General features: G+C 72.8%; 49 protein-coding genes (2 of these 49 cut by a window edge). 23 read left to right on the forward strand and 26 right to left on the reverse strand.

Going from position 1 to position 57,428, the window contains the following annotated elements; translation table 11 throughout:
• On the forward strand, positions 1-765 hold the 3' portion of the coding sequence (locus ABGA98_RS17010) for a glycoside hydrolase family 2 TIM barrel-domain containing protein (RefSeq protein ID WP_347619269.1). The gene continues 2,004 nt to the left of window position 1, outside the view; 765 of the gene's 2,769 nt are visible here — the last part of the coding sequence; its start codon lies off the left edge, out of view; the stop codon is at positions 763-765.
• Between the two features lie 147 nt (positions 766-912).
• On the opposite strand, the gene tuf is transcribed toward ABGA98_RS17010, so the two are convergent.
• Both tuf and ABGA98_RS17020 read right to left on the reverse strand, forming a co-directional pair.
• Positions 913-2,079 carry an elongation factor Tu gene (gene tuf / locus ABGA98_RS17015; protein ID WP_347619270.1) on the reverse strand — a complete coding sequence of 389 codons (1,167 nt, stop codon included), beginning with the start codon at positions 2,077-2,079 and terminating at the stop codon, positions 913-915.
• Positions 2,080-2,315: 236 nt separating this feature from the next.
• Entirely contained in the window at positions 2,316-3,116 is an 801-nt protein-coding gene (locus tag ABGA98_RS17020; protein ID WP_347619271.1) for an aminoglycoside phosphotransferase family protein, read from the reverse strand.
• Positions 3,117-3,294: 178 nt separating this feature from the next.
• On the opposite strand from ABGA98_RS17020, the gene ABGA98_RS17025 reads away from it, so the two are divergent.
• The 7 genes from ABGA98_RS17025 (at position 3,295) to ABGA98_RS17055 (ending at position 13,371) form a co-directional block, all read left to right on the forward strand.
• The gene (locus ABGA98_RS17025) at positions 3,295-5,163 is read left to right on the forward strand and encodes a S9 family peptidase (RefSeq protein ID WP_347619272.1); all 1,869 of its coding nucleotides are present in this window, start codon (positions 3,295-3,297) and stop codon (positions 5,161-5,163) included.
• Positions 5,127-6,455, forward strand: coding sequence for a serine hydrolase domain-containing protein (locus ABGA98_RS17030; RefSeq protein ID WP_347619273.1), 1,329 nt, complete (start codon positions 5,127-5,129; stop codon positions 6,453-6,455). Before ABGA98_RS17025 ends, ABGA98_RS17030 begins: the two co-directional genes overlap by 37 nt.
• A 95-nt stretch (positions 6,456-6,550) precedes the next feature.
• A complete protein-coding gene (locus ABGA98_RS17035) occupies positions 6,551-8,149 on the forward strand; it encodes a helix-turn-helix domain-containing protein (protein WP_347619274.1) in 1,599 nt (532 codons plus the stop codon).
• Positions 8,150-8,246: 97 nt separating this feature from the next.
• On the forward strand, positions 8,247-9,854 hold the full coding sequence (locus ABGA98_RS17040; RefSeq protein ID WP_347619275.1) for an ABC transporter substrate-binding protein: 1,608 nt from the start codon (positions 8,247-8,249) through the stop codon (positions 9,852-9,854).
• A complete protein-coding gene (locus ABGA98_RS17045) occupies positions 9,855-10,892 on the forward strand; it encodes an ABC transporter permease (RefSeq protein ID WP_347619276.1) in 1,038 nt (345 codons plus the stop codon).
• On the forward strand, positions 10,892-12,697 hold the full coding sequence (locus ABGA98_RS17050) for a dipeptide/oligopeptide/nickel ABC transporter permease/ATP-binding protein (protein ID WP_347619277.1): 1,806 nt from the start codon (positions 10,892-10,894) through the stop codon (positions 12,695-12,697). The genes ABGA98_RS17045 and ABGA98_RS17050 overlap by 1 nt, the downstream gene beginning before the upstream one ends.
• Complete coding sequence (locus ABGA98_RS17055; RefSeq protein ID WP_347619278.1) at positions 12,694-13,371, forward strand: ATP-binding cassette domain-containing protein; 678 nt, start codon at positions 12,694-12,696, stop codon at positions 13,369-13,371. Before ABGA98_RS17050 ends, ABGA98_RS17055 begins: the two co-directional genes overlap by 4 nt.
• Here ABGA98_RS17055 and menC read toward each other — a convergent pair.
• Both menC and ABGA98_RS17065 read right to left on the reverse strand, forming a co-directional pair.
• Positions 13,361-14,461 carry an o-succinylbenzoate synthase gene (gene menC, locus ABGA98_RS17060; RefSeq protein ID WP_347619279.1) on the reverse strand — a complete coding sequence of 367 codons (1,101 nt, stop codon included), beginning with the start codon at positions 14,459-14,461 and terminating at the stop codon, positions 13,361-13,363. The two genes, ABGA98_RS17055 and menC, sit on opposite strands and share 11 nt — an antisense overlap.
• The gene (locus tag ABGA98_RS17065) at positions 14,458-15,243 is read right to left on the reverse strand and encodes a GNAT family N-acetyltransferase (RefSeq protein WP_347619280.1); all 786 of its coding nucleotides are present in this window, start codon (positions 15,241-15,243) and stop codon (positions 14,458-14,460) included. The genes menC and ABGA98_RS17065 overlap by 4 nt, the downstream gene beginning before the upstream one ends.
• A 229-nt stretch (positions 15,244-15,472) precedes the next feature.
• Here ABGA98_RS17065 and ABGA98_RS17070 point away from each other — a divergent pair, with 229 nt between their 5' ends.
• The gene (locus tag ABGA98_RS17070) at positions 15,473-15,877 is read left to right on the forward strand and encodes a hypothetical protein (protein WP_347619281.1); all 405 of its coding nucleotides are present in this window, start codon (positions 15,473-15,475) and stop codon (positions 15,875-15,877) included.
• Here ABGA98_RS17070 and ABGA98_RS17075 read toward each other — a convergent pair.
• The 6 genes from ABGA98_RS17075 to ABGA98_RS17100 form a co-directional block, all read right to left on the reverse strand.
• Positions 15,766-16,743: a M24 family metallopeptidase gene (locus tag ABGA98_RS17075; RefSeq protein WP_347619282.1), complete on the reverse strand. Its 978-nt coding sequence runs from the start codon at positions 16,741-16,743 to the stop codon at positions 15,766-15,768. The genes ABGA98_RS17070 and ABGA98_RS17075 overlap by 112 nt on opposite strands.
• Positions 16,744-16,822: 79 nt before the next feature.
• Positions 16,823-17,734 (reverse strand): ABC transporter ATP-binding protein, encoded by a 912-nt coding sequence (locus tag ABGA98_RS17080; protein WP_347619283.1) that lies wholly within the window; start codon positions 17,732-17,734, stop codon positions 16,823-16,825.
• Positions 17,731-18,561, reverse strand: a complete 831-nt coding sequence (locus ABGA98_RS17085; RefSeq protein WP_347619284.1) for an ABC transporter ATP-binding protein — start codon at positions 18,559-18,561, stop codon at positions 17,731-17,733. The genes ABGA98_RS17080 and ABGA98_RS17085 overlap by 4 nt, the downstream gene beginning before the upstream one ends.
• A gap of 120 nt (positions 18,562-18,681) precedes the next feature.
• Positions 18,682-19,557 (reverse strand): ABC transporter permease, encoded by an 876-nt coding sequence (locus ABGA98_RS17090; protein ID WP_347619285.1) that lies wholly within the window; start codon positions 19,555-19,557, stop codon positions 18,682-18,684.
• Positions 19,554-20,621, reverse strand: coding sequence for an ABC transporter permease (locus tag ABGA98_RS17095; protein ID WP_347619286.1), 1,068 nt, complete (start codon positions 20,619-20,621; stop codon positions 19,554-19,556). Before ABGA98_RS17095 ends, ABGA98_RS17090 begins: the two co-directional genes overlap by 4 nt.
• Positions 20,622-20,633: 12 nt before the next feature.
• Positions 20,634-22,211: an ABC transporter substrate-binding protein gene (locus ABGA98_RS17100; RefSeq protein ID WP_347619287.1), complete on the reverse strand. Its 1,578-nt coding sequence runs from the start codon at positions 22,209-22,211 to the stop codon at positions 20,634-20,636.
• Between the two features lie 109 nt (positions 22,212-22,320).
• On the opposite strand from ABGA98_RS17100, the gene ABGA98_RS17105 reads away from it, so the two are divergent.
• Positions 22,321-22,950 carry an Lrp/AsnC family transcriptional regulator gene (locus tag ABGA98_RS17105; protein ID WP_347619288.1) on the forward strand — a complete coding sequence of 210 codons (630 nt, stop codon included), beginning with the start codon at positions 22,321-22,323 and terminating at the stop codon, positions 22,948-22,950.
• A gap of 66 nt (positions 22,951-23,016) precedes the next feature.
• On the opposite strand, the gene ABGA98_RS17110 is transcribed toward ABGA98_RS17105, so the two are convergent.
• Complete coding sequence (locus tag ABGA98_RS17110; protein ID WP_347619289.1) at positions 23,017-23,352, reverse strand: hypothetical protein; 336 nt, start codon at positions 23,350-23,352, stop codon at positions 23,017-23,019.
• A 246-nt stretch (positions 23,353-23,598) separates the two neighbouring features.
• Here ABGA98_RS17110 and ABGA98_RS17115 point away from each other — a divergent pair, with 246 nt between their 5' ends.
• Positions 23,599-24,366, forward strand: coding sequence for a hypothetical protein (locus ABGA98_RS17115; protein WP_347619290.1), 768 nt, complete (start codon positions 23,599-23,601; stop codon positions 24,364-24,366).
• Between the two features lie 2 nt (positions 24,367-24,368).
• Positions 24,369-24,944, forward strand: coding sequence for a hypothetical protein (locus ABGA98_RS17120; RefSeq protein WP_347619291.1), 576 nt, complete (start codon positions 24,369-24,371; stop codon positions 24,942-24,944).
• On the opposite strand, the gene ABGA98_RS17125 is transcribed toward ABGA98_RS17120, so the two are convergent.
• The 5 genes from ABGA98_RS17125 to ABGA98_RS17145 form a co-directional block, all read right to left on the reverse strand.
• Entirely contained in the window at positions 24,945-26,480 is a 1,536-nt protein-coding gene (locus tag ABGA98_RS17125) for a CotH kinase family protein (RefSeq protein ID WP_347619292.1), read from the reverse strand.
• A gap of 2 nt (positions 26,481-26,482) precedes the next feature.
• Positions 26,483-27,160: a DUF4956 domain-containing protein gene (locus ABGA98_RS17130; protein ID WP_347619293.1), complete on the reverse strand. Its 678-nt coding sequence runs from the start codon at positions 27,158-27,160 to the stop codon at positions 26,483-26,485.
• A 3-nt stretch (positions 27,161-27,163) separates the two neighbouring features.
• Positions 27,164-28,057 carry a polyphosphate polymerase domain-containing protein gene (locus tag ABGA98_RS17135; RefSeq protein ID WP_347619294.1) on the reverse strand — a complete coding sequence of 298 codons (894 nt, stop codon included), beginning with the start codon at positions 28,055-28,057 and terminating at the stop codon, positions 27,164-27,166.
• Positions 28,058-28,157: 100 nt separating this feature from the next.
• Positions 28,158-29,720 carry a HAMP domain-containing sensor histidine kinase gene (locus tag ABGA98_RS17140; protein WP_347619295.1) on the reverse strand — a complete coding sequence of 521 codons (1,563 nt, stop codon included), beginning with the start codon at positions 29,718-29,720 and terminating at the stop codon, positions 28,158-28,160.
• Complete coding sequence (locus ABGA98_RS17145; RefSeq protein ID WP_347619296.1) at positions 29,717-30,451, reverse strand: response regulator transcription factor; 735 nt, start codon at positions 30,449-30,451, stop codon at positions 29,717-29,719. The genes ABGA98_RS17140 and ABGA98_RS17145 overlap by 4 nt, the downstream gene beginning before the upstream one ends.
• A gap of 124 nt (positions 30,452-30,575) precedes the next feature.
• Here ABGA98_RS17145 and ABGA98_RS17150 point away from each other — a divergent pair, with 124 nt between their 5' ends.
• Positions 30,576-31,373 carry a phosphotransferase gene (locus ABGA98_RS17150; protein WP_347619297.1) on the forward strand — a complete coding sequence of 266 codons (798 nt, stop codon included), beginning with the start codon at positions 30,576-30,578 and terminating at the stop codon, positions 31,371-31,373.
• Here ABGA98_RS17150 and ABGA98_RS17155 read toward each other — a convergent pair.
• The 3 genes from ABGA98_RS17155 to ABGA98_RS17165 all read right to left on the reverse strand — a co-directional run bounded on the left by ABGA98_RS17155 (position 31,342) and on the right by ABGA98_RS17165 (position 34,318).
• Positions 31,342-32,241 (reverse strand): carbohydrate ABC transporter permease, encoded by a 900-nt coding sequence (locus ABGA98_RS17155; RefSeq protein WP_347619298.1) that lies wholly within the window; start codon positions 32,239-32,241, stop codon positions 31,342-31,344. The genes ABGA98_RS17150 and ABGA98_RS17155 overlap by 32 nt on opposite strands.
• A 2-nt stretch (positions 32,242-32,243) precedes the next feature.
• Positions 32,244-33,089, reverse strand: a complete 846-nt coding sequence (locus tag ABGA98_RS17160; RefSeq protein ID WP_347619464.1) for a sugar ABC transporter permease — start codon at positions 33,087-33,089, stop codon at positions 32,244-32,246.
• Positions 33,090-33,151: 62 nt separating this feature from the next.
• Positions 33,152-34,318 carry an extracellular solute-binding protein gene (locus ABGA98_RS17165; RefSeq protein ID WP_347619299.1) on the reverse strand — a complete coding sequence of 389 codons (1,167 nt, stop codon included), beginning with the start codon at positions 34,316-34,318 and terminating at the stop codon, positions 33,152-33,154.
• 539 nt (positions 34,319-34,857) lie between these two features.
• Between ABGA98_RS17165 and ABGA98_RS17170 the strand changes: the two genes are divergently transcribed.
• The 3 genes from ABGA98_RS17170 to ABGA98_RS17180 all read left to right on the forward strand — a co-directional run bounded on the left by ABGA98_RS17170 (position 34,858) and on the right by ABGA98_RS17180 (position 39,424).
• On the forward strand, positions 34,858-37,293 hold the full coding sequence (locus ABGA98_RS17170) for a glycoside hydrolase family 3 N-terminal domain-containing protein (protein ID WP_347619300.1): 2,436 nt from the start codon (positions 34,858-34,860) through the stop codon (positions 37,291-37,293).
• Positions 37,277-38,296 (forward strand): substrate-binding domain-containing protein, encoded by a 1,020-nt coding sequence (locus ABGA98_RS17175; protein WP_347619301.1) that lies wholly within the window; start codon positions 37,277-37,279, stop codon positions 38,294-38,296. The genes ABGA98_RS17170 and ABGA98_RS17175 overlap by 17 nt, the downstream gene beginning before the upstream one ends.
• Positions 38,297-38,362: 66 nt before the next feature.
• The gene (locus tag ABGA98_RS17180; protein ID WP_347619302.1) at positions 38,363-39,424 is read left to right on the forward strand and encodes an FAD-dependent oxidoreductase; all 1,062 of its coding nucleotides are present in this window, start codon (positions 38,363-38,365) and stop codon (positions 39,422-39,424) included.
• 192 nt (positions 39,425-39,616) lie between these two features.
• Here the strand turns inward: ABGA98_RS17180 and ABGA98_RS17185 are convergent, their stop codons facing one another.
• Complete coding sequence (locus ABGA98_RS17185) at positions 39,617-40,255, reverse strand: GNAT family N-acetyltransferase (protein ID WP_347619303.1); 639 nt, start codon at positions 40,253-40,255, stop codon at positions 39,617-39,619.
• A 135-nt stretch (positions 40,256-40,390) separates the two neighbouring features.
• Here ABGA98_RS17185 and ABGA98_RS17190 point away from each other — a divergent pair, with 135 nt between their 5' ends.
• Both ABGA98_RS17190 and ABGA98_RS17195 read left to right on the forward strand, forming a co-directional pair.
• The gene (locus ABGA98_RS17190) at positions 40,391-42,022 is read left to right on the forward strand and encodes a serine/threonine-protein kinase (protein ID WP_347619304.1); all 1,632 of its coding nucleotides are present in this window, start codon (positions 40,391-40,393) and stop codon (positions 42,020-42,022) included.
• A 174-nt stretch (positions 42,023-42,196) separates the two neighbouring features.
• On the forward strand, positions 42,197-43,156 hold the full coding sequence (locus tag ABGA98_RS17195; protein ID WP_347619305.1) for a hypothetical protein: 960 nt from the start codon (positions 42,197-42,199) through the stop codon (positions 43,154-43,156).
• Between the two features lie 4 nt (positions 43,157-43,160).
• Here ABGA98_RS17195 and ABGA98_RS17200 read toward each other — a convergent pair whose 3' ends face one another.
• Together ABGA98_RS17200 and ABGA98_RS17205 are read right to left on the reverse strand one after the other, a co-directional pair.
• Entirely contained in the window at positions 43,161-44,654 is a 1,494-nt protein-coding gene (locus tag ABGA98_RS17200; RefSeq protein ID WP_347619306.1) for a sugar ABC transporter ATP-binding protein, read from the reverse strand.
• A gap of 86 nt (positions 44,655-44,740) precedes the next feature.
• On the reverse strand, positions 44,741-45,541 hold the full coding sequence (locus ABGA98_RS17205) for a DeoR/GlpR family DNA-binding transcription regulator (protein WP_347619307.1): 801 nt from the start codon (positions 45,539-45,541) through the stop codon (positions 44,741-44,743).
• A 161-nt stretch (positions 45,542-45,702) separates the two neighbouring features.
• Between ABGA98_RS17205 and ABGA98_RS17210 the strand changes: the two genes are divergently transcribed.
• The 5 genes from ABGA98_RS17210 to ABGA98_RS17230 are packed head-to-tail and all read left to right on the forward strand — an operon-like array spanning position 45,703 to position 52,817.
• Positions 45,703-48,228, forward strand: a complete 2,526-nt coding sequence (locus ABGA98_RS17210; protein WP_347619308.1) for a PA14 domain-containing protein — start codon at positions 45,703-45,705, stop codon at positions 48,226-48,228.
• Positions 48,229-48,286: 58 nt separating this feature from the next.
• Complete coding sequence (locus ABGA98_RS17215) at positions 48,287-49,354, forward strand: ABC transporter substrate-binding protein (RefSeq protein ID WP_347619309.1); 1,068 nt, start codon at positions 48,287-48,289, stop codon at positions 49,352-49,354.
• A 1-nt stretch (position 49,355) separates the two neighbouring features.
• Positions 49,356-50,903: a sugar ABC transporter ATP-binding protein gene (locus ABGA98_RS17220; RefSeq protein WP_347619310.1), complete on the forward strand. Its 1,548-nt coding sequence runs from the start codon at positions 49,356-49,358 to the stop codon at positions 50,901-50,903.
• Positions 50,896-51,867 (forward strand): ABC transporter permease, encoded by a 972-nt coding sequence (locus ABGA98_RS17225; protein WP_347619311.1) that lies wholly within the window; start codon positions 50,896-50,898, stop codon positions 51,865-51,867. Before ABGA98_RS17220 ends, ABGA98_RS17225 begins: the two co-directional genes overlap by 8 nt.
• Positions 51,864-52,817 (forward strand): ABC transporter permease, encoded by a 954-nt coding sequence (locus ABGA98_RS17230; RefSeq protein ID WP_347619312.1) that lies wholly within the window; start codon positions 51,864-51,866, stop codon positions 52,815-52,817. Before ABGA98_RS17225 ends, ABGA98_RS17230 begins: the two co-directional genes overlap by 4 nt.
• 67 nt (positions 52,818-52,884) lie before the next feature.
• On the opposite strand, the gene ABGA98_RS17235 is transcribed toward ABGA98_RS17230, so the two are convergent.
• The 4 genes from ABGA98_RS17235 to ABGA98_RS17250 form a co-directional block, all read right to left on the reverse strand.
• On the reverse strand, positions 52,885-54,000 hold the full coding sequence (locus ABGA98_RS17235) for an MBL fold metallo-hydrolase (RefSeq protein ID WP_347619313.1): 1,116 nt from the start codon (positions 53,998-54,000) through the stop codon (positions 52,885-52,887).
• A 153-nt stretch (positions 54,001-54,153) separates the two neighbouring features.
• Positions 54,154-55,587, reverse strand: a complete 1,434-nt coding sequence (locus ABGA98_RS17240) for a carboxylesterase family protein (RefSeq protein ID WP_347619314.1) — start codon at positions 55,585-55,587, stop codon at positions 54,154-54,156.
• A 13-nt stretch (positions 55,588-55,600) separates the two neighbouring features.
• Positions 55,601-55,969 carry a DUF3152 domain-containing protein gene (locus ABGA98_RS17245; protein WP_347619465.1) on the reverse strand — a complete coding sequence of 123 codons (369 nt, stop codon included), beginning with the start codon at positions 55,967-55,969 and terminating at the stop codon, positions 55,601-55,603.
• On the reverse strand, positions 55,966-57,428 hold the 3' portion of the coding sequence (locus tag ABGA98_RS17250) for an FAD-dependent oxidoreductase (RefSeq protein ID WP_347619315.1). 112 nt of this gene lie beyond the right edge of the window; 1,463 of the gene's 1,575 nt are visible here — the last part of the coding sequence; its start codon lies off the right edge, out of view; its stop codon occupies positions 55,966-55,968. The genes ABGA98_RS17245 and ABGA98_RS17250 overlap by 4 nt, the downstream gene beginning before the upstream one ends.

The following is a 57,428-nucleotide window of genomic DNA, read 5'->3' on the forward strand; positions in this document are numbered from 1 at the left end:
GCCGGCGACTGCGCGTTCGACGCCGCCTCGGGCCGGCTCGTCCGGCTCTTCGGGATCGACGTCGAAGGCCCGCGGCTCGACCTGTGGCGGCCGCCCACCGACAACGACAGGTACGGCGGGCTCGAAGGCGCCTGGCGCGGGCTCGGCCTGCACCGGCTCACCCACCGGGTCGACGCGGTCAAGCAGGGCGACGAGCTGACCGTGCGCACCCGGGTCGCGCCCGCGGCCACCGACCACGGGATCTGGGCGACCTACCGGTGGACGTTCGACGGCGGGCTCCGGCTGCTCCTCGACATCGAGCCCACCGGCGACTGGCGCGACCCGATCCCGCGGCTCGGCGTCACCATGTCGCTGCCCCGCACCTTCGACCGGGTCACGTGGTTCGGGATGGGGCCCGGTGAGGCGTACCCGGACACCGGGCTGGCCGCCCGCATGGGCCGCTGGTCGGCCACGATCGACGAGCTCCAGACGCCGTACGTCCAGCCGCAGGAGAACGGCCACCGGGCCGAGGTGCGGTGGGCCGACTTCGGCGGGTTCAGGGTCACGGGGGATCCCGTGTTCGGGATGACGGCGCGGCCGTGGAGCAACGACGCGCTGACCCGCGCCCGCCACCGGCCCGACCTGGTGGCGGGCGACCGCGTCCACCTCCACCTGGACCTCGCGCACCAGGGCATCGGCACCGCCACCTGCGGCCCAGGGGTGCTGCCCGCGTACGAGCTGCGGGCCCGCCGGTCGACGCTCCGGATCCGCTTCGACCGGACCTGACCCCGGCGGGCCGGGTCCCGCACGCCGCGGGACCCGGCCCTCGCACCCGGACCTGACGACGGCAGGCCGGGCCACCGTCGCCGAGCACCCGCGAGACGGCCCGGACCGGCCGAGCCTGACCAGGCCGGCCGGTCCGGGACGGGGTCGTCAGGCGGGCACGGTGAGGATCGTGCCCGCGCCGACCGTCAGCCCGCCCTCGCGGATCGCGAAGCCGAGCCCGGGCTCCAGCGCCACCGCCTTGCCCAGCTCCACCGCCACCTCGACCGTGTCGCCGGGCTGCGCCGGCTCGGGCAGCGCCAGCTCGCCGGGCACGTCGGTCGTGCGCACGTAGAACTGCGGCCGGTACCCGGACACGACCGGCCTGCGCCGCCCGCCCTCCTCGGCGGTCAGGAGGTAGACGCGGGCGGTGAACGACGAGCGGGCCCGCTGGCTGCCCGGCTCGGCCAGCACCATCCCCCGCCGCACCTGCTCGCGGCGCACTCCGCGCAGCAGCACGGCGGCGTTGTCGCCGGCCTCGCCCCGCTCCATCGTCTTGCCGAACGTCTCCACGCCCGTCACGACGGCGCCGAACCCCTCGCCGAACCCGACGGCCTCCACCGTGTCGCCCACGCGCACCGCGCCACGCTCGATGGCGCCGGTGACGACCGTGCCGCGGCCGGTGACCGTCAGCACGTTCTCCACCGGCATGAGGAACGGCGCGTCGACGTACCGCACCGGCACGGGGATGTGCTCGTCCACCGCCGTGAGCAGCGCGTCGACCGAAGCCGTCCAGACCGGGTCGCCCTCCAGCGCCCGCAGCCCGGACACCCGCACCATCGGGACGCCGTGGTAGCCCTGCCCGGTGAGCAGGTCCTGCAGCTCCAGCTCCACCAGGTCGAGCAGCTCCGGGTCGGCGCCGTCGGCCTTGTTGACGGCCACCACCAGGTGCTCGACGCCGACCCGCCTGGCGAGCAGCACGTGCTCCCTGGTCTGCGGCATGATCCCGTCGTGCGCGGACACGACGAGGATCGCGCCGTCGAGCTGCGCCGCCCCCGTGATCATGTTCTTCACGTAGTCGGCGTGCCCCGGCATGTCCACGTGCGCGTAGTGCCTGGTGGCGGTCTCGTACTCGACGTGCGAGATGTTGATCGTGATCCCCCTGGAGGCCTCCTCCGGGGTCCTGTCGATCCGCTCGAACGGCGTGAACGTCGCCTGCCCCCGCGCGGCGAGCACCTTGGTGATCGCTGCGGTCAGCGTGGTCTTGCCGTGGTCGACGTGGCCCATCGTGCCGATGTTGAGGTGCGGCTTGTTGCGCACATAGGCCTGCTTGGCCATGATTCCCTCTCTTGAGACTCCCGAGCTTCGTGACCCGTCAGGGCCGGTCGACCTCCCCCCGCCGGGTCACTTCAGGACGAACGGGAAGAGGTCAGCGCTCCAGGCCGTCGCAGGCACGCTCGAACGCGCCCGCCGGCAGGGCGGGCGTCGTCAGGTGAGCGCGCGGGAACATGCGGAACATAGTGCGTGGATCAGCACGGGAAGGCAACACATTATTCCCGTGCGCCCGTCGCCGGTCAGCTGGGCCTGAGCCGGTGGGCCAGGTCGAGCCAGCGGGTGACGTCGGAGGCGGAGTGGTGCCGGATGGCCCAGTCCACCAGGCGCAGGCTCATGTGCGCCCAGCAGGTCAGCGCCGTGCCGGCGAGCGGGTCAGGGACGTCGGCCAGCAGGTGGGGCGCGCGGGCGGCCAGGTCGAAACGGAGCGTGACCAGGTCGAGATCGGCGTCGCCGCGGACAGCGCCGTCCCAGTCGATCACGCCGGTGACCGTCCCCGCCGCGTCCACCAGCACGTTCTCGGGATGGAAGTCGGTGTGCACCAGATCGTCGCCCTCAAGGGTGTCGGGGAACGCCTGGCCGATCTCCTCCACCTCGTCGAGCAGCCGCCGCGTCCGGCTGTCGTAGGCGCGCAGCGGCCCGTGCAGGCAGAACCCGGGCCCGTCCGCCCGCAGGTACAACCGGAGCCCCGGCAGGCCGGATCGGCCCGCGAGCACGCCACGGCACCGCCGGTTGATCTCGATCATCGAACGGACCGTCTCCGCCGTGGGCGCGTGCGCGGGCGCGCCGGGCAGCAGCTCCTGGACGACGAGCGGCGGATGGACCAGCTCGTACGCGGGAGCGGGAACGCCCGCCGCCCGCGCCACCTCCAGAAGCTCGCTCACGTCGGGACCACGGGTGAGCACCGACCGGTGGCCGTCCGGCCAGCGGACGTACGCCGCGCCGACCTGGCCACCGGGACAAGGGCCCTCGTAGGCGAGCGGGACGGGCAGCCGGTCCAGATATTCGGTGACGTCGAGGCGGGGCACAGGGGAGAACGTCATGGGGTTCCTCACGTAGACCAGGGGTCAGTATGCCGGGCGAACCCCGGCCCGGCCGTCGTGGACCGCCGCCGGGCTCACGGGCGGGCGGCCCTCTGCTTGGGGCGCGGGCACAACGGAACCCCCGCCGTTCGTCGGATAGTCCGAAGAAGGGGGAATGGTGCTGCTCTACGGTTCGGATATGGCGCGTCTCACCCTGGATGATCTCTACCGCTTCGCCGTCCCCTCCGATCCCTGCCTGCGCCCCGACGGCGGCGCGGTCGCGTACACGCTGACCACCGCCGACCGGGACGCCGACGAGAACCGTACGGAGATCTGGCTCGCCGCCCCCGGCGCCGCGCCGCGCAGGCTGGCCGGCGGGAGCGCGGCCCGGTGGTCGCCGGACGGGCGGACGCTGGCGTTCCTGCGGCCCGTGGACGGCAGGCCGCAGATCCACCTGCTCCCCATGGACGGCGGCGAGCCGGCCCCGCTCACCTCGGCGGCGCTGGGAGCGGGGGCGCCGCGATGGTCGCCGGACGGCACCCGCATCGCGTTCAGCGCCCCGGTGGGGCCCGGCGGGCAGGCCCCCGACCCGGACGCGCCCGTGGTGACCGACCGGCTGGAGTACAAGGCGGACGGCACGGGACTGCTGCGCGGGATGAGCGCCCACCTGTTCGTGGTGGAGGTGGCGAGCGGGGAGACGGCCCAGGTCACCGAGGGCGACTTCTTCGCGGGGGAGCCGTCGTGGAGCCCCGACGGGACGCGGCTGGCGTTCGTCGCGGACATGGAGGCCGACCGCGACCTGGAGGCAGGCGGCGCCGTCCACACCGTGGCGCCCGGCGAGAAGCCGCGGCGGCTGACCGGTCCCGAGCTCATCTGCACCGGCGTGTGGTGGCCGGGCGAGCGGCTGGTCGTCACCGGCGTGAGGGGCGGCCCGGTCGGGCACGTACGGCTCTTCACGCTCAGCCCCGGCGGTGTGCCCGAGGAGGTGGAGACGGGGCTGGACCGCAACGTCATGACCGGCGCCCCCGGCTACCCCGGCGCGGCCCCCGCGCCGCTCACCGATGACGGCGACGACCTGATGTTCTGCGTGCGCGACCGCGGCTGCTCCCACCTCTACCGCGCCACCGGCGAGCGGCTGGTGCCCGAGGAGGCGAGCGTGTCGGGGGCGAGCGTGGCGGCCGGCCGGATCGCGTACGTGGCCGCCACCCCGCACAGCGCCGGCGACGTCTACCTCGGCCGGCCGGGAGAGACCCCGGAGCGGCTCACCGGCCACGCGCTCGACGGCGTCGAACTGTTCACTCCGGCCCGCCGCACGTTCACCGCCCCCGACGGCACCCTCGTCGAGGGTTTCGTGCTCCGGGACGAGAACGCCGCCACCCCCGGCCCGCTCCTGCTCGACGTGCACGGCGGCCCGCACAACGCCTGGGCGCCCGTGCTCGACGGCTTCCACCTCTACCACCAGGCCCTCGCGGCCAGGGGCTGGACGGTGCTCGCGCTCAACCCGCGCGCCAGCGACGGCTACGGTGAGGACTTCTACACCGCGGCCGTCGGCGCGTGGGGGCTGGCCGACGCCCAGGACTTCCTCGCCGCCGTCGACGCTCTGATCGAGGAGAACGTCGCCGACCCCGACCGGCTGGCCGTCACCGGCTACAGCTACGGCGGCTACATGACGTGCTGGCTGACGGGCCACACCGGCCGCTTCAAGGCCGCGATCCCGGGCGGGTGCGTGAGCGACCTGACCAGCCTGGCCGGCACCTCGGACCTGGGGTATGTGATGAAGGTGCACGAATGGGCCGGTGACCTCGCGGCCCAGTCGCCGATCACGTACGTGTCCGAGGTCGGCACGCCCACGCTCCTCCTGCACGGCGAGAGCGACGACCGCTGCCCGGTCGGCCAGTCGGAGCAGTGGTTCGCCGCGCTGCGCGAGCGGCGCGTGCCCGTCCGGCTGGTGCGCTACCCCGGCGCCAGTCACCTGTTCATCCTGAACGGCCGGCCCTCACACCGGTACGACTACAACGAAAGGATCATCACGTGGCTGGAGCAATGGGTCAGCGGCTCCCCGAGCTGATCGCCCAGTACGAGGTGCCCGGCGCGGCGCTGGCGTACCTGCACGAGGGAGAGCTGCACGAGTTCGCCGCGGGCACCCTCAACGCCGCCACCGGCGTCGAGGCGACCCCGGACGCGCTCTACCAGATCGGCTCGGTCACCAAGGTGTGGACCGCCACCCTGCTCATGCGGCTGATCGAGCGCGGCCGCCTGACGCTGGACACCGCCGTGGCGGAGGTGCTGCCGGAGTTCAAGGTCGCCGACGCCGAAGTCACCAAGGCCGTCACCATCAGGCACCTGCTCTCCCACACCAGCGGCATCGACGGCGACCTGTTCCTCGACACCGGCCGCGGTGACGACTGCGTCGAGAAGTACGTCGAGGCGTGCGCCGACCTGGCCCAGAACCACCCGCTCGGCGTCACCCAGTCCTACTGCAACTCCGGGTTCATCGTCGCGGGCCGCGTCGTGGAGCGCCTGACCGGCGACCGCTGGGACGACGCGCTCAGGAAGGAGATCGTCGAGCCGCTCGGCCTCACCCACACCTGCACCCTGCCCGAGGACGTGCTGCGCTTCCGCGCCGCGATGGGCCACGTGGACGGCGGCGCCCCGGCTCCGGCGTGGGGGCTCATGCGCTCGGCCGGCCCGGCCGGGCTCATCTGCGCCCGCCCCGCCGACGTGGTCGCCTTCGCCGGCGCCCACCTGCGCACGGCCGCCGAGGGCGGGCTGCTCGACGACCCGCGGGCCATGTGGGAGCCGCAGATCGACATCCCCAACCCGCACACCCTCGGCAAGCAGTGGGGCATCGGCTGGATCCTGGACGAGTGGGACGGGCAGCTCGTCATCTCCCACGGCGGCAACACCATCGGCCAGCACGCCATGCTCTGGGCCGTGCCCGGCACCGGCACCATCGCGTGCGTCACCGCCAACGGCGGCCACTCGGGCTCCTTCACCCGCGCCGTGGCCGCGGAGCTGTTCGCCGAGCTCGACGGCCTCGCCATGCCCCGGCAGCCGGAGCCGCCCGAGCAGGACGCGGACGTGGACGCCTCCCGCCACACCGGCGTCTACGAGCGGGTGGGCGCCCGCATCACGGTGTCGTCGCGCGACGGGAGGCCCTGGCTGCGGTACGAGGCCACGGGAGCGCTGGCCGCCCTGCAGAAGGAGCCGGAGGAGTGCGAGCTGGTGCCCGTGGACGACGTCACGTTCGTCTGCCGGATGGCCGGCTCGCCCGACTGGACGTCCGTCGTGTTCTACGAGCTGCCCGACGGCTCCCCGTACGTGCACATGGGCGCCCGCGCCACCCCGAAGACCGGCTGAGGGGGCGGCGTGGACCTGCGGGACAGGCCGGGCGAGGCGGCCCGCGCGCACGGCGTGCCCGGGTGAACTCCGTTTTCGTGGATTATCGTGATCGGATGAGGAATCGTCCGCGGGCCAGTCTCGGGCGCATCCTCCACGATCTCGGCACCACGTTGCTCGACGTCGCCGCGTCACCCGGTGACCTCGACACCGAGGTCACCGGCGTGCACATCTACGACCCGCTCGACGAGCTGATCGTCCCGCCCGGCGGGATCCTGCTGGCCGTCGGCGTCCAGCGCGCGGACGACATCTGCGCCCTGATCGAGCGGGCCGGGCAGGCCGCCGGCGTCGTCGTCAAGCTGCCCGTCGACGTGGACGAGCGGGTGCGGGCCGTGGTGCTGGAGACCGGCGTGGCCGTGCTCGGGCTCACCAGGGCGGCCTCCTGGTCGCAGGTGGCCGCCCTGCTGCGCTCGCTGCTGGCCGAGGGCGACCTGGCCGAGCCGGGGGAGGGGCCGCCGGACGACCTGTTCTCCCTGGCCAACGCCGTCTGCGCGCTGCTGGACGCGCCCGTCACGATCGAGGACAGGTCGTCGCGGGTGCTCGCCTACTCCGGCCGCCAGGAGGAGGCCGACCAGGGCCGCGTCGAGACCGTGCTCGGCCGCCAGGTCCCCGACCGCTACCTGCGCATGCTCGACGAACGCGGCTTCTTCAAGCAGCTCTACCAGAGCCGCGAGCCCGTCTACATGGAGCTCGACGACGAGAACGTCATCAACCGGGTCGCCGTCGCGGTCCGCACCGGCGACGAGATCCTCGGCTCCATCTGGGTGGCCGTGCACGAGCCGCTCAGCGAGCAGCGGCAGCGCGCGCTCGCCGACGCCGCCAAGATCGTGGCGCTGCGGCTGCTGCGCGAGCGGGCCGGGGCCGACACCCGGCGGAGGCTCCGCGCCGACCTGCTGTCCACCGTGCTGGCCGGCGGCACCGACGCGGCCGAGGCGGCCGAGCGGCTCGGCATCGCCACCACCCGCCTGTGCGTGCTGGCCGCCCAGCCGACCGGCGACTCCGCCGCCGACCCGGCGCGCGGCGAGAGCGATCGGCAGCGCTTCTGCGACGCGCTCGCGCTGCACGTCGGCGCCATCCATCCCAAGGCCGCCGCCGCGCTCGTCGGCTCCGTCGCGTACGCGGTGCTGCCCCTGCAGCCGGGCGGGCCCGACAGCAGCGGGGAGGAGGCGCGGGCCGTGCGCGTGGCCGAGAGCTTCCTGGCCAGGGTCGGGCCCCGGCACGCCGCCAACATCGGCGCGGGCCGCCTGGCGCTCAACCTGGCGCAGGTCGCCAGGTCGCGCGCGGACGCCGACCGCGCGCTGCGCGTGCTGCGCGCCCGCGGCGCCACCGGCCAGGTCGCCGGGTACACCTCCGTGCACTTCGAGTCGCTGCTGCTCCAGGTCGCCGACGTGGCGGCCGCGGAGGAGCAGACGCCCACCGGCCCCTACCAGCGGCTGCTCGACCACGACGCGGAGCACGGCACCGAGCTGACCGCCACGCTGCGGGCGTACCTGGACGCGTTCGGCGACGTCAACGCCGCCAGCGCCCGGGTCCACGTGCACGCCAACACCTTCCGCTACCGGCTCAAGCGTCTCGTCGAGATCAGCGGCCTCGACCTGTCGGACCCCGACGCCCGGCTCACGGTGATGTTGCAGATGCGGATCTTCGGCCGCTAGCACGAGGCCGCCCGGCTTTTTCGTCACCCGGCACGAAGCACCGGGCCCGGCGAGGGGCGAAGGTGGTGCACACCCCCCACGCTCGACGGGAGTCCCCATGAGAAAACCGGCAGCTGCGGCTCTCACCTCGCTCGCCCTGCTCGCGGCCGCCTGCGGAAGCACCGGCGGCGACGGCGCCGGTGACGGTGCCAGTGATGGTGCCGGTGCCGGCGCGCCGGTCAGGGACGGCACGTTCACCTACGCCATCTCGGCCGACCCCGGCGGCCTGGACCCCGCCATGGGCGTGCTCTCGATCACGAACACCACGCTCTCGCTCGCGTACGACACGCTCGTCACCGCCTCCGACGACGGCGAGATCGTGCCCAGGCTGGCCGAGAAGTGGGAGGTCGAGCCCGACAACGCCACCTTCACCCTGCGCAAGGGCGTCACCTGCTCGGACGGCTCCCCGCTGACCGCCTCCGACGTCGCCGACAGCGTCAACCACATCACCGACCCCGCCACGAAGTCGCCCATCTACGGCGTGCTGGTGCCCACCGGGATGAAGGCCACCGCAGACGACGCGGCGGGCACGGTGACGTTGTCCATGCCGGAGCCGTTCAGCTTCATCCTGGAGAGCGCCCGGTCGTTGTTCATCGTGTGCGGCAAGGGCGTCGACGACCGCTCGCTGCTGGCCCGCGGGACCTCCGGCTCCGGCCCGTACCGGCTGACCGAGGCGGTGCCCAGCGACCACTACACGTTCAAGGTACGCAGGGAGTACGCCTGGGGCCCGGGTGGCGCGACCGCCGCCGACCTGCCCGAGACCGTCGTGCTCAAGGTCGTGCCGAACGAGCAGACCGCCGCCAACCTGCTCGTCTCCGGCACCATCAACGGCGCGACCGTCTACGGCCCCGACCGGGCCCGCCTGGAGGCCACGCCGGGCGTGGTCAAGAAGGTCGTCCCCTTCACCAACGGCCAGTACTTCTACCACCAGGGCGACGACAGGCCCGCGCACGACCCGGACGTGCGCAGGGCGCTCACCCAGGCCGTCAACCTCAAGGAGCTGGCCGGCATCGCCTCCAGCGGCACCGGCAGGCCGGCCACGGGGCTCGTCATGGAGCCGCGCCCCTGCAAGGGCGACTCGGTCACCGGGCACGTCCCCGCCCACGACGCCGCGGCCGCCGCGGCCGCCCTGGACGCGGCCGGCTGGAAGGCGGGGCCCGACGGGGTGCGGGTCAAGGACGGCAAGCGGCTGACGCTGCGGGTGATGTACGCCACCACGCGCGGGGCCGGGGTGCAGGCCGCGGTCGAGTATCTCGGCCAGGCCTGGCGCAGGGCAGGGGTCGAGGTGAAGCTGAACGGCATCATCGACGCCAAGCTGTCGGAGTCGCTCAACGCCACCCAGGACTGGGACGTCGTCTGGCTCCCGATCGGGGTCACCCTGCCCTCCCAGCTCATCGGCTTCCTGTCCGGCCCGGCCGCGCCCAAGGGGGCGAACTTCGCCCACCTGGACAACAAGCGCTACGAGTCGCTCATCGCCGAGGCCGGGCAGCTGCCGTCGGCCGAGGGCTGCGAGCAGTGGCTCGAGGCGGAGTCCGCCCTGTTCGAGGCCGCCGACCTGGTGCCGGTGGTGGAGAACACGGTGCTGCACGCGGCCAAGGGGGCGACGTACGACATGCAGGCGGGAGAGTTCGTGCCCACCTCGATCAGGCTCACCCAGGGAGGCTGAGTGCGCGACACCAGCGGTCCCGAGACGCCCGGGACCGTCACCGACCCGAAGCCCTCCCCACCTCGACCCCGGGCGGGCCGGCGGGCGGCGCGGCGCAGGGCGCGGGTCGCGGTGCGGCGGGCGGTGCGGTTCGCCGTGTCGCTGGCCGTGCTGCTGGCCGCCTCCTTCGCGATGATCCACCTCATCCCCGGCGACCCCGTGCGCACGGCGCTCGGGCCGACCGCGCCGGTGGAGCTGGTGGAGGCGCGCAGGGCGGCGCTCGGCCTGGACCGCCCGCTCCCGGAGCAGTTCGTGACCTACGTGACCAACGTCTTGTCCGGAAATTTCGGGACTTCGTTCATCACCAGCGAGCCTGTCGGCGAGGTCATCGCCGCCCGGCTGCCCAACACCCTCGCCCTCGCCCTCCTCGCCACCCTCATCGCCCTGCTGGCGGGCGTCCCGCTCGGCATGGGGGCGGCCGTCCGCACCCAGAACGGCCGCAACCGCGGCTCCGAGCTGACCTTCGGCTCCGTCACCGGCACCGCCGTGGCCGTCCCCGAGTTCCTGTACGCGATCGGCCTCGTGTCCGCCTTCGCCATCGGCCTCGGCTGGTTCCCGCCCGCGGGCAAGGCCGGGCCCGTCACGTACGTGCTGCCCGTGCTGGCCCTCGCGGCCGGCCCGGTCGCCATGATCGCCCGCATCGCCCGCGTGGAGACCCTGCGCGAGCTGGGCAAGGACTACGTGCGCCTGGCCAGGGCCAAACGCCTGCCCGCGCGCCGGCTGCACCTGCGGCACGTGCTGCCCAACACGCTCACCGCGACCCTGACCGTGTGCGGGCTGCTGCTGACCTCGCTCATCGCCGGGAGCGTGCTCGTCGAGTACGTCTTCGCCTGGCCGGGGCTCGGGCTGAAGATCGTCGAGTCGATCACGCAGAAGGACTACCCGGTCGCCCAGGGCGTGATCCTCGTCTACGGCGCGATCGTGCTGGTCGTGAACCTGGCCGTCGACCTCCTGCTCGGCGCCCTCGACCCCACCTCTGAGATCAGGGAGCAGTCCTGATGTCCGTCCGATGGAGCGGCCCCGCCGTGGCCGGAGCCGTGATCGTCGTGCTCATGGCGGCGCTCGCCGTCGCCGGCCCGATCGTCTGGGGCGAGGCCGCCGAGCGCATCGACGCCGGCGCCATCCTCCAGGGCGCCTCGGCCGAGCACCCGCTCGGCACCGACAACCTCGGCCGCGACCTGCTGGCCAGGGTGCTGGTCGCGGGCCGGTTCTCGCTGGCGCTGGCGCTGGCCGCCACCCTCATCGGCGCCGTCGCCGGCATCCTGCTCGGCACGCTCCCGTCCGTGCTCCCCCAACGCGCGGCCCGGCTGGCCACCGGCACGGTCAACGCTCTGGTGGCCTTTCCCGGGCTCCTGCTGGCCATGTTCACCGCGGTCGTCGCCGGCCTCGGCGCGCGCGGCGCGGTGCTCGGCATCGGCGCGGCCATCGCGCCGGGCTTCGCCCGGCTCACCCAGACGCTGGCCGCCACGGTCGCCGGCGCCGACTACGTCTCCGCCGCCCGCATGCTCGGCGTGCCCCGCCGCCGCATCCTCGCCCGGCACGTGCTGCCCAACATCGCCGAGCCGCTCATCCTCAACCTCACCCAGGCGCTCGGCGGCGCCCTGCTCGGCCTGGCCGGCATGTCGTTCCTGGGGATCGGCGTGCAACCACCGTCGTACGACTGGGGCCGGCTGCTGTTCGACGGGTTCTCGCGGATCTACGTGACGCCCGAGGTCGCGCTCGGCCCCGCGGCCGCCGTCGCGCTCGCCGGCATCGGCTTCAACCTGCTGGGGGACGCCCTGGCCAGGGCGGCCGCGCGCACGACCGTACGCAGGGCGGAGGAGCCGCCGGCGCCGCCGCCCGAGCCCGGCGAGCCGGACCCCGGCGCCGTGCTGGACGTGCGGGACCTGACGGTCACCTTCCCCGGCGGCTCGACCCCCGTGCGGAGCCTGTCGCTGACCGTCGCGCCCGGCGAGGTCGTCGGGCTCGTCGGCGAGTCCGGCAGCGGCAAGAGCATGACCGCGGCCGCCGTCGGCGGGCTCGTCCCCTACCCGGGGAAGGTCACCTGCGGCCGGCTGCACCTGGGCGGCAAGGACGTCGCCACGCTGTCGGACAAGGAGCTCGGCACCGCGCTCGCCATGGTCTTCCAGGACCCGCTCGCCGCGCTCAACCCCGCGCTCAAGGTCGGCGGCCAGCTCGCCGAGGTCGCCGTCGTGCACGAGGGCGCGAGCCGCGCCGAGGCCCGCCGCCGCGCCGTCGACCGGCTCGGCCAGGTGCACCTGCCCGAGCCGGAACGGCGCGCCGCCCAGCACCCGCACGAGCTGTCCGGCGGCATGCGGCAGCGCGCCGTGATCGCCATGGGCCTGATGGGCACGCCCCGCCTGATCATCGCCGACGAGCCCACGACCGCTCTCGACGTGACCGTCCAGCGGCAGATCCTGCGGCTGCTGCGCGAGGTCGTGGAGGAGACCGGCGCGGCCACGCTGTTCATCTCGCACGACATCGCCGTCGTGGGCCAGCTGTGCGACCGCGTCGTCGTCATGTACGCCGGCCGCGTCGTCGAGGAACTGCCCGCCGACCGGCTCGCCGAGGGCGCCGCCCACCCCTACACCAGGGCGCTGATCGCCTCCCTGCCCGACCTGGACACCGACAGGAGCAAGCCGCTGGCCGGCATTCCCGGCACCCAGCCCGCGCCCGACCAGGTCGGCCCCGGCTGCGCCTTCGCCCCCCGCTGCTCCCTGGCCACCGAGCGGTGCGCCACGCAGCGCCCGGAACTCGTCGCGCACGGCCCCCGCCGGCGGGTCGCCTGCTGGGAGGTCTCATGATCATCAAGAACCTGACCGTGCGCTTCGGCGCCTTCACCGCCGTCGACGACGTCACGCTGGAGATCCCCGACGGCCGCGTCGTCGGGCTCGTCGGCGAGTCGGGATCCGGCAAGTCGTCGCTGGCCAGGGCCGTCTGCGGGCTCGTGCCGTACACGGGGACCATCGAGGGCGCCCGCCGCGTGCAGATGGTGTTCCAGGACCCGTACGCGTCGCTGAACCCCCGCATGACCGTCGGCGACACGGTCGCGGAGGGCATCAGGGGCCGCGACCGCGACAGCGAGGTGAAGCGGCTGCTCGACCTCGTGCGGTTGCCCGCGGAGGTGGCCGGTCGCTATCCCCGCGAGCTGTCCGGCGGGCAGCGGCAGCGCGTCGCGATCGCCCGCGCGCTCGGCGGCGACCCCGGCCTGCTCGTCGCCGACGAGATCACCAGCTCGCTCGACGTGTCGGTGCAGGGCGCGGTGCTCAACCTCGTCCGGGGGCTCCGCGACGAGCTGGGCCTGCCGATGTTGTTCATCTCGCACAACCTGGCCGTGGTCAGGTACGTCGCCGACGTGGTCGCCGTCATGCACCAGGGCAGGCTGGTCGAGACGGGCCCCGCCGAGCAGGTCGTCGGCGAGCCCGCGCACGACTACACGCGCGCCCTCCTGGCCGCGGTGCCCCGCCTCAGAGGGTGATCCACTCCGTGGCCGTGGTCACCTCGTCGAGCACGGCCGGGATCGGCTCGACGCCGAGACCCGGCCCGGCCGGCACCTCGAGGTGCCCGTCCGCCAGCTCGAACGGTTCGGTGATGTCAGTCGCGTAGTAGCGGCGCGACCCCGAGGTGTCGCCCGGCAGGGTGAACCCGGGCAGCGCCGCCAGCGCCACGTTCGCCGCCCGGCCGAGCCCGGTCTCCAGCATGCCGCCGCACCACACCGCCACGCCGTTGGCCCGGCAGAGGTCGTGGATGCGCCGCGCCTCCAGGTAGCCGCCGATCCGGCCCGGCTTGACGTTGATGATCGAGCACGAGCCGAGCGCGATCGCCGCCGCGGCGTGCTCGGCCGACTCGATCGACTCGTCCAGGCAGATCGGCGTCGCGAGCTGCTCGGCCAGCCTGGCGTGCTGCACCAGGTCGTCGTTGGCCAGTGGCTGCTCGATCAGCAGCAGGTCGAACGCGTCGAGCCGGGCCAGCCGCCGGGCGTCGGTCAGGGAGTAGGCGGCGTTCGCGTCGACTTGGAGCAGCACGTCGTCGCCGAACCGCGCGCGCACCGCCCCGACCGGCTCGACGTCCCAGCCGGGCTCGATCTTCAGCTTGATGCGGACGTACCCCTCGTCCAGGTAGCCCGCCACCGCGTCGAGGAGCTGCGGGATCGAGTCCATGATGCCGACCGACACCCCGCACGGCACCCGGGTGCGCGACGCGCCGAGGAACCGGCCGAACGACTCGCCCGCCGCCCTCAGCTGCGCGTCCAGCACCGCCGTCTCCACGGCGGCCTTGGCCATGCGGTGACCCTTGACCGGCTCCAGGGCGCGGGCCACGCCCTGCGCGTCGACGTTCGGCGGCAACGCGGGCAGCAGGAAACGGCGGATCACCTCGGCCGCGCCGTCGACGTACTCGGAGGAGTAGAGCGGCTCCGACATCGCCACGCACTCGCCCCAGCCCTCGGCGTCCGGCGTCACGACCCTGACCAGCAGGACGTCGCGGGACGTCTCGGTGCCGAACGAGGTGCGGAACGGCGCCACCAGCGGCATCGCGATCCGGCGCAGCTCAACTCCAGTGATCTTCACGTTTGCTCCACCACGTAGTAGGTCTTACCGCAGAACCCCGTGACCGTGCGGCCCTCCGCCATCAGGCCACCCAGCACCTCGCGCACGGCGAGGCGCCACGCCTTGGCCGTTCCCGGGTCGCTGCCGCGCAACCCCTCGATGTCGGCGGGAACGGCGACCAGCACGGCGCCCGCCCCCGCCGGCCCCTGCACCGGCCCCTGCACCGGCCGGCCGCCGTCGTCGGCCAGCGCGACCACCGCCCCCTCCGGCGCCCCCTCCGGCGCCGCGTTCTCGCCGGGCTCGCGCCGGGTCAGCGCCTCCACGTGCGGCGCGGTCAGCGGCCACACCGCGAGCAGCCGGTCCGACTCGTCGCCCTGGTTGATCGCGTCGCCCATGACGCCGTAGAAGCGCGGAAGGTACTCCTGGGGCCGCGCCCCCAGCTTCGCCAGGTTGAAGTGGGCGTTGCGGCGCACGAGCGGATCGTAGGTCCACGTGATGCGCTCGATCCCGCGCCCCAGGGCCCAGCGGCGCTGGTGCAGCTTCAGCTCGAACCCGGCGCCGCGCCGCGTCGTGCCGGTGACGTGCGAGTGCAGCGCGCCGCCCGCCGCGAGGAACCCGACCGAGCCGCCCACCAGCCGGTCGCCCTCGAAGGCGCCGGCGACGTAGCCGCCCGCGTGCGACAGCGCCCGCATCAGCTCCATCGTGATGGGCGGGTCGCCGGGCCCGAAGTGCCAGATGTCCTCGAACAGGTCGTTGACCCGCTCGAACTCCGCCATCTCGTGGAGCTCCCTGACCTCGATCAACCTGCCGCTCCTCCTCGTGGACGCGTTCACTGGCGACGGTATGCCATGGTGCGCCCGCCGGGATTCGTGCCCGGCCACCAAGAGAACGGCGGTCCTTCGTCGAGCTGCCCTAGCGGGCGCGCGCGAGCCCGCCTGTATCGTCGTACTCAAACTCGCCCGCACCTCGCGCCCGGCCGGACGGGCCGCCGGGGACCCGGCCCTCACGTCGTCACGGTCTAGAGTTTCCCGGGTGGAAGAGGAGTTCACCCGGGTGCTCGGCGGCGCCGACGCCGTCATGGAGCCGCTCACCCACAACCCGAAGAACGGTGTCACCGGCGGCATCTGGCGGGTCCGCAGGGGCTCGCGCTCGGCCGTCCTCAAGGTGCTGACCCGGCGGAAGGACGCCCCGGACGGGTGGCGGCACTCCGACGACCCGCGCCACTGGAACTACTGGCGCAGGGAGGCCGACGTCTACGCCGGCGGCCTGCCAGAGCTGTGGGCGGGCGCCGGTCTGCGCGGACCGTGTGTGAGGTGCGGGCGGTCTCACCGGTCCAGAACGGTCAGGGAGTGCGGGCTCGTGCCCAGCGCCAGCGGCCCGCCGTCCGTGCAGGCCACCACGTCCGCCACCCGTGCCCCGAACAGGTCGGGCACGTAGATGGCCGGCTCCAGGCAGAACGTCATCCCCGCCGCCAGCACGGCGTCCTCGCCCGGCCGCGGCCCCTCGTCGTGCCCGAGCCCGATGCCCCGCCCGGCGTGCGCCGCCGCGAACCGCCCGTACCCGCTGCCGTCGATCACCTCGCCGACCGCCCTGGACACCGCTGCCACCGGGACGCCGGGACGCATCACCGACAGGCCCGCCCGGTGCGCGGCGGCCACCACCGAGTACATCGCCTCGAAGTCCTCCGGCGGCTCCGCCACCGCGAACACCCTGGCGACCTCCGCGCAGTAGCCGTCCCACCGCCCGCACACCGAGACCAGCAGCGCGTCGCCCGGGTTGATGACCCGCTCGCCCGGCGCGTGCGCGGGCCGCGCGGTGTGCTCGCCCGCCGCCACCCGCAGCGACAGCACCTCCTCGCAGCCCGACTCCACCAGCAGCGACCGCAGCCGGCGGGCCATCGCCCGCTCGCCCGCCCCGAACCAGGCCAGCTCCCGCGCCTGCCCCAGCACCTCCTCCGCGGCCGCCACCGCGCGCGCGACGGCCTCGATCTCGTACGGCTCCTTACGCAGCCGCAGCGGCGCCAGCACGGCGGAGGCGGGCACCAGTTCGGCCTCGACGGCGAGCCCGAACAGCTCGCGCACCCGCATCTCCGGGTCCACGCCGACTCGCCGCGCCCCCTCCGGCACCAGCCGGGCGGGCTCGGCGGTCTCGGCGACGGCGTCGCGGGTCACCACCAGGTACGGCCCCTCCCCGCCGCCGAGGAACCGGAAGTCCGGTGACGGCCGCAACACCAGGGCATCCACCCCGGCGCCGGCCATGGCCTCCCGCACGGCCACCATCCGCCCGCTCATCCGCCCGCTCATCAGCTGGCCTCCTCCACCTCCGCCCGGACAGCCGACCCGCCGCCCGACCCGCCGTCCTGCGGGGAACGCGGTGGGGGCGTCACCGCGGCGGCTCGTGCAGCCAGCAGGCCACCGGCCCGAAGTCCGGCTCCTTGCCGCGGCACACGTCCATCACGTGCGGGCAGCGCGGATGGAACCGGCACCCCTGCGGCGGGTTCGCCGGATCGGGCACGTCGCCGGGCAGCTCCGCGGGCAGCACGCCCCTCCCGTCCGGCTGCGGGATGGCCTGCAGCAGCGCCTTCGTGTACGGGTGCCGCGGCTCCGCCCACACCTCCGCCGTGTCGCCCACCTCGACGATCCTGCCCAGGTACATGACGGCGATCCGGTCGGCGATCAGCCGCACCACGGACAGGTCGTGGCTGATGAACAGCAGTCCCGCGCCCGCGTCCACGGCCAGGTCCCGCATCAGCCTGGCCACCTGCGACTGGGCGGAGGCGTCCAGGGCGGAGATGGGCTCGTCGCCGATCAGCAGCCGCGGCCGTGCGGCCAGCGCCCTGGCGATGGCGATGCGCTGCCGCTGCCCGCCCGAGAACTCGTGCGGGTGCCGGCCCGCGAACTCGCGCGGCAGACCGACCCGTTCGAGCAGGTCGGCGGGTGAGGTGACGGTGTCCCGCGCGGTGCGCAGCCCGTCGGCGACCTGGTCGCCGACCCGGCGGCGCGGGTTCAGCGACGCGTACGGGTCCTGGAACACCATCTGGATCCCGGTGAGCCGCCTGCGCCGCAGCCCGAGCGGGGTGACCGGCTGCCCGTCGAACGTGATCGAGCCGGCGGTGACCGGGTTGAGCCCGCAGACGGCGCGGGCCAGCGTCGACTTGCCGCACCCCGACTCGCCGACCAGCCCGACGACCTCGCCGGCGCCGACGGTCAGGCTCGCCCTCGCCACGGCGCGCACCGCGGGACGGCCGGGGGAGCGGTGCTCGACGACCAGGTCGTCCACGCTCAGCAGGCTCATCGTTCCCCCTCCGGGACGGGGCCGGAGCCGGGCCCGCCGGGTTGTTCGCCGGGTTCGGCTGTGCCCGCGCCGGGCAGTGAGCCGAGCAGCGCGCGGGTGTAGGCGTGAGCCGGTTCCCGCAGCACCCGCCCGCGCGGCCCCGACTCCACGACCAGGCCGTCCTTCATCACGCTCACCTCGTCCGCCACCGCCGACATCACCCCCAGATCGTGCGTGACCAGCAGCACGGCCAGCCCCAGCTCGTCGCAGAGCCCGCGCAGCAGCCGCAGCACCCCCGCCTGCACGGTCACGTCCAGCGCCGTCGTCGGCTCGTCGGCGATCAGCACCTTCGGCGAGCAGGCCAGCGCGACGGCGATCGCTATGCGCTGCCGCATCCCGCCGGAGAACTGGTGCGGGAACCGCCCGTACGCCTCCGCGGGCCCAGGGATGCGCACCTTGCCGAGCAGTTCCACCGCCCGCTCCTTCGCCTCGGCCCTGCCCAGGCGAAGGTGGTGCCGCATGTGCTCGGTGAGCTGCCTGCCGACGGTCAGCATCGGGTGCAGGCTGGTCGCCGGGTCCTGGAAGACCATGGCGACCTCGCCGCCGCGCACCCGGTTCAGCTCCTTGGCCGGCAGCGCCAGCAGGTCGCGCTCACCGAGCCGGATCGTGCCCGACGCCAGGGCACCGTGCGGCAGCAGCCCCAGCACGGCCAGCCCGGTCATGGTCTTGCCCGACCCGCTCTCCCCGGCCAGGCCGTGCACCTGGCCCGCGGCCAGGTTCAGGTCGACGCCGCGTAGGATCTCCTTGCCGCCGATCGACACCTTCAGCCCGCTGATGTCCAGCGTCACAGGTCCTCCTCCGTCGGACCTGCGACCAGGTCGCCGTGCTGTTCTGTTCCCTCGCTCCGCTCGGTCACAGGTCCTCCTCCGGACCTGCGGCCAGGTCGCCGTACAGTCTCGTTCGCTCGCTCAAAGGGCACGCTCCTTGATCGCGCGGGCGGTCCGGGGATCGAGCGCGTCCCGCAGCGTGTCACCCAGGAAGTTGAACGCCAGCACCACGGTCAAGATCGCCAAGCCCGGGAACGTCGCCACCCACCAGCTGTCGAACACCTCCACGCCCGAGGCCACCATCGCCCCCCACTCGGGGGACGGCGGCTTGGCGCCCAGGCCGAGGAACGACAGCCCCGACAGCAGCAGCAGGGCGGTGCCGATGTCGAGCGTGGCCAGCACCAGGACGGGACCCGTCACGTTCGGCAGGACGTCCACCCGCAGGGACCGCCACACCGAGAAGCCCAGCAGCCGCCCGCTCAGCACGAACTCCCGCTCCCGGACCCCCAGCACCAGCCCGCGCGTCACCCGGGCGTAGGCGGGCCAGGCCACGACCAGCACGGCCAGCACCGCGTTGCCGAGGCTCGCGCCCAGGGCGGCGGCCACCACCATGGCCAGGATCACGGTCGGGAACGCGAACACCAGGTCCGCCACCCGCATGATCGTCTCATCCACCCACCTGCCGAAATATCCGGCACACGCCCCGAGCAGCCCGCCGATCAGCACCGACAGCGCCACCAGCAGCAACGTCAGCGGTATCGACACCCGCGCCCCGTGCAGGACCCGGCTCAGGATGTCGCGCCCGAGCTGGTCGGTGCCGAACCAGTGGCCGGGTCCTGGAGCGGCCAGCCGCGGCAGGTCCTGGGCCAGCGGATCGTGCGGCGCCAGCACGGGCGCGGCCAGCGCGATCACGATCCAGGCCACGGCCAGTACGGCGCCGACCACGGCCAGCGGCTGCCGCCACGCCTCGGGGAGCCGCCTGAGCAGGCCCCGGCGGGCCAGGGGGTCCCGTGTCACTGGAGCCTCACTCGGGGGTCGATGACGCCGTACAGGACGTCCACGATCAGGTTGATGACCAGGTAGACGACGCCCACCACCAGGCCGACGCCCATGACGGCGGGCAGGTCGAGCGTGGTGGCGCTCTTGTACGCGTACTGCCCGATGCCGGGCCAGGCGAAGATCGCCTCGACGAGCACGGTGCCGGACAGCAGGCTGCCGAAGGCCAGGCCCGCCACGGTGATGATGGGCACCAGCGCCGAGCGCAGGACGTACCGGAAGAGGATCGTCCGCCCCGGCAGGCCCTTGGCGCGGGCGGCGCGCACGTAATCCTGCCCGAGCACCTCCAGCACCGCCGAGCGGGTGAAGCGGGTGAGCAGGCCGATCGTGTACAGGGCCAGCACGAGGGCGGGCGTGACCAGGTGGCCGGCGGCCGAGGAGAAGATGTCCCAGCGGCCGGCCAGCAGCGCGTCCACCGTCTGCAGCCCCGTCACGGGCGGGGCCGAGCCGAGGGCCGCGTCCACCCGGCCGCTGCCCGGGGTGAGCTGCAGCCGGTAGAAGAACACGTAGAACGCCACCAGCGCCAGCCAGAACGTCGGGACGGAGATGCCGACCAGGCTCAGCACCCGCAGCGCGTGGTCGGGCAGCCGGTCCCTGCGCAGGGCGGCGATCACGCCGAACGCCACGCCCAGCACCAGGGAGACCAGGATGGCGGCGCCGGCCAGCTCCAGCGTGGCGGGCACGTACTCGGCGAGGTCCTGGGCGACCGGGCGGTGGCTCTGCTGGCTGGTGCCCAGGTCGCCCTGCACCAGTCCCCGCACGTGGATCAGGTACTGCTGCCACAGCGGCTTGTTCAGGCCGTGCTCCGCCCGCCACTGCGCGACGATGGCCGGGTCGCCGAGCGCCCGCTGGCCGAGGTTCGCGGCCACGGGGTCGCCGGGCACCAGGTTGGTCAGCACGAACGTCACCAGCGTGATCCCCCAGGCCATGAGCACGGCCAGGAGGAGGCGCCGGATCAGGAAGCGGGCCAGCGGATGCGCGGTCCGCCGCGGTCGCGGGGCGGGCGGACCCTCCTTGTCGGGCACCTGCCTGATCCCTTACTTCACGCCGAGGTCGGCGACGTCGACCGTCCACACGGGGTGGTAGTCCAGGCCCGTCACCGACCCGGCCGTCACGATGTTCTGGCTCGGCTGGATCAGCGGGACGAACGGCCCGGACGCGTTGAGCTTGGTCTGCACGTCGGTGAAGGCCTCCTTGCGGGCGCCGTCGCCGATCGCCGCGGCCGCCTTCTCCCCGGCCTCCTCGATCTCCTTAGCCGCCCCAGGCTTCCAGCCGGCCCGCAGCCCCACCGTCTTGCCCGGCAGGAACGCCAGGTAGTCGCTGGGGTCGGGGTAGTCAGGACCCCAGTACCACAGGCCCATCTCCTCCTTGCCGTTGCGGTAGTTGTCCAGCGCCGTGCTGACCGGCGCGGGCTGGAGGTCCACCGTGATGCCGACCTCCTTGAGGTTGGCCTGGATGCGTTCGGCCAGCGGCTGGAAGGACAGGCCGTTCACGGTCAGCTCGGTCGGGTACTCCAGCTTCACGGTCGGGTTCGACAGCCCGCCGGCGGCCAGTGCCGCCTTGGCGCCGGCGACGTCCCGCTCGGCGCCCTGGTCGGCGGGCAGCGCGCCGAGCAGCTGCGACGGGATGACCCCCGGCGCCTGCGTCGATCCCTCGCCGGCCAGCTCCAGCAGCCCCGCGTAGTCGACGCCCTTGCGCACCGCCTCGACGAACTTGGGGTTCGTGGTGGTCCTGCTGATCGCGGAGTCCTGGTTGGCCAGCAGGAAGATGACGTTGGCCGAGGCGGTCTTCTTCACCTGCAGGGTCGAGGGCATGCCGGTGACCTGGTCGCCCGACAGGTTCAGCGCGATCTGGCTGTCGCCGCGCTGCACGTTCAGCTTCTGGGTGGCGGCCTCGACGTTGCGGATGACGACCTTGTCGTAGGCGGGCTTGGCGCCGTAGTACTTCGGGTTCGAGGTGAGCACGACCTGGCTGCTGACGTTGAACGACTCGATCCGGTACGGGCCCGAGCCGGCCGAGTTGGCGTTCAGGTACTGCTCGGCCTTGTCCTGGGCGTCGGCGGTCGCGCCGTGCTGCTTGGCGACCTTGCTGTTGATGATGCCGAGCGCCGGGTTCGGCAGGATGTACGGCAGCGCCGGGTTGGGCGCCTTCGACGTCAGCGTGATCGTGGAGTCGCCGGTCTTGGCCACCTCGACGCCGTCGAGCAGGAACGACGGCGTACCCTTCATGTCACGCACCCGCGTCAGCGAGAAGACCACGTCGTCGGCCGTCACCGGCGAGCCGTCGGCGAAGGTGGCGCCCTGCCTGAGCTCCAGCGTCAGCTTCCTGCCGTCCTCGGCCAGCTCGTACGACTCGGCGAGGGCGGGCACCGGCTTGGTCACGTCGGCGCCGTCGAACGTGAGGAGGGTCTCGTAGACCGCCTTGCCGACGATGAGCCCGGTCGGCTCGTACGTGCGGCCCGGGTCGGCCGTCTTGAGGTCGAAGGACGTGTCGATGACGAGGGTCTTGCCGCCGCCGCCGGAGGCGGGGGTCTGGGACGTGCCGCCGCTTCCGCAGGCGGCGAGGGCGAGTGCACCGGCGAGCAGCACAGCCGCCGTCTGCGAGCGGGTCGCCATGTAGGTCCTCCATGATGGGACGTTCAGCAGGGGATGCGGAGGATTGTCCGGCAGAACGTCCAGGCGCCGTACGCCCAGCGAGACGTATATAAAGGTCGGTGAGGTAATGATGAGTGAAATTTCTAGAAATGGTGGTGGCGACGGCGGTCAGTCTGGACGGATCGGCATCGGTCTCGAACTGGACGACGTCCACCTGAAGATCCTCGAGGTCCTGCGCGAGAACGGCAGGATCTCGGTCGCGGCGCTGGCCGAGCGGGTGGGCATCTCCCGGGCCAACGCCTACACCCGCTTCGAGGCGCTGCGCGCCGACGGCGCGATCAAGCGGTTCACGGCCGAGATCGACCACGTGCGGGCCGGGCTCGGCATCACCGCGCTGATCTTCGTGACCGTGCGCCAGCAGATGTGGAAGCAGTTCAGGGCCGAGTTGGCGAGGATGCCGCAGGTGGAATACTGCGCGATCACCACCGGCCAGCACGACGCGATGATCCAGGTACGCGTGTCCGACGTGGCCGAGGTGCACACCATGGTGACCGACCGGCTGGCGAACATCCCCGCGGTGAAGGCGACCGAGACCGTGTTCATCCTCGACGAGGTGCTCAGGCGGCCGTACGTGCTGCCCAGTGACCGGGCCAGGCCGGCGCGGCGGCCCGCCCAGGAGACGCAGAGCGAGGTGCCGCTCGGCAAGATGCGCTTCGTCGGCGCCGCCGAGGGCCGCGCCACCCTCCACAAGGAGGGCTGAGCGGCCGACTGCCCACATGACGAGGGCTGATCAGGACACCACGGCTGCCCGCGTGACGAGGGCCGGTCAGGACACCTCGGCGCACACGCTGACGTGCACGGTGTCGTCCCCCTCGAACGAGAACTCCTCCACCAGGCGAAGCCGCCCGTCGTCCCCGGCCTCGACGCGGCTGCTGCTGTGCCCGCCCGCCTTGCCCCCGGCCTTCAGCGCGTGTGCGTAACTGATCGACACCAGGTCGCCGTCCCGCGTGCCGACGAAGCGCCCGTGGGTCACGGTGTCGCCGGAGTAGTGGCCCCACACCACCCCGTCCGCCTCCCAGTACTGGAACTCCGTCGGGCTGTCCAGGTCGACCTCGCTCGCCGTCGAGCTCACCATCACGAATTTGCGGCCGTTGAGATTCACGCCCCCATGCTCCCTGCAAGTCCCGAAATATCAGCCTCTCGTTGGACATATGGCGAGGAAGGCCCCTCAATGATCGGCAATCCGTCCAGCCGGCACCGGCACGGCGGCCCGTACGGCGAGCACTTCGGCTGAACCCTCACGAACGCGGAACCCGCCCGGGACTTTACCGATCAGCGCCTGCCACCATCGTCGCCCTATGTGATAGTAATGTCGCACTGTGTAGTCGACAGGGCTCGGGAGATCCTCATGGTGGCGTACACACTCTCCATCCTGGCGGCGGTGGGCGCCGTGGCGCTCACCGCGCTGGTGTTCAGGCGGGTCAGGGCGGCGGGTGAGGACCGCGATCCCAGCGGCCCCTCCGCCGCCCACGCGGGGGCGATGTTGTCGGCCATGTTCCTGCTGGTGTTCGCCATCGCCATCATCGTGCCGTGGACCACGGCCGACGCCGCCAGGCTCAACACCCACGCCGAGAGCCGGGCCGCGGTCGACGCCTACTGGGCCGCCGGCGAGCTGCCGGGCACGGCCCCCCAGGACGTGCGCAGGGCTCTGCACGACTACGTCACGTTCGTGGTCAGAGACGAGTGGCCGCTCATGGCCGAGGGCGCGATGGACCCGGTCGGCGGCGCCAGGGTGGACCAGCTGCGCGGCGCCGTCCACGCCGTCGAGGTGGCGGGCGACGAGGAGTCCGACGCCAAGGCCGCGGTGCTCGACCACATCAGGGGCATCGCCGCCGCGCGCGCCCAGCGCACCGCCGACGCCGCCGCGACACCCCCCGGCGGGCTGCTGATCCTGACCGTCCTCACCGGGGCGCTCGTCGTCGTCTTCCCGTTCCTGGCCGGGGCCCGGCCGCGCGGCCTGGCCATCCTGCCGCTGCTGGCGACCGCGGGGCTGCTCGGCTTCGGCACCTATCTCACGTGGGACATCGCGCACGTCTTCGCCGGGCCGCTGGCCGTCGGGCCCGACGCGTTCGCGGGGGCGCTGCAGGAGTTCACGCGGATCGCCGGGGGGTTGTGACCGTGGCCTTCAGGCGCGTTCCGCTGCTGCTCGCCGCCGCCCTGCTCGTGGCGGGCGTCACGGGCGCCGACGTGAGCGGTGCGGCGGCCGACCGGGCGCCGTGGCCGGGCCCGGCGCCGCGGGTGACCGTACGCGCCCCCGTGCCCCCGAAGGGCGTCACCGCCAGGCCGGGCCGCGTGACCGTGCCCAAGGTGTCGGCCCGGCGCCGGCCCGTCCCGAGAGTGTCGATCTCCGTGCCGCCCCGCCAGCGGCGGGCCGCACCCCAGGTGGCGCTGCCACGGGTGACGGTCTACCGCGACGGGTTGTGCACGGGCGGGGTGCGGGTGGGGGAGTGTCCGCGCGGGCGGGTGCGCGTGGCTCCCCGGCCCGTGCCCCAGGCGGGGCCGGTGCGCGTCCCCACGCTCACCCCGGCCCCTTCGCCCACCCCGACACCGTCCGTGTCGGGGTGGGCCGGCGCTCGGCGTCCCCTCCCGCCGCCGGGCCGCCGCGACAACCCCCTGGGCGGCGTGCTGCTCACCGTCGTGCTGGTGACCGCGATCACCTCGACGACGGCCGTGGCCTTCCGCTCCCGCCGGTGATCAGCCCGCGAGCGACGTGGCGCGGGTCTCCAGCGTGGCGCGCAGGTCGGCCGCCTCCTCGGCCGCCTTGGCCCGGTCGGCGCCCGCGTTCAGGCCGTACGCCTTGAGTGCCTGGTCCAGCAGGGTCGTGGCGGTGCCGCCGGCCAGCAGGTCGCGGGTGAGGGCCGCGTGCTCCCGGTCGTAGAGCTTCTTGAAACCGGCGTCCTTGAGGAACCTCTCCTTCAGCGCGTGACCGCCGCCGCGCGCCCCGCCGGGACGCTGCGCGTCCTGCTGCCGGCCGGCGGGCGGGCGGGCCTGCTGTTCTGGCTGCTCGCCCTGCCCGGGCCGGGCGGCGCGGTCGCCGGGGCTCCTTCTGCCGATGGCGTCGTCGCGGCCGGCTGTGGCGTCCCCTCTCAGCGCGAGGTTCATGTCCCAGCTGATCACCCTGAACTTCTTCGTGCCCACGTCGTACCAGAGGTAGTAGTTGTGGCCGGGGCCCGCCATGTCGTCGTGGTTCAGCAGGATGTTCTGCAGGGCCGCGTAGCGGGCGAACGACACCACGTCCAGCCGCTCGGCCAGCCCCGACGCGAACTCCTCGTCCGAGGCCTGCTCCACCCACCTGACCAGGTCGATGACCGGTTGCACGTCGCGCTGGCCCACCAGGTTGACCTGCTTGAAGTCGTCGGCGTACGCGGTCTGGTCCTCGCCCTGGTAGGTGAAGCTGCCGGAGGCGAGCGACTTGTAGAGCACGCCGTCGCCGAGCCGCTCGGCGTACCCCTCGTCCAGGTACTCGACCAGGAGGCGCGGAGCGGACGCGCGGCCGTTCACGGAGAAGGACGTGTAGGCCGACCGCTGGGAGGGCTCGCCCGCCGCGCCGACCAGGGCGATGGCCACGGCCTCGTGCAGCAGGGCCGACGACCCCAAGGACGGGCGCACCGCGACCTGGGAGTGGCCCTGGTAACGGCGGCCCTCGACGAACTCGTCGAAGCTGATCAGCCAGGGCAGGTTCTCCGGCTCCTCGGCCTTCAACTCCCCGCCGGGCCCGCCACGCCGGCGGGCGCCCTCCTGCCGTCCGTTCTCCGGCGGCTGGAAGCCCTCGGGAGGCTCGCCGCCGGGCGGGCGGAATCCCTCCGGCTGGTTCCCGCGGCCGGACGTGGTGCGCGGCCGGGTCTGCCCCTTCCACGTCAGCCCTTGCAGGGTCGAGTTGCCCTTGAGCCGGATGCCCACGCTCGGGATCGTGGTCCCGTCGATGGTCAGGTCGGCCTCGACGTACTTCTTGTCGCCGTCCTTGAAGTACTCCGCCAGCATGTCCTGGTAGCCCTCGTCCCGGAACGTGAGCGCGACCTCGTGCGGCGTGGCGGCGTCGAACAGCTCCTTGGACCCGGTGAGGTCTCGGACGACGACGTCGGCCGAGGCGGTCCGCACGCTGGTGACGTACGGGCGGATGGTGCCGCTGCCGAAGACTCCGTAGCAGGCGGCCAGGAACGCCACGCACGCCGCCACGAGCTTCCAGTGGTGCCGGAGCCTGACGGGAATACGGTGTCTGAGCCGGGCCACGGCTACAGGTCACTCTGGTCGTAGCCGGTCAGCACCGTGACGGACTGGCCGTGGTTGCGCTCCCGCAGCCCGGAGATGAGGTCGGCGGGCTCGCTGCCCTTCTTGATCCGGACGGTGTACATCAGCTCGGTCAGCGCGCCGGCCCTGATCGACTCCATGCTGACCAGCTCGAACTCGTCGGTGTGCCGGACGAGGACGTCCTGGGCGGCGTGCGTGTAGTCCTCGTCCGACGGCACCTGCACCTTGACGACCTGGCGGCGCACGTTCAGCTGGAACCAGTTGAACCTGCTCATGATCATGATGATCAGCGAGATCGCCACGGCGGCCACCACGGCCAGCAGGTAGAAGCGGGTGCCGACGGCCATGCCGACGCCCATCACCAGGAAGATGAACCCGACGTCCCTGGTCTCCTTGATGGCGTTGCGGAACCGCACCACCGACAGGGCGCCCACCAGGGCGAAGGCGCGGGCGATGTTCGAGCCGACGACCAGCATGATCAGCGAGATCAGCATGCCGAGGACGACGAGCGTCTGGACGTAGGACTGGCTGTAGGAGACGTTGCGGTGCGTCGCCCGGTACACCCAGCCGATCATGGCGCTGAGCACGAACGACAGTGACATCGCGATCGCGATGTCGGCCACGCTGAACGTGCCGGACAGGTCCTGGAAGGAGAAGTCCATGGGTCATGCCTCCACGCGGGCGGTCAGGGCCGACGAGAGTCCGAAGTCCAGGTCGTGGCCGGGGATGTGGAAGATCGAGCGTGGCGCGAGGCCGTGCGCCTCCACGCTCTGGCAGTACTTCGAGAGCCGCACCACCTGCAGGTTCCGCTCGGCGGTCAGGTCGGTGAGCCAGTAGGGGACGCGCTCGTTCGCCTTGACCTCCATGATCGCTTTCCCGGGCGGGACGATGAACCGGTTCGCGGCGTCCGCGCCCAGGTGGAAGTCCCGGTCGCGGCCGCGTACGCGCTGGTCGAAGGTGACCCGCAGGCCCACGTCCGCGCCCCGCCCGACGTAGGCGTGCCGCTGGTAGCCGGTCATCGCGGTGGCGCGCAGGTCGAGCCGGCAGACCAGGTCGAGCACCTCCTCCAGGAAGCCCCGCTCGGACGGCTCGTGGCCCACCTGCTCGCGCCCGTCGCACAGGCGCAGGGCGTCCCGGTACGGCAGGCGTACCCGGCGCTTCTGCGTGACCCGGTTGACCCGCTGCTTGATCTCGACGTGGACCGGGGTCTCGCCGGTCACCGCGAAGCGGTCGCCGTAATGGCGGATGCGCAGCTTCCTGCGGAACCTGAGGCCCTCGATCTTCTCCCAGTAGAAGCGCAGCCGGTGGGTGTCGTAGTAGACGCTCCAGACGCCGTAGCCGCCGTCGCCGCTGTGGCGGTCGCGGTCGAGCACGGTGTCCATCTCGTCGCGCAGCTCTCGCGCGACGGCGGCGTCGACCAGATACTTGATCTCGTACCTGTTGAACGCGTGCAGCCGGCTGGGGGCGCGCAACGCGTGTCCCGCCTCGCCGGAGGCAACGGCCGCCGAGACCTCGGGCCGGCGTGCGGGGACGGGGCGCCTGCGGAATCTTCGCAGCATGTCTCTCCCTTCGTGTCAGCCCATAGGGGACAGCAACAACCTGGGAATAGTGTGTGAACCCTGTCGCACCGGGCGATGAACACGCGTGCCGTGGCCGGCGTCAGACGCCCTCCGGCCCCTGGACCGGCGGCTCGACGGGCCCTTCGACCGGCCCTTCGACTGGCAGGACGACGCGGAAGGTGGTGCCGCCGCCGCTGCGCGCCTCGATGCGGCCGCCGTGCGCCTCGACCAGTGCCGCGGCGATGGCCAGCCCCAGGCCGGTGCCGCCGCTGTCGCGGGACCGGGCGGCGTCGGCCCGGTAGAAGCGGTCGAAGACGTGCGGCAGGTGTTCCTCCGCGATGCCCGGCCCGGCGTCGCGCACCTCGATGACCGCCGCCGGCCCGGTCACCCGGGCCCCCGCCCACGCGCCCGCGCCCGTGGTCCCGCTCCGGGCCCATGAGGCCGTGTCCGTGCCCGTGATCCCGCTCCGGGCCCACGGGGCCGCGTCCGCGTCCGTGGCCCCGCCTCCGGTCTCGCTGACGGTCACCCGGACCGCCGTGCCCTTGGGGGTGTGGGCCACGGCGTTGCCGACCAGGTTGGCGACCACCTGGTGCAGGCGGTGCTCGTCGCCCGTCACCCGTACCGGCCGCTCGTCCAGGACCAGCTCGATCGGCCGTCCTGGTGCGCGGGCCCGCGCACCGTGCACCACGTCGCCCACGACGACGTGCAGGTCCACCTCCGTCAGGTCGAGCGCCCGCTCCTGGTCCAGCCGTGCCAGCAGCAGCAGGTCCTCCACCAGCACGCCCATCCGCTCGGCCTCACCCTCGATGCGGCTCAGGATGCGCGCCACGGCGGGATCCGGCTCGCGGTCACCGTGCCGGTACAGCTCGGCGAAGCCCCGGATGGACGTCAGCGGCGTGCGCAGTTCGTGCGAGGCGTCGGCGAGGAAGTGGCGCAGCCGCTGCTCCGAGCGTTCGCGCTGGCGTAGGGCCTCGCCGAGGCGCCCGAGCATGATGTTGAGCGCGTGCCCCAGCCGCCCGGTCTCCGTGCGCGGGTCGCTGTCGGAGACCCGCCGGTCGAGCTCGCCGCCCGCGATCGCGGTGGCGGTGCGTTCCATCCGGGTCAGCGGGCGCAGGCCGAGCCGTACGACGGCCAGCGCCACCGCGCCCAGGAGCACCAGCACCAGCGTGCCCGCCGCCACCTCGATGACCAGCAGCTCCCGCACGGTGCTCCTGGCCGCCTCCAGCGACATCGACACCACCGCGCGGTTACCGTCGGGGAGGGCCACCACGAGCGCGCGCCAGTCGGTGTCCCCCGACCTGCCGGCCACGGTGAAAGGGCTCGGCGGGAGGGCGGAGATGGTGGCCGCGGGGACGTCAGGTCCGTCGGCGGGGGGAGGGCCCGCGCGGACGGGCGCTCCCGACGGCCGGTGGAAGTCCACCCGGAACTGGCTGGGCAGCTCCACCTCGCCCTGGCGCGGCGGCCGCACGAGAGGGGGCGGCGGCCGTCCCTTGCCGATCGTGGCCGCGAAGGCGGTGAGCTGCGTGTCCACCCGGGACAGCAGCGAGCGGTCGAGCAGGATCACCCCGGCCGTCGCGAACACCGCGAGCGCCGCCGCCGACAACCCGAGCAGGGCGGCCAGCAGCCGGTGGCGCAGCGGCCAGGCCCGCGTGATCGGCCTCATCGGTCGCGGTCCAGCAGGCTCTGGTCGCGCAGCGAGTAGCCGACGCCGCGCAACGTGTGGATCAGCGGCGGGCCCGTCACGTCGATCTTGCGGCGCAGGTAGCTGATGTAGGACTCCACGATCCGGCTGTCGGCGCCGAAACCGTGGTCCCACACCCGGTCGAGGATCTGCGGCTTGCTGACGACCCGCTCCGCGTTGATCATCAGGTAGCGCAGCAGGGCGAACTCCGTCGGCGACAGGTGCACGTGCCGCCCGGCCCGCCGTACGGCGTGGGTCTCCTCGTCCAGCTCCAGGTCGGCGTAGCGCAGCAGCCCGTCGTCGTGCGCCTGCTCGCGAGGACTCGTACGGCGCAGGATGGCGCGGATGCGCAGCACCACCTCCTCCAGGCTGAACGGCTTGGTGACGTAGTCGTCGCCGCCCGCCGTCAGCCCCGCGATCCGGTCGGCCACCGTGTCGCGCGCCGTCAGGAACAACACCGGCGGTCCGCCGCCGTCCGGCCGCAGCCGCTGCGCCACCGCGAACCCGTTGAGATCGGGCAGCATCACGTCCAGCACGATCAGGTCGGGACGCTCCTCGCCGACGCGCGCCAGCGCCTGCGTGCCCGAGGCGGCCGTACGCACGGCGAAGCCGTTCAGCTCCAGGGCGTCCTGGAGCAGCTCGCGGATGTTGGGCTCGTCGTCCACCACCAGGACCACGGGGTTGCCGGCGGTGCGGGGGCTCGGTGCGTCCATGCGGGCTGTTGTATCCGGTCTGCCTGGGAGTTGTGTGTGAGCAGCCTAGGCCGGATATTCGCGTGCTCCGTCCGCGCGCCGCGTGCCACACTGGCCGCCGGACCGGCGGTGATCAGGGGGTGTGATGGCCGACGAAGAGGTGCTGGCCGGAGGCGGCGTCAACCACGTGGTCAGGGTCGGCGCCACCGTACGCAGGCCGACCGGCCCGTGGACGCCGGCCGTGCACGCCCTGCTCGGCCACCTGGCGGCCCGCGGGTTCGCCGGGGCGCCCAGGAGCCACGGCATCGACGACCAGGGCCGCGAGATCCTCGACTTCGTGCCGGGCCGGACCGCCGACTACCCGCTGCCCGGCTGGGCGCGCTCCGACGAGGCCTTGGTCGCCGCCGGCGAGTTGCTGCGCCGCTACCACGACGCCACCGTGGGGTTCGAGGCCCCTCCCGGCGCCGAATGGTACTTCCCCGCGGTGAGCCCGGCCGAGGTGATCTGCCACGGCGACGTGGCCACGTACAACTGCGTGTTCCGCGAGGGACTGCCGGTCGCGTTCATCGACTTCGACACCGCCCACCCCGGGCCGCGCGTCTGGGACGTGGCCTACGCCGCCTACCGGTTCGTGCCGCTGACCGACCCCCGGCACGCCGACGCCCGCCCGGTCGGGGAGCAGGCGCGGCGGCTGCGCCTGCTCGCCGGCGCGTACGCGCTCGGCGACGACGACCGCGCCGCGCTCGTCGCGACCGCGCGGGCCCGCCTGGAGCACTTGGTCCGCCACATGCACGAGCGGGCCGCCGCGGGCGACGAGGCCTTCGCCGGCCACGTCGCCCGCGGCGACGACATCTTCTACGAGTGCGACCTCGCCCACCTGACGCGGCACGAGGCCGTGCTGCGGCGTGACCTCACTTGCCGAAGCCCACGGTCAGACCGCTGAGCAGCTGGCGGCGGCCCACGATGTAGAGGATCAGGATGGGCAGCGTGGTGAGCACCACGGACGCCAGCACCGCCGGCACGTTGATGCTGTACTGGCCCTGGAACGACCAGAGCGCCAGCGGCAGCGTGCGCTTGTCGGGGCTCTGCGTGAGCACCAGCGGCAGCAGGAAGCCGTTCCAGATCGTCAGCGCGTTGTAGATCGTCACCGTCACCACGGCCGGCCGCGTCAGCGGGAACGCCAGCCGCCAGAGCATCGCCGTCTCGGTCGCGCCGTCCAGGCGCATCGAGTCGAACAGCTCCTTGGGCACGTCGCGGATGAAGTTGGACAACACCAGCACCGACAGGGGGATCGCGAACGCGATCGACGGCAGGATCATCCCCAGCAGCGAGTCGTAGAGGTGCAGCCGGATGATGATCAGGTAGACGGGGATGATCGTGGCCTGCAGCGGGATGGCCAGCCCCATGAGGAAGAGCGAGTTCGTCAGCCGCAGGAACCGGCTCCGCCTGCCGGCCCGGATGATTGCGTACGACGCCATGAAGGAGATGAGCACCGCGGGAATGACCGCGCCCAGCGTGACGACGACGCTGTTGACGAAGTACAGGGGGAAGTCCGACTCGATGACCATCACATAGTTGGCCAGCGTCGGCTCGCCGGGCGGCACCAGCGGGTTCTCGGCGTAGTAGTTGCTCTGCGACTTGAAGCTGGTGATGACGATCCAGTAGATCGGCACGACCACGACCGCCAGCCAGATCCAGGAGGCCAGGCCCGCCAGCCAGTTGGGCCGGCCCCTGGGCTTGCTGCGACGCCGGTGCCGCCGCTCGGGCCCGCCCTCCATGATCTCGGGCTTCGTGGTGAGCGTGGACGCCATGATCAGGCCCCTTCGAGCTGGCTGTGGCTCGCGTCGCGGCCGCCGAGCCGGCGCAGGACCAGCGCCAGCACGAGCCCCACGAGCACGAGGATGACCGCGATCACGCTGGCCAGGCCCATCTGGCTGGCCTGCCATCCGCGCACGTACATGTCCAGGGCGAGCACCCTCGTGGCGTCTCCCGGCCCGCCCGCGGTCAGCACAAAGATCAGGTCGAAGAAGGTCAGCGACCCGACGACCATGAGCGTCGAGGACGTGATGATCGTGTACTTCAGCTGCGGCAGGGTGATGCTGAAGAACTTGCGCACCCGGCCGGCGCCGTCGAGTTCGGCGGCCTCGTACATCGAGCGCGGGATCTGGCGGACGCCGCCCTGGTAGATCAGGGAGTGGAACGGGATGAACTGCCAGGACACCACGAAGATCACCACGCCGAACGCGAGGTACGGATCGCCGAGCCAGTCCTGCACGAGCAGCGGGATCCGCAGCCCGGCGCCGAGCCCGAAGTTCGGGTCGAGCAGCGCCTTGTAGGCGATGGCGATGGCCGCGGAGCTGAGCAGCAGCGGGATGAAGTACACCACGGACAGGACCGCGCGATAGCGGTGGTGGTTGGCGAGGAACGTGCCCAGCAGGATGCTGGCCGGCGTCTGCACCGCCCAGGACAGGGCCATCACGAGGAACGTCACCCACAACGCGTGCGGCAGCCCCGGGTCGGCGAGCACGGTCGTCCAGCTGTCGACGCCCGCGAAGTGGATGTCGCCAAGCCCGTCCCACGAGGTGAAGCTGAGCACGAGGACCCCGAGCAGCGGGATCAGCCCGAACCCGGTGAAGACCACCAGCGCGGGCACGGACATCCACGCGAGCGAGCCGCCACGGCCCTTTCGCCTGCGGGCCGTGGCGGAGGTCGCGAGCGCGCTCACTTGCCGATGACCGCGTTCATGTTGGTGGCGAACTCCTTGGGGGAGATCGACAGCTGGAACAACTTGGCGATGTTGTCCAGCAGCACCTCGGCGGCCGTGGGGCTGAGCGCCTGGTCCCACGACTGGGCGAAACTCTTGGCGTTGACGGCGATGTTGTAGACGAAGTTGAGGAACTCGGCGTCGTCGGAGGCGGCGAACTCCTTGTCGGCGCCCTTGACGATCGGCACCGCGCCGGTCGCGACCCACTCCTTGACCGCCTGGTCGCTCATCAGCTCGGTGGCGAAGAACTTCTTGGCGATCTCCTTCTGCTCGGGCGTCGCCTTGGAGGAGATCGACATGTACTGGCCGGGGTTGCCGACGGTGTTGCTCGGGTCGCCCTTGCCGCCGTCGATCGGCGGGAAGTTCATGTAGCCGAGGTTGCCGCCGGAGACGAAGTCGCCGCCGTCCCCCTTCATGCTGCCGTACGTCCAGCCGCCGTGCAGCATCATCGCGGCCTTGCCGGTGTAGAGCAGCGCCTGGTCGGCGTTGGAGTCGGCGGTGATCGAGGAGAAGCCCTTGATGAACCCGTCGGCCTTGATCAGCTCCTGCATCTTGCCCAGGGCGTCGATGGCGACCGGGTTGTTCCAGGCGTCCTTCTCGGCGTCGAACACGGCCTGGAACACCTCAGGGCCGCCCAGGCGGTCGAAGAGGAACTCCAGCCACATCATGTTGGTCCAGCGCGACTGGCCGCCGAGCGCGAACGGAGCGATGCCCTGGGCGTTGAACTTGGGCACCAGATCCATGATGTCGCCCCACGTCTGGGGCGGCTGCGCGCCGATCTTGTCGAAGGCGCGCTTGTCGTAGTAGAGGACGATCGGCTGCATCGTCTCGCAGGGCATCGCGTAGATCTTGCCGTCGATCGTGGCGGCGCCGAAGGAGGAGGGGAACAGCCGGTCCTTCAGCGTGGTGTTCTGGTCGAACCACGAGGTGAGGTCGTCGACCTGGCCCGCCTGGACGTAGCTGCGCAGCGTGCCGCCGCCCCAGCCCCAGATGAGCGTGGGCGCCTGGCCCGCGCCGATGGCCGTCTTGATCTTGGTCTTGAACGCGTCGTTCTGGAAGGTCGTCCCCGCGATCTGACCGTTGGGGTTGGCCTTGTTGAACCGTTCGACGGTCCTGGTGCGCACGCCCTCCTGCGGCTGCGTCGACAGGTACCAATAAGTAGCGCCGCCGCCACCGCCACCACCACTTGGCGTGCCGGGCCTGGTCGGGCCCGAGCTGCCACAGGCGGCAAGCGCGGCTCCCAGGGGCAGGCCCATGGAGAGGCTGAGGAAAGTGCGGCGAGACGTTGTCCTTGGCTCCACGGGGATCTCCGTACTCGAACGTCGCGGTCTCTGGCCGCGGCTCGTTGGTCATCGGATGCGGTGGCCGGCGGTCGTGGATCGGCGTCCTCGGGACACCACAGGTCCACTCCTCCTTGAGTCAGCTCTCCGAAACTTTTTCGACATGACCGCGGGTTTCGCCAATCTAGGTTTCGGCCAAAGGTGTGTCAAGACCCGCCGCGGAGCGAACAGATTACGGTCCGGCCAAGGCCCGTGTACAGTACTTTGGCGCGGGCTATCGCTGGTCCACCTGGCCTTCGGAAATCCGCGACGAGATCGTCGGTGACCCTCGAAATATTTCGAAATGTCTCCGACACAAACGCACTTCTTGAGGAGAGCAGCAGATGACGGCTCTAGAGCGGACACCTGAGGCGGACCGGGCACTCCGTCCGTGGCAGGACCCGGCGCTTCCCGTCGCCGACCGAGTCGACGCCCTCCTCGCGGAGCTGACCCTGGAGGAGAAGATCGGCCAGCTGGGCAGCCGGTGGATCGGCAACGACATGCCGGAGCCCGACGTGCCGGAGCCCGGCGCCGAGTCGCTGAACGTCGCGCCCATGCAGGACGTCTTCGCCGCCTCCGGCTCCGTCCCGCTGGAGGAGGCCGTCCGCCACGGGCTCGGCCACCTGACCCGCGTGTACGGCAGCGCCCCCGTGACCACGGCCGAGGGCGCCGCCGAGGTGGTCCGGCTGCAGCGGGCCGTGGTCGGGAGCTCCCGGCTCGGCATCCCCGCGATCGTCCACGAGGAGTGCCTGACCGGCTTCACCAGCTACGGCGCGACCGTCTACCCCGCGGCCATCGCCTGGGGAGCCACCTTCGACCCCGGCCTGGTCGAGCGGATGGCCGCGGCCATCGGGCGCGACATGGCCGCCCTGGGCGTGCACCAGGGCCTGTCCCCGGTGCTCGACGTCGTGCGCGACTACCGGTGGGGGCGGGTCGAGGAGACGATGGGGGAGGACCCGTACCTCGTGGCGATGCTCGGCACCGCCTACGTCCGCGGGCTCGAGAGCGCCGGCGTCATCGCCACGCTCAAGCACTTCGCCGGCTACTCCGCCTCGCGGGCGGCCCGCAACCACGGGCCCGTGCCGATGGGCCGCCGCGAGCTGATGGACATGATCCTGCCGCCGTTCGAGGCGGCCATCACGCTCGGCGGCGCCCGCTCGGTGATGAACTCCTACTCCGACGTCGACGGCGTCCCCGCAGGGGCCGACCCCTGGTTGCTGACCGAGCTGCTGCGCGACGAATGGGGCTTCACCGGCACCGTCGTCTCCGACTACTGGGCGGTCCCGTTCCTGGCGACGATGCACGAGGTCGCCGCCGACACCGACGAGGCGGGCGTGCAGGCGCTCACCGCCGGCATCGACGTCGAGCTGCCCGACACCCTCGGCTTCGGCCGGCACCTGGCCGAGCGGGTCAGGAACGGCGACCTTCCCGAGTCGCTGATCGACCGGGCCGCCCGCCGCCTGCTCACCCAGAAGGCCGAGCTCGGGCTGCTCGACCACGACTGGACACCGGAGCGCTCGGTCGCCGCGGCCGGAGGCGTCGACCTCGACTCGCCGGGCAACCGCGCCCTGGCCAGAGAGCTGGCCGAGCGCTCGATCGTCCTGCTGGCCGGCGGAGACGTCCTGCCGCTGCTCGGCGAGGGCCGCCAGGGCCCGCGCAGCGTCGCCGTGGTCGGCCCCGCCGCGCACGACCCGCGCACGTTCATGGGCTGCTACGCCTTCCCCAACCACGTCCTGCCCCGCCATCCCGGCCTCGGGCTCGGCATCGAGGCGCCCACCGTGCTCGACGCGCTGCGCGAGGAGCTGCCCGGCGCCGAGATCCGCCACGAACGCGGCTGCGACGTGCGCGGCGACGACCGCTCCGGCTTCGCCGCCGCGGCGGCGGCCGCGCGCGGCTCCGACCTGTGCGTCGCCGTCGTGGGCGACCTGGCAGGGCTGTTCGGCCAGGGCACCTCGGGCGAGGGCTGCGACGCCGACGACCTGCGGCTTCCCGGCGTGCAGGCCGACCTGCTGGCCGAGCTGGCCGCCACGGGCACGCCGGTCATCGTGGTCGTCGTCTCGGGGCGCCCGTACGCGCTGGGGGAGGTGCACGCCGGAGCCGCCGCGCTCGTCCAGGCGTTCATGCCCGGCGAGGAGGGCGCGGCGGCGATCGCCGGCGTGCTGTCCGGACGCGTCCAGCCCGCGGGCCGGCTGCCCGTGCAGATCCCGCGCGGGCACGGCGGGCAGCCGGGCACCTACCTGCAGCCGCCGCTGGGGGCCAACAGCGAGGGCATCAGCAACCTCGACCCGACCCCGCTGTTCCCCTTCGGGTACGGCGCCTCCTACACCACCTTCGAGGTCGGCGACCTCGTGATCAGCGACGCCGAGGTGCCCACCGACGGCGAGTTCACGGTGGCGGTGAACGTCCGCAACACCGGCGGCCGGGCCGGTGAGGAGGTCGTCCAGCTCTACCTGCACGACGTCGTCGCCCAGGTGACCAGACCGGTGCGGCAGCTGGCCGGGTTCGCCCGCGTGCGGCTGGAGCCCGGCGAGAGCACCGGCGTGCGCTTCCACGTACACGCCGACCGCACCGCCTTCACCGGCCGCGACCTGCGCAGGATCGTCGAGCCGGGCGAGATCGAGGTGCTCGTCGGCACCTCGGCCGCCGACCTGCCGTGCCGCGGCACCGTACGCCTGACCGGTCCGCTGCGCCATCCCGGCCCCGGCCGGCGGCTCGTGACACCCGTTGACGTCGGCCCCGGCGCCGCCGGGCAAGGGGGTGGAGATGCCGGCCAGTCCTAGGCGGGCCACGCTCGCGACCGTCGCCGCCTCGGCGGGCGTGTCGGTCGCGACCGTGTCGAAAGTGCTCAACGGCCGCAGCGACGTCGCGCCCGCCACCCGCTCGCTGGTGGAGGCGCTGCTGCGGCAGCACGACTACGTCGCCCCCAGCCCGCGCAGGGGCGAGGCCGCCGGGGCGGGCAGCGTCGAGCTGCAGTTCGACGCCGACCTCAACGCCTACTCGACCGAGATCATCCAGGGGGCGGTGGCCGCCGCGGCGGAGGCCGGCGTCGGGGTCGTGGTCAGCATCCGGCGTGCCGACCGCACCGCCGCCTGGGCCCGCGGCCTGGTGGCCGCCGGCCGCCGAGGGCTGATCGCGGTCACCAGCGAGCTGACCGCCGGGCAACTCGCCGCGCTGGCCAAGGCCCGGCTGCCGCTCGTCCTCATCGACCCGCTCAACCTGCCGCGCGCCCGCGTGACCAGCATCGGGTCGACGAACTTCGCCGGTGGCCTGGCCGCCACCCAGCACCTGCTCTCGCTCGGCCACCGGCGCATCGCCTACGTCGGAGGCCCCGCCGCCGCGGCCTGCAACCAGGCCCGGCTGCACGGCTACCGCGCCGCCATGGAGGCCGAAGGCACGCCCGTGCTGCCGGGCTACGTCCAGACCGGGCACTTCCGCTACCACGACGGCGTGACGGGCGGCGCGGCCGTGCTCGACCTGCCGCGCGCCCCCACGGCGATCTTCGCGGCCAGCGACGAGACCGCGCTCGGCATCATGGAGGCCGCCCGGGCGCGCGGCCTGCGCATCCCCGAAGACCTCAGCATCGTGGGGTTCGACGACACCCAGATCGCCCAGATGGCCTCACCGCCGCTCACCACCGTCCGCCAGCCGCTGCGCGAGATGGGCGGCGTGGCCCTCCGCACCGCGCTGCGCCTGGCGGCGGGGGAGAAGATCGACTCCCACCACGTCGAGCTCGCCACCGGCCTCGTGGTCCGGGGCTCCACGGCCCCCGTCGCACCCGCCTGAACGCCGGCCGCCGCCCGGCCCGCAGCATCGGGAAGATCGTGGGCGTGGGAATGGTTGCCTCTGTTCGTGGAGGAGAGCGAGGTCGTGGTGATCGGCGCCGGGCAGGCGGGACTGTCCAGCGCGTACTTCCTGCGCAGGCTCGGTTTCGAGCCGGTCGTGCTGGACGCGGCGGAGGGGCCCGGGGGAGCGTGGCGGCACCGTTCGCCCACGCTGACCATGGACAAGGTGCACGGCGTCTTCGACCTGCCCGGCCTGCGCCGCCCGCCGGAGACCACGGGTCGGCGGCCGGCCGCCGAGGTGGTACCAGGCTACTACGCGGACTACGAGCGTGAGCAGGAGCTGGAGGTGCTCCGGCCGGTCAGGGTCGCCTCCGTGCGGCGCGGGCCGGGCGGCCGGCTGGTGGTCGTGACCGACGCGGGGGAATGGGCGGCCAGAGCCGTGGTCAACGCGACCGGCACATGGACGCGACCTCACTGGCCGTACTATCCGGGAGCCGCCGGATTCCGCGGGCGCGCGCTCCACTACGCGAGCTACCGCGGGCCGGCGGAGTTCGCCGGCCGGCACGTGGCCGTCGTGGGCGGCGGGGCCTCGGCGATGCACGTGCTGTCCGAGACGGCCGGGGTCGCCGCCACGACGGCGTGGTTCACCCGCCGCCCGCCCCTGTTCAGGGACGACTTCGACGAGGACGCCAGGCGGGAGGTCGTGGCGATGGTCGACGAGCGCGTGCGCGCCGGCCTGCCGCCGCAGAGCGTCGTCGGCGTCACCGGCCTGCCCTACACCACGGTCGTGCGCGAGGCGCTCGCCAAGGGGGCGCTCGACCGCCTGCCGATGTTCGACCGCGTCACCGAGCACGGTGTCGCGTGGAACGACGGGCGGACCCTCGATGCCGACACCATCATCTGGGCCACCGGCTTCCGCTCGGCCCTCGACCACCTCGCGCCCCTGCGTCTCAGGGAGCTGGGCGGTGGCATCATGGTGGACGGGACCCAGGTGGTCAAGGAGCCCGCGCTCCAGCTCGTCGGCTACGGTCCGTCGGCCAGCACGATCGGCGCCAACCGCGCCGGCCGCACGGCCGCCCGCAACGTCCGCGCCCACCTCGCCACCGCCCCCGCCCGCCCGGCCGCCTGAACCCGCCACCCGCCCGCGCCTGCCCGGCCGCGTGGAATCCCGCAACCCGCCCCGCGCCTTCGTGGCCGCCTGGAACCCGGCAAGCCGTCCCGCGCCTGTCCGGCGTCGCGCCCGGCGGGGCTTCTCGCAGGCCCGGGCAGCCATGTCCGGGGCGAACGCCGGGGAGAAAGGGCGGAAGGTGAACGCGGCTGGTCACCGTTCGGCGACGCCGAAGGCGGTCCAGCCTCGGGCGGGGAATCCCGCCGCCCGCGCCACGGCCGCCGACGCGTCGTTCTCCGGGGCGTGCAGGTACGTCGGCACGGCCCCTTCGTCGAGCACCCGCCGGGCGGCCTGCGCCACCAGCCGCTTGGCCAGCCCGCGCCCGCGCGCCGCCGGGGCCGTCACCACCGCCAGCTCGTGCCCGTACGCGTCGTGCCGTTTGATCCCCACCCCCGCCAGGTGCTCGCCCGTGCCGGGGTCGGTGGCCACCAGGACCTCCCCGCCGAAGGGGTGCAGCCAGGCCGGCACGCCGGGGGCGGTGGCGGGCCGCCACCGCCCGGCGTCCCGCAGCGGGGCCGGGCGCGTGGTCCAGCGGAAGACGGCTTCGAACCAGCCGCGCTCCGCGTATGCGACGATCCTGGGCACCTCGGCCATCGTCCGCGCGGCGGCCACGCGGGTCACGTGCTCCGGGGGCACCGACAACACGCCGCCGTCCGGGGTGCGTACGCCGAGCGCCGGGTGGATCTGGCCGTCCCAGCCGGGAAGGGTGCGCCGGAGGGAGCCGGTGACCTGGAGTTTCTCCGTGGGCGGCCAGGCGCCGAGCCACTCGCGCAGATGATCGTCGATCGCCACGAGACCACTTTATGGAGGAGGAAAGATATCGATTGCGGCAGGGGGCCGGTCACTCGGGCGAAGAGGGTCGACACACGGTGTTACACCGGGTTAGCGTCCTGACATAAGGATCTTTTTCGGGTCAGGAGGTCCCCTATGGACGTTCCCGGCTACACCGAAATCCGGGAACTCGGACACGGCGGGACCGGGCGGGTCATGCTCGCCGTACGCGACTCCGACGGGCTGGCCGTCGCGATCAAGCACCTGTCCGACCCGCTGCGCGCGGACGACGAGTTCGCCGGCAGGTTCAGGGCCGAGGCGCGGGTCATCCAGGAGATCGACAGCCCGCACACGGCCCGCGTGCTGGACTACGTCGAGGCCGACGACGACGCCGTCATCGTCATGGAGCTGGTCGACGGCGTCACGCTCCGGCGGCTGCTGGCGGACGAGGGTGCGACCGGAGCGGAGTCGGCGCTCGTGGTGCTGAAGGGGGCGCTGCTCGGGCTGGCCGAGGCGCACGAGCGCGGCGTCGTGCACCGGGACTTCAAACCCGAGAACGTGATCATCACCCAGGAGGGCGAGAGCAAGCTCGTCGACTTCGGCGTGGCCGCGCACGTCGGCGAGACGGCCGACCTCGTCGGCACCCCCTCCTACATGGCCCCCGAGCAGTGGGACGAGGCCCCGGCCGGCCCGGCGACCGACGTCTACGCCGCGACGCTGGTGTTCTTCGAGTGCCTGACCGGCCATCGCCCCTTCCAGGGGACCGACGTGGCCGCCCTGGCCTACCAGCACCAGTACGTCCCGCCCCCGGTCGAGGAGGTGGACGAGCCGCTGCGGCCGATCGTCGAGCACGGCCTGGCCAAGGACCCCGCGGCCCGGCCGGAGTCGGCGCGGGTGTTCCTGGCCGAGCTGGAGGGCGTCGCGCTGGCCGCGTACGGGGAGGACTGGGAGCAGCGGGGACGGGCCGGTCTCGGCCTCCTGGCCGTGCCGCTCACCGCGCTGCTGCCCCGGCCGCAGCCGGCGGCCGACGGGGGCTCCACGAGCCTGTTCCACACCACGATGGCGCCCGCGACCAAGTTCGCGGTGACGGGCGGGCTGGTGCTGGCGACCGCGGCGGCGGTGGTGTCGGCGTTCGTGGTCCTGGGCGATCCGCCCGGCACGAGGAGCGGCACCGCCCTTCCGCCGCCCGCGACGGCGTCCGCGTCCGTGCCGGCGCCGGCCACGCCCACGGCGGCCTCCCCGACGTCCGCCGCGCCGGCCTCGCCGGAGCCGGAGCCGAGCGTGTCGCTCAGGGAGACGCCGCCGGTCACCCATGTCGGCCGGCCGGACACGCCCGTGGTGAGGCCGCGCCCCACCCGTCCCGGCACCGAGCCGCCCCCGTCGACCAGGGAGCCCACCCGCGAGCCCACCAGGACAAGCCGTCCGGAGCCGACCCCGCCGACGACCCCGCCGACGACCCCGCCGACGACCCCGCCGACGACGCTGCCCACCGCCGACGACCCGCCCGCCACCGACCCTCCTGACGATCCGCCCGACGACCCGCCGCCCGGCACGAACGAGCCCGACCCTCCGGCGCGGGACAGGGAGCCGCTCCTGTCGGTCTCGGTCTCGGTGTCGCTCGGCCTGCCGGTGCTCGGCGGCGACGGCGACGGCCTGGTGGACGCCGGAATCGGCCTGGGCCTGGGCTCCAGCCTTCTCGGGGTCGTGCTGGTGCCGGGGTCGGTGCTGCTCGGACGGCAGATCGTGGCCCGCGGGGTACGCCGGTCGCGCGAGCGGAGACGGCCGTGAGTTGCGTGCCACGGGCCATGATCGTCTACTATCGGCGTCGAATAGAGGGCGTCCCCCGGCCTGAATAACTCCTGACCGGAACTCGCCCTGCGGTTCCGAGTGAGGAGAACAGTGGCGGTTGCGTCACCCGCCGTCCGGTCGTACGGCCCTGCCCGTGAACGCAGCGGGGCCACCGTGCTTCTCTCCGTCCTGCTCACCGGCTTTCTCAGCGGGCTGTTCGTCGCGGCGCCCGCGCAGGCCGACCCCAAGCCCACGGTCAAACGGCTGAAGAAGGAGCTGGCCGGGCTGCAGAAGGAGTCGGACAAGCTCATCGCCGGCTACTACGGCAGCCGCATCGCCCGGGAGAAGGCCGAGAAGGCGGAGAAGGCCGCGCGGAAGAAGCTGGCCGCCGCCCAGGAGGTGTACGACCGTCACTCCACCGAGCTCAGGGCCATGGCCGTCGCCCAGTACACCGGAGGCGAACCCGGCGCCCTTTCCCTGCTGTCGGGAGAGCGGGAGCCGTCGGCCCTCTTCGGCCGGATGGCCCTGGCCCGGCACCTCGTCGCCCGGCAGGACGCCAGGCTGCGCGACCACGCCAGGGTCAGGGACGAGCACCGGCAGGCGACCGACGAGGCCGCCGCCCGCGCCAAGGAGCTCGCCCGCACGACGGCCGACCTGGAGGAGCGCAAGGAGAAGGCCGAGAAGCAGATCGAACGCATCAAGGACAAGATCGACCAGTTGCACGAGGCGCCGGGCGTGCGGCGCTCCGACGGCACGTGGGTGCCGCAGCTGCCCGAAGGGTCCGACCACATCACGCCCAGGATGCGGCTGGTCAGGAAGCTCATCGAGGACCGGTTCGACGTGCCGTACGGGATCGGCTGCTTCCGGGCGATCCAGGACGGCGGCGAGCATCCGCTCGGGCGCGCCTGCGACTTCATGCTGAGCCGCGGCGGCGCCATGCCGTCGGCGGCGGAGCTCGAACGCGGTGACCAGATCGCCAAGTGGGCGATCAAGAACGCCAAGCGGCTCGGCATCATGTACGTCATCTATCGCCAGCGCATCTGGCACGCCAGGTCCGGGACGTGGCGCACGATGTCGGACCGTGGCGGCACGACGGCCAACCACTACGACCACCCGCACATCTCGGTCTATTGACCGGTCAGTCCTTGGCCAGGGCCGCCAGCAGGCGGTCTTCGGTGACTTCGGGGCCGGTCAGCTGCTCGGTGATCGCGCCGTCGCGCAGCACCACCACGCTGTCGCAGTTCTCCACCAGCTCGGCGACGTCGGACGAGATGAGCAGGATCGCCAGCCCGTCCACGGCGAGCTCGTCGAGCAGCGCCTGCATCTCCAGCTTGGTCGCCACGTCGACCCCGCGCGTGGGCTCGTCCAGCAGCAGCACCTTGGGGTGCATGGCCAGCCACCGCGCCAGCAGCACCTTCTGCTGGTTGCCGCCCGACAGCTCGCCGGCCGGCTGCCGGGGCGAGACCGCCTTGATCCCCAGCCGCTTCATGAACGTCGCGACGATGCCGTCCACCTGCGCGTCGGACACGATCCCGGCCCGCGACAGCCGGGGCAGCGCGGCCAGCGCGATGTTGTCGCGCACCGACAGCGTGGGCACGATGCCCTCGGTCCTCCTGTTCTCCGGCACCAGGCCGATCCCGGCGCGTACGGCGCTCCTGACCGACCACTTGCGGGCCCCCGGCGACGGGCGCGCGCCGGCCACCGTCACCTGCCCCGCGTCCACCGGCAGGGCGCCCGCGATGGCGCGGGCCGTCTCGCTGCGGCCCGCGCCGAGCAGCCCGCCGAGCCCGACCACCTCGCCGGCCCGCATCGCCAGCGACACCCCGTCGAGCACGTGGTGGCGGGTGAGGCCCTTGGCCTCCAGCACGGGCACGTCGGCGGGCTCGTCGGCCTGGCCGGCCGCGAGCGGCGGTTCCACGGGGTGGAACGGCCGTCCCAGCATGAGCGAGACCAGCCGCAGCCGGTCGAGCCCCGCCAGCGGCCCGGTGTGCACGACCCGGCCGTCACGCAGCACCGTGACCCGGTCGCAGATGCCGAACAGCTCCTCCAGCCGGTGGGTGACGTAGATGACCGAGCGGCCCTCCTCGCGCAGCCGGGTCACGGCGCCGAACAGGGTCTCCAGCTCGGCGTGTTCCAGCGCCGACGTGGGCTCGTCCATGATGACCAGGCGGGCGTCTGCGGTGGCCGCCCTGGCCAGGGCGACGAGCTGGCGGGTGCCCTCGTTGAGCGAGGCGAGCGGGCGGCGCACGTCGACCCGCAGCCCGTACGCGGCCAGCACCTCCTCGGCGCGGGCGTGCACGGCCGCGGAGTCGATCAGCCCGAGCCGGCCCCGTGGCTCCCTGCCGAGCAGCAGGTTGCGGGCGACGCTCATGGTGGGGACGAGGTTGGTCTCCTGGTGGATCGTGGCGATCCCGGCCCGCCTGGCGTCGGCCGGGCCGGCGAACCTGACCTGGTCACCGTGGAGGCGCAGCTCGCCCGCGTCGGGCGGGTAGACCCCTGAGAGCACCTTCACCAGGGTCGACTTGCCCGCGCCGTTTCCGCCGACCAGGGCGTGCACCTCGCCGGGGCGTACGGACATGGTGACGTGGTCGAGGGCGGTGACGCCCTGGAAGGTCTTGAGAACGCCTGCCACCTGTAGCACGGTTGCCTCCGCCTCGATGGTGGTCGAGCAAGAAAACATTCCCGTAACGGGTTTGTCACATTCGATCAGTAGGGCGATCAGAACTGGGCGACGTGCAGGCGCACGCCCCGGCCGCTCAGCTCGTCGAGCACGTCGCGGGGCGCGGAGTCGTCGGTGACCAGGTGGTCGATCTGGTCGGCGGGCACGGTCTGGACCATCGTGTCGACGCCGACCTTGGTGTGGTCGGCCAGCACGACGACCTCCTCGGCGGCCGCGGCCAGCGCCCGGTCGACGCCCGCCACCTGCATGTTGGGCGTGGACAGCCCGCGGTCGGCGCTGAGCCCGTTGCCCGAGATGAACGCCCTGCGCACCCGCAGCCCCGCCAGCGAGTGCTCGGCCGCGCTGCCCACCAGGGCCAGGATCGACCCGCGCAGCGTGCCGCCGGTCAGCATCACCTCGACGCGCGGCGAGCCGGCCAGCACCTGGGCGACCAGCAGCGAGTTGGTCACCACGGCCAGCTCGGAGTGCCGCGTCAGGCGGCGGGCGAACTCCTGCGTGGTGGTGCCGGGCCCGACCACGATGGCGTCGCCGTCCTCCACGAGCGCGGCGGCCAGCTCGGCGATGGCGGCCTTCTCCGCGGACTCGAGCGAGACCTTGTGCGCGTAGCCGGCCTCGCGCGACAGCTCGCCCGGGAGGGTGGCGCCGCCGTGGTGGCGGTTGAGCAGGCCCTCCGACTCCAGAGCGCGCAAATCGCGGCGGACGGTGACCTCGGAGGAGCGGACGGCCTGGGCGAGCTCGCGCAGCGACACCGCGCCGTTGGCACGCACCAACTCGAGGATGCGCTGCCTGCGTTCGGCGGCGAACACGGGCCTGCGGCCGTCGCTCTGCGTGTCGCTCACGTCCCGATCATATTCGACGCGCCAACATGCGTTCACCTCTGACCGAACGCGAACGAATCTGATCGGAAATCTTGACCGGCTCGGTCCGGCAGTGCTTACTTTGGAGCATGTCAGGGTCAAAAGCTGTCCGAACGTGATCAGCGCATCGAAAGGACCCCCCGTTGCGTAAGCCCCTCGTGCTGTTGCTCGCCGTCCTGATGTCCGTCTTATGGCAGGTGCCGCCGCCCGCCTCCGCCTCTGCCCCAGCCGCGGTCGAGCGGCACGGCCTGCGCGGCGACTACTACCTCGCCTCGGCGGCGGGCGCCTTCGACTTCGCCGAGCTCAAGGCGAGCGTCGTCGACCCCAACCTGGAACTGGCCGACCTGAACCCCGTGTTCACGATGCTGACCGGCAGGGAGGACGACGTCACCGTCCGGTGGACCGGGCAGATCCAGCCCGAGCACTCCGAGACCTACACCTTCTCCATGATCGGCGACAACGGCTTCCGCCTCTGGATCGACGGCAAGCCGATCATCGACCACTGGGTGGACGACTGGGACAAGGAGCAGACCGGCACCCCGATCGCCCTGGAGGCCGGCAGGAAGTACGACGTCAAGGTCGAGTACTTCGAGCACTACGGCGGCGCCCACCTGCGGCTGCGGTGGGAGAGCCCGAGCCAGCCGAAGGCCGTCGTGCCCGCGGAGGCGTTCACGCTGCCCGAGGACTTCGAACCCGGGGGCCCGGCCGAGGCCCGGCTCGGCGAGGCCGGCGACGTCGCCACGCTCACCTTCCCCAAGGCGCTCGCCGACCTGCCCGCCGGCGCGGCCGGCAAGCTCGCCGTCACCGTCGGCGGGACGGCCTGGCCCGTGACCGCGGCGACCCTGAAGAGCCCCGAGACCGTCGAGCTCAAGCTGAAGCACCCGATCCCCGCCAAGGCCGGCAACACCGTGCGCACCGGCTACGACGGCACCGGCGGCATCACCTACGCCGACGGCACCGAGCTGGCCGCCTACACCTACGGCTACGTGCACAACGCCTCCGCCTACATCCTGCGCAGCAAGTGGGCCGACGACGTCGACCCGGCGAAGCCGCTGCCCGAGTACCCCAGGCCGCAGCTCGTCAGGGACCGCTGGCAGAGCCTCAACGGCACCTGGCAGTTCGGCCCGGCCAAGGAGGGCGAGGCCGCGCCCATCGGGCGTGACCTGCCCGAACGCATCGTCGTGCCGTACCCCGTCGAGTCCCAGCTGTCCGGCATCGGCCGGCACGAGGAGCGCATGTGGTACCGCAGGACGTTCGAGGTGCCGCGCGGCTGGCGCGGCGAGCGCGTCCTGCTCCACCTCGACGCGGTGGACTGGCAGGCCGCCGTCTACGTGAACGGCAAGCAGGTCACCACCCACAAGGGCGGCTACGACCGGATCAGCGTGGACGTGACCGACGCGCTCAAGCGCCACGGCCGCCAGGAACTGGTCGTGGGCGTGTACGATCCGTCCGACGCCGGCAGCCAGGCCCTCGGCAAGCAGCGGCTCAACCCGGGCGGAATCTGGTACACCACCGTGTCCGGCATCTGGCAGTCCGTCTGGCTCGAGCCGGTCGCCGAGGACCACGTCGAGCGCGTCGACGCGGTGCCCGACGTGCCGGGCCAGGCGGTCGAGGTGACGGTGCACGGCTCGCCGGGCACCGTGGTCGTGACGGCCAAAGACGGCAGGCGCGTGGTCGGCAGGGCCACCGGGAGGACCGGCGAGGAGCTCAGGATCCCGGTGCGCAAGCCCAGGCTCTGGTCTCCCGACGACCCTCACCTGTACGACCTGGAGGTCAGGCTCGAGCACGACGAGGTCGAGTCGTACTTCGGGATGCGCTCCATCGAGGTGTCCGGCAACCGGATGATCCTCAACGGCAAGCCGGTCTTCCAGATCGGCCCGCTCGACCAGGGCTTCTGGCCCGACGGCATCTACACCGCCCCGACCGACGAGGCCCTGCGCTACGACCTGGAGCAGACCAAGGCGCTCGGCTTCAACGCGGTGCGCAAGCACGTCAAGGTCGAGCCCGACCGCTGGTACCACCACGCCGACAAGCTCGGCCTGCTGGTCTGGCAGGACATGCCGTCGACCGTGCGCGCCGACGACCAGCCCCAGTTCGAGGCCGAGCTGCGCGAGCTGGTCGACCAGCACCGCAGCAGCCCGTCGATCGTGATGTGGGTGCCGTTCAACGAGGGCTGGGGGCAGTACGACCAGGCGCGCATCGCCGACCTGGTCAAGGGCTGGGACCCCTCGCGCCTGGTGAACAACATGAGCGGGGTCAACTGCTGCGGCGCCGTGGACGGCGGCAACGGCGACGTCAAGGACTTCCACATCTACCCCGGCCCCGGCAACCCCGGCAAACCCGAGGGGACCAGGGCCACCGTGATCGGCGAGTACGGCGGGCTGGCCCTGCCGGTGGTCGGCCACACCTGGTCCGGCGGCGGCTGGGGCTACGCGGTCGAACCCGATCCCGAGTCCCTCACCGACCGCTACGTCGGCATGATCGAGGAGCTGGAGCGGCTGCACGCCTGCGAGCAGCTCAGCGCCGCGATCTACACCCAGACGACCGACGTCGAGACCGAGATCAACGGCCTGATGACGTACGACCGGGCGGTCACCAAGCCCGACGTGAAGCGCGTCCACGACGCGCACAAGGCGCTGACGGGCGCGATCAACCCGCCCTGCGCCTGAGCTCCGCCGCGCCCGGGTCTCGTGGCCCGGGCGCGGCTCCTGATAGGAAAGGAACGCCATGACCCCCCATCTCCGGGCAGCCGCGCTGACGCTGGCCGTGCTCCTCACCGCGTCGGCCTGTGCCAGGTCGGAGGAGCCGCAGAGCGCGCCCGCCGCCACCGGCACCGCCGGGCAGCAGGTCGTCCAGACCCCCACCGGCTCGGCCGGGCCCACGTGCACGCTTGAACAGTTCGGCGGGACGAAGTTCGACCTCGAGACGGCCACGGTCGGCTTCTCCCAGTCGGAGAAGGAGGCCAACCCGTTCCGGATCGCCGAGACCAAGTCGATCAGGGACGAGGCGGCCAAGCTCGGCATCAAGGACCTCAAGGTCACCAACGCCCAGTCGCAGTTCTCCAAGCAGATCACCGACGTGCAGCAGCTCATCGCCCAGGGCGTGCAGCTCCTGGTCATCGCCCCGCTCAACTCCGACGGCTGGGAGCCCGTGCTCCAGCAGGCCGCCGCCAAGAAGATCCCGATCATCACGGTCGACCGGCAGATCAACGCCAAGCCGTGCAGCGACTATCTGACGTTCATCGGCTCGGACTTCTACGAGCAGGGCAAACGTGCCGCCGACCGCATGATCGACGCTCTCGGCGGCAAGGGCAAGGTCGCCATCCTCCTCGGCGCCCCCGGCAACAACGTCACCACCGAGCGGACGAACGGCTTCAAGGACCGCGTCAAGGAGAAGGCGCCGGACATCACGATCTCGTTCGAGCAGACCGGCGAGTTCGCCCGCGAGAAGGGCCAGCAGGTCACCGAGCAGCTCATCCAGTCCAACCCCGACATCAACGGCATCTACGCCGAGAACGACGAGATGGCCCTGGGCGCCGTGACCGCGCTGAAGGGCGCGGGCAAGAAGGCCGGCGACATCAAGATCGTGTCGGTGGACGGCACCCGCAGCGCCGTCCAGGCCATCGCCGACGGCTGGCTGCACGCGGTCATCGAGTCGAACCCCCGCTTCGGCCCGCTGGCCTTCGAGACCGCGCAGAAGTTCCTGGACGGAGAGGCCATCCCCGACAAGGTGATCATCTCCGACCGGGACTACGACACGACCAACGCCAAGGACTCCCTCGGTGAGGCGTACTGACTTGGAAGCGGTTCTCGAGGCCAGGGGGGTCAGCAAACGCTTCCCCGGCGTGCTCGCCCTCGACGGCGTGTCCCTCGCCCTCCGCCCGGGTGAGGTGCACGCCCTCGTGGGGGAGAACGGCGCCGGCAAGTCCACGCTGATCAAAGTCTTCACCGGCGTCTACCAGCCGGACGGCGGCGAGCTGCGCCACCAGGGCGAACCCGCCGCCTTCGGCACCCCCATGGACGCGCAGCGCGCCGGCATCTCCACCATCTACCAGGAGGTCAACCTCGTCCCGATGATGAGCGTGGCCCGCAACCTGCTGCTCGGCCGCGAGCCGCGCCGCTTCGGCGTGATCGACTCCGCCGCCATGAACGGCGAGGCGGAACGGGTCCTCGCCGGCTACGGCGTCGAGACCGACGTCAGGCGGCCCCTGCGGTCGCTCGGCGTCGGCGCCCAGCAGATGGTCGCCCTGGCCAGGGCGGTGTCCATCGACGCGCGGGTGGTCATCATGGACGAGCCCACCTCGTCGCTGGAGCCGCGCGAGGTCGAGACGCTGTTCGGGGTGATCAGGCGGCTGCGCGACGAGGGCATCGCCGTCATGTACGTCAGCCACCGCCTCGACGAGCTCTACCAGGTGTGCGACCAGGTGACCGTGCTGCGCGACGGCCGGGTCGCCCACACGGGGGCGCTGGCCGACGTGGAACGCCTGCGGCTCATCTCGCTGATGCTCGGCCGCGACCTGAACGAGGTCCGCTCGCACGGCATGACCCGCTTCTCCCGCGACCGCGCGGGTGCGGGCTCCGACGGCTCCGCTGACGGCGGGGGGAGCCGGCGCTCCCCGGCCGTCGAGGCGCGCGGCCTGACCCGGCGGCACGTCCTCGACGGCGTGGACGTGTCCGTCCGGCCCGGCGAGGTCGTCGGGCTCGGCGGGCTGCTCGGCGCCGGCCGTACCGAGACCGCCAAGGCCATCGTCGGCGCGCTCCCGCTGGACGGCGGGCAGGTGCTCGTGGCCGGGGCGCCCGTGCGCGCCGGCTCCACCACGGCGGCCATCCGCGCGGGCGTCAGCCTGCTGCCCGAGGACCGCAAGGCCGAGGGCATCATCCCGACCCTGTCCGTCCGCGAGAACATCGCGCTCGCCGCGCTGCCCTCGCTCGGCCGGGGCGGCGTGGTGTCGGACGCCAAGATCGACCGCGTGGTCGAGATCTTCATGCGGAGGCTGAGGATCAAGGCCGCCTCGCCGCACCAGCTCGTCTCCGAGCTGTCCGGCGGCAACCAGCAGAAGGTGCTGCTCGCCCGCTGGCTCGCCGTACGGCCCAAGGTGCTGCTGCTCGACGAGCCCACCCGGGGCATCGACGTCGGCGCCAAGGCCGAGGTACAGGCGCTGATCGACGAGCTGGCCGGGGAAGGGCTGGGCGTGCTGCTGATCTCCTCCGACCTGGAGGAGCTGGTCGAGGGCGCCGACCGGATCCTCGTGCTGCGCGACGGCGCGGTCGCCGGGGAGCTGTCGGGCGACGACGTCACCGAGGAGAGGATCATGGCGACGATCGCGGAGCAGTCCGATGGCTGAGCTCACCACCCACGGCGGCGGCCGCGTCGCCGAGCTGAAACCACGCGTGTTCGCCTGGGTGCAGGACTACGGCGTGTACGCGGCCGTGCTGGCGCTGCTGCTGTTCAACGTGCTGTTCACCCCGCACTTCCTGGACGTGTCGAACTTCCGCACCCAGCTCGTCCAGGTCACCCCCATCGTGATCGTCTCCCTGGGCATGGCCCTGGTGATCGGCACCCAGGGCATCGACCTGTCGGTCGGCTCGGCGATGTCGCTGGCCGCCGCGCTCGTCGTCCTCTACCTCGGGTACGGCTGGCTGCCCGCGCTGCTCGTCGCCGTGCTCGGCGGCGCCGCGGTGGGGGCCGTGGGAGGGGCGCTGGTCGCCTACGTCAACGTGCAGCCGATCGTGGCCACGCTGGCGCTGCTGGTCGGCGTACGGGGACTGGCCAACGTGCTCGTGCCGCAGCTGGTCGAGTTCCGCAACCCCGACCTGATCGCGCTGGGCAGCAGCTCGGTCGCCGGGATCCCCGTCATCGTGCTGATCGCCGCGGCTCTCACGCTCGTGGTGATGTTCGTGGTGCGGCGGACCACGTTCGGCCGGCAGGTGGTGGCGATCGGCGGCAACCGGTCGGCCAGCGAGCTGTCCGGGCTGCCCGTCAAACGAGTCCTGCTGATCGTCTACGTGATCTCCGGGCTGCTCGCGGCGCTGGCCGGGGTGCTCGCCACGGCACGCCTGCAGGCCAGCGACCCGACGTCGCTCGGGCTGTTCATCGAGCTGTCGGCGATCACCGCGGTCGTCGTCGGCGGCACCCCGCTGACCGGCGGCCGGATCAGGGTGCTGAGCACGGTCATGGGCGCGCTGCTCATGCAGCTGCTGGCGGCCACGCTGATCAAACACAACCTGCCGCAGTCCTGGACCCAGATGGTCCAGGCGGTCATCATCCTCGCCGCCGTCTACGCCACCAGGGAGCGTGCAACCCGATGAACCGCGGACAGGTGAGCCGGGTGCTCCAGCAGCACGGCGCGGTCATGGTGCTGGGCGTGGTCGTGATCGTGGGCAGCCTGGCGTTCGACTCCTTCGCCACGAAGGGGAACGCGGTCAGCGTGGTGGTGTCGTCGTCGTTCCTGGCGATCATCGCGATCGGCATGACGTTCGTCATCATCAGCGGCGGCATCGACCTGTCGGTCGGGTCGCTGTTCGTCCTGGGAGGCGTGCTGGCGGCGTACGGCTCGCAGTACGGGCTCGTCGTGGCGCTGCTGCTGCCGCTGGCGGTGTGCGGGCTGGTCGGCCTGCTGCAGGGCCTGGTGATCGCGCGTACGGGCATGGCGCCGTTCATCGTCACCCTGGCCGGGCTGCTGGGGGTGCGCGGCCTCATGCTGGCGATCTCCGACGAGGGCGCCACGACGTATCTGGTGCGGGACCCGGCCTTCGCGGAGCTGGGGCGGGGGCAGGTGCTCGGCCTGTCGTACCCCGTCTACATCACGATCGCCCTGTCGCTGGCCGCGATGGTGTTGCTGCAGCGTACGGGCTTCGGCCAGAACGTCTACGCCATCGGCGGCAACGAGCAGGCGGCGGCGCTCATGGGCGTGCCGGTGGCGCGGACCAAGGTCTCCGTGTACCTGATGTCGGGGCTGCTCGCGGGGCTGGCCGGCGCGCTCAACGCGGCCCGCCTGTCGTCCGGGGTCACGATCCTCGGCATCGGGCTGGAACTCGACGTGATCGCCGCCGTGGTGATCGGCGGGACCCTGCTGACCGGGGGAGCGGGCGGGATCACGGGGACGGTGGCGGGGGTGCTGCTGCTCGGCGTGATCCAGAGCCTGATCAACCAGGTGGGCGACCTGACGTCGGCGTTCCAGCAGGTGGTGAGCGGGTTGTTCCTGGCGCTGGTGGTGGTGGCGCAGCGGCTGCTGAGCAAGGCGCAGCGGCTGACCTGACCGTACGGGTCTCCCGCGTGGTCGTACGGCCGGGGTGCGGCGGCACCCCGGCCGTAACGCCGGACGGTCAGGCCAGGGTCTCCCACCAGCCGTCCACCGCCGGGGCGGCCGTGGTGTCCACCGCCTCGCCCGGCCGGGGCACGGCGATCGTGACGTCGCGGGCCTTGGCCTCGCGCCACAGCCGCTCCACCGGCTCCGCCCACGGGTGCAGGGCCAGCGTGAACGTCGCCCAGTGCACCGGGAGCAGCAGCCTGCCGCCCAGGTCGAGATGGGCGTTGACGGCCTCTTCCGGAGTCATGTGGATGTCCGGCCAGGCCGGGCTGTAGGCGCCGATCGGCACGAGCGTCAGGTCGAACGGCCCGTGCGCCGAGCCGATGCCCCGGTAACCCTCGAAATAGCCGGAGTCGCCGGCGTAGAACACCCGTCTGCTCGCCCCCGCGACCACCCAGGAGCCCCAGAGCGTGTCGTTGCGGGTGAACGTCCGGCCGGAGAAGTGCCGGGCCGCCGTGGCGACGAAGCGCAGCCCCGCGACCTCGGCCTCCTCGTTCCAGTCGAGCTCGATGATCCGGAACGCGGGCACGCCCCACCGCTCCAGGTGCGCCCCGATGCCGAGCGGCACCAGGAACGGCGCCTTCTGCGTCCGCGTCAGCGCGCGCACGGTCGCCAGGTCGAGGTGGTCGTAGTGGTCGTGGGAGATGGCGATCGCGTCGACCTGCGGCAGCTCGCCGAGCTCCACGGGCACCGGATGGTGGCGCTTCGGGCCGATGAGGTGCGAGGGCGAGGCCCGCCTGCTCCACACCGGGTCGAACAACACCCGCCTGCCCTCGATCTCGACCAGCGTGGAGGCGTGGCCGTACCAGACGGCCCGCACGCCGTCGGCGGGCGGCGGGCCGGACGGTGGGACGCGCATCGGGACGATGCCGCCGGGGCGGCGCTGCTCCCTGTCCCTGGCCAGGTCGCCCAGCATGCTCGCGGGCGGCCTGGCCAGGGCCGTCTCCGGCGTCGGATTGACGAACGCGCCGTCCCTGAACTGCGGCGAACGCCGTATCCGCCCCTCCCGGTCGGGCCCCGACGTCAGCGGCCGTACGCCCAGCTCGGCGGGTAGGTCGCGCAGTGCCCAACCGGCTGCGGCGAGGGCCGCGCCACCCGCGAGGACGCGCCGTGCCGTCCGCATTCGTGCCATCGCTCACTCCCCTGGAAGTTCAGTCCGTCCCGCTCAACCCGGCGGGATTCCCCGGTGTTCCCCAACCTACGATATATCGCGATAGTTCCTACTGTGGTCCACACCCTGCGCGGCCGCCTCACCTGACCTCCGCCGCGGCCGCGGGCTCGGCGGTCAGCCGATCGGGGAGAATCCCCGCTTCGACCAGACGGCGCGCGAGGCCGCCTCCGGGTCGTTGAGGTCGGCGGGTTCGACGTCGAAGACATGGGTGGCGGCGGTCGCCGCGTCGTACCGGGGCCAGCCCGGGTCTCCGGTGGCGGCGAACGCCGTCCAGGCCGTGCGGACCTGGTCCGACAGCTTCGGCAGGTCGGGAGACTCGCCGGCGAGCATCTGCGCCAGCTCGTCGTCGAGCGCTCCGAAGGTGAGCGGCACGTCCAGGCCGTGGCAGGCCCGGAACACCGGCGTGGGAGCCCAGGTCAGCTCGTAGGCGAAGGTCGTGCCGGTGTGCGCGTCGGCGAGCAGCGCGCTCGGCATCCTGAACATCCAGTCCGACAGCAGCGTCACGTACAGGTCCTCGTCGGACGCCCGCGGGAACGCCTCGCGGTAGGCACGCTCGGCCCCGGCGGGCGCGAGGACGCGCATGGCCCGCCCGACGTCGTCGAACCGCCCGCCGCCCATGACGTGGAACATCCGGTACTCGTCCCGGTTGAAGCCCGCGATCAGCTCGACGTCACGGCTCGCTCCGGCGGCCAGGGCGTTCCACGGCGTGTCGGGCAGCACCTCGCCGTCCACCACGGGCGCGAACGCGATCGGGGCGAACGCGATCGGCCCCCATTCGCGGGGATTGCCAGGTATGTCCTCGGTGGCGACCGCCTCCGCCGCCGCCACCAGCACCTCCGCGGGGCTGTCGTACGGGGACCTGCCACCGGTCCTGGCGACGATCGCCTCCGTGACCCGCGCCGCGTGCGCCGGCGTGAAGAACATCCCCGGCACGCTCTGCGCGATGGCCCGCCGGAACAGGCCGTCGGCCAGGGGCATCGCCATCAGGCAGGCGACGGCGCCCGCCCCCGCCGACTCGCCGAACACCGTGACATTGCCCGGGTCGCCGCCGAACGCCGCGACGTTCTCCCGCACCCAGCGCAGCGCGGCCACCGAGTCCAGCAGGCCCCGGTTGTCGGGAGCGCCGGGAACGTGGCCGTACCCCTCCATGCCGACCCGGTGGTTGAACGTGACCACCACGACGCCGTGGCCCGCCAGCGTCGCGCCGTCGTAGACGGGCAGGTCGGCGCAGCCGGAGCGGTACGCGCCGCCGTAGATCCACACCATGACCGGCAGGCCGGAACCGCCGGGGTCGGGCGTCCAGACGTTCACGGTGAGGCAGTCGAGCCCCTCGTCCGGGCTCCACGCGGGCAGGCCGGGCATCATCGGCGGCTGCGGCGGCCGCGGGCCGAACCGCACGGCCTCCAGCACGCCGTCCCACGGCTCGGGCGGCACGGGCGCGGCGAACCGCAGCGGCCCGAACGGGGTCTTCGCGAACGGTATGCCCTTGAAGACCGAGATGCCGTTCTGCTCTGACCCGCGTACCCGGCCGGCGCCGATAGTGATCATTCGATTCCTTCCTTCAGCGTCTCCGATCTTCAGTCTGGTGTTTTTCGCGAGATTTGCGACCCGGAAACGGCCACGGATTGGGGCGGCGGCGGCCCAGCGACTTGGATTGTTGCGCCATCACCGGGGCCGGGCGGCCGGGGCCCGGGCAGCGGCGGTGGCCGTGCCCGAGGCTGCGCCCGACCTCATGGCTGATCAGGTAGCGCCGGTAGGCGGTCAGATCGCCGTCGTAGTGCGGGACGCCCTTGGCCCAGCGCAGGGGCGTTGATGCCCGAGCGGGTGCCGTTCCGGCAGGAGAGGCTGCCCCCGGTGCGCAGCGGCCGGCACGGGCGGCGGGTGAGGGTCGCGCCGGCGAAGGGGGTGCGTTACGCGGGCGGGCGTTCAGGCGACGGCGGGCGCGTAGGGGGTGAGGTCGACGGGTGGTTCCTCGCCGAGGGCAAGAGCGGCGGCGATCCGGCCGGTGAACGGGCCCGCCGTCAGGCCGTACGAGCTCAGACCCGTCGCCACCACCACCCGGCTGGTGAGGCGGCCGATGAGCGCGCAGCCGGGGGCGTACACCGGGCGCAGCCCGACCCTGGTCTCCGCGACCGTCGCTCCCAGCAGGCCCGGCGCCACCCGCAGCCCCGCATCGATCACCTCGCCGAGCCCGCCCATCGTGACCCGCGGAGAGAACCCCACGTCCTCGATGGTCGCGCCGATGACGACGCGGGAGCCGGGGAAGCCCAGCAGGTAGGGGCCGATCCTGGGCAGGACGATCGGCCACCAGGCCGTGTCGATGCCCTCCAGGGTGACGTGCAGGATCTGACCGCGCCTCGGGAAGATCGGCAGTTTCACACCCAGCGGCCGGCACACCTCACCCGTCCACGCCCCGGCGGCCACGATGACGACGTCCGCGTCGAGCGGGACACCCTCACCGGGGAAACTGTGGGCTCCCGTGCCGGTGAGCGGCACGTCCGTCGTCTCGAGCGGCGTCGCCTGCCGCCAGGACGTGCTGCCCGCGCCGGCCACCCGCTCGCCACCGCGGAACGGCACCTTCGCACCCTCCGGCGCGCCGGTCACCTCCGCATCCGCCGTTCCACCCGCGTGCTCAGCCTTCGGCCCGCCGGTGGTCTCCGCACCTGCCGTTCCACCCGCGCGCTCCGCCCCGGCGGGCCCGCCCGTGGCCCCCGCCCCGGCCTGGCCACCCGGGAGCGTTCCCGGGGCGGTTCCGGCGGGAACGCCGGAACCAGCCGGACGGGCGGTGGCGGCCTCGCCAGGGGTTTCGGCCAACGTGCCACCACCCGCGGATCCGGCCGAACGGCCGTCATCCGCGGGCCCGGCCGCGGTGTCGTCGCCGGCAGGCCCGGCACGTCCGGCCGTGGCGTCGCCGTTCGCCGGTCCGGACAGGGGACTGGTGCCGCCGGTCGTGCCCACGGGGCGCAGGAGGACGTCGCCGCCCGGCGTGAGCGTCGCGATGCCCGTACGGACCTGCGCTCCCCGGGCGATGGCGGCGCGCAGGAGCGCCTCGCGGACCGCGCGTCCGTTCACCCGGGCCGCCCCGGGCACGAGGATCGCGCTCAGGTCGTCGGACAGCGGCGGGAAGAGCTCAGACGGAGTGGATACGTCGGTGATCTCCCCCATCTCCGGCGCTTCGGGGTAGCGGCGGTGCAACAGGGCGCGTACCTGCTCCAGCTCGGCCGGCTCCTCGGTCACCAGCAGGGCGCCCACCTTGGCGTAGCCGATGTCCTCGCCCAGCTCCTCGACCAGCGCCGGATAGTCACGGGCGCCCTCGCGGGTCAGCTGGTACCACGCTTCGTCCTCCGCGTGGTCCACCCACGGGCACACGATCCCCGCGCCCGCCTCCG

The organism is Nonomuraea sp. B1E8 (genome assembly GCF_039871515.1).
In the GTDB taxonomy this organism is placed as follows: Bacteria; Actinomycetota; Actinomycetes; order Streptosporangiales; family Streptosporangiaceae; genus Nonomuraea.

Bases quoted from the DNA above. Each gene is read 5' to 3' on its own strand.
- tuf (WP_347619270.1), bottom strand. From the start codon at position 2,079: ATGGCCAAGCAGGCCTATGTGCGCAACAAGCCGCACCTCAACATCGGC.
- ABGA98_RS17020 (WP_347619271.1), bottom strand. From the start codon at position 3,116: ATGACGTTCTCCCCTGTGCCCCGCCTCGACGTCACCGAATATCTGGAC.
- ABGA98_RS17025 (WP_347619272.1), top strand. From the start codon at position 3,295: ATGGCGCGTCTCACCCTGGATGATCTCTACCGCTTCGCCGTCCCCTCC.
- ABGA98_RS17035 (WP_347619274.1), top strand. From the start codon at position 6,551: ATGAGGAATCGTCCGCGGGCCAGTCTCGGGCGCATCCTCCACGATCTC.
- ABGA98_RS17040 (WP_347619275.1), top strand. From the start codon at position 8,247: ATGAGAAAACCGGCAGCTGCGGCTCTCACCTCGCTCGCCCTGCTCGCG.
- ABGA98_RS17050 (WP_347619277.1), top strand. From the start codon at position 10,892: ATGTCCGTCCGATGGAGCGGCCCCGCCGTGGCCGGAGCCGTGATCGTC.
- ABGA98_RS17055 (WP_347619278.1), top strand. From the start codon at position 12,694: ATGATCATCAAGAACCTGACCGTGCGCTTCGGCGCCTTCACCGCCGTC.
- ABGA98_RS17075 (WP_347619282.1), bottom strand. From the start codon at position 16,743: ATGAGCGGGCGGATGAGCGGGCGGATGGTGGCCGTGCGGGAGGCCATG.
- ABGA98_RS17080 (WP_347619283.1), bottom strand. From the start codon at position 17,734: ATGAGCCTGCTGAGCGTGGACGACCTGGTCGTCGAGCACCGCTCCCCC.
- ABGA98_RS17100 (WP_347619287.1), bottom strand. From the start codon at position 22,211: ATGGCGACCCGCTCGCAGACGGCGGCTGTGCTGCTCGCCGGTGCACTC.
- ABGA98_RS17105 (WP_347619288.1), top strand. From the start codon at position 22,321: ATGAGTGAAATTTCTAGAAATGGTGGTGGCGACGGCGGTCAGTCTGGA.
- ABGA98_RS17115 (WP_347619290.1), top strand. From the start codon at position 23,599: ATGGTGGCGTACACACTCTCCATCCTGGCGGCGGTGGGCGCCGTGGCG.
- ABGA98_RS17130 (WP_347619293.1), bottom strand. From the start codon at position 27,160: ATGGACTTCTCCTTCCAGGACCTGTCCGGCACGTTCAGCGTGGCCGAC.
- ABGA98_RS17135 (WP_347619294.1), bottom strand. From the start codon at position 28,057: ATGCTGCGAAGATTCCGCAGGCGCCCCGTCCCCGCACGCCGGCCCGAG.
- ABGA98_RS17140 (WP_347619295.1), bottom strand. From the start codon at position 29,720: ATGAGGCCGATCACGCGGGCCTGGCCGCTGCGCCACCGGCTGCTGGCC.
- ABGA98_RS17145 (WP_347619296.1), bottom strand. From the start codon at position 30,451: ATGGACGCACCGAGCCCCCGCACCGCCGGCAACCCCGTGGTCCTGGTG.
- ABGA98_RS17150 (WP_347619297.1), top strand. From the start codon at position 30,576: ATGGCCGACGAAGAGGTGCTGGCCGGAGGCGGCGTCAACCACGTGGTC.
- ABGA98_RS17155 (WP_347619298.1), bottom strand. From the start codon at position 32,241: ATGGCGTCCACGCTCACCACGAAGCCCGAGATCATGGAGGGCGGGCCC.
- ABGA98_RS17160 (WP_347619464.1), bottom strand. From the start codon at position 33,089: ATGTCCGTGCCCGCGCTGGTGGTCTTCACCGGGTTCGGGCTGATCCCG.
- ABGA98_RS17170 (WP_347619300.1), top strand. From the start codon at position 34,858: ATGACGGCTCTAGAGCGGACACCTGAGGCGGACCGGGCACTCCGTCCG.
- ABGA98_RS17175 (WP_347619301.1), top strand. From the start codon at position 37,277: ATGCCGGCCAGTCCTAGGCGGGCCACGCTCGCGACCGTCGCCGCCTCG.
- ABGA98_RS17190 (WP_347619304.1), top strand. From the start codon at position 40,391: ATGGACGTTCCCGGCTACACCGAAATCCGGGAACTCGGACACGGCGGG.
- ABGA98_RS17215 (WP_347619309.1), top strand. From the start codon at position 48,287: ATGACCCCCCATCTCCGGGCAGCCGCGCTGACGCTGGCCGTGCTCCTC.
- ABGA98_RS17225 (WP_347619311.1), top strand. From the start codon at position 50,896: ATGGCTGAGCTCACCACCCACGGCGGCGGCCGCGTCGCCGAGCTGAAA.
- ABGA98_RS17230 (WP_347619312.1), top strand. From the start codon at position 51,864: ATGAACCGCGGACAGGTGAGCCGGGTGCTCCAGCAGCACGGCGCGGTC.
- ABGA98_RS17235 (WP_347619313.1), bottom strand. From the start codon at position 54,000: ATGGCACGAATGCGGACGGCACGGCGCGTCCTCGCGGGTGGCGCGGCC.
- ABGA98_RS17240 (WP_347619314.1), bottom strand. From the start codon at position 55,587: ATGATCACTATCGGCGCCGGCCGGGTACGCGGGTCAGAGCAGAACGGC.